General features: G+C 58.4%; 35 protein-coding genes and 2 riboswitches (2 of these 37 cut by a window edge). Of the genes, 25 read left to right on the top strand and 10 right to left on the bottom strand.

All coding sequences use genetic code 11. The annotated features are described in order from the left end of the window. The 7 genes from C1722_RS11135 to C1722_RS11105 all read left to right on the top strand — a co-directional run. Nucleotides 1–2,233: the 3' portion of a molybdopterin-dependent oxidoreductase gene (locus C1722_RS11135; RefSeq protein WP_102379299.1), read on the top strand. The gene continues 224 nt to the left of window position 1, outside the view; the window shows 2,233 of its 2,457 coding nt (coding positions 225–2,457); its start codon lies off the left edge, out of view; it ends in the stop codon at nucleotides 2,231–2,233. Between the two features lie 67 nt (nucleotides 2,234–2,300). Continuing rightward, the gene (locus tag C1722_RS11130) at nucleotides 2,301–2,648 is read left to right on the top strand and encodes a 4Fe-4S dicluster domain-containing protein (protein ID WP_102379298.1); all 348 of its coding nucleotides are present in this window, start codon (nucleotides 2,301–2,303) and stop codon (nucleotides 2,646–2,648) included. A 135-nt stretch (nucleotides 2,649–2,783) separates the two neighbouring features. Next, nucleotides 2,784–4,052: an MFS transporter gene (locus C1722_RS11125; RefSeq protein WP_102379297.1), complete on the top strand. Its 1,269-nt coding sequence runs from the start codon at nucleotides 2,784–2,786 to the stop codon at nucleotides 4,050–4,052. A gap of 158 nt (nucleotides 4,053–4,210) precedes the next feature. Then, complete coding sequence (locus tag C1722_RS11120) at nucleotides 4,211–5,608, top strand: SLC13 family permease (RefSeq protein ID WP_102379296.1); 1,398 nt, start codon at nucleotides 4,211–4,213, stop codon at nucleotides 5,606–5,608. Nucleotides 5,609–5,747: 139 nt separating this feature from the next. Further along, nucleotides 5,748–8,270 carry a molybdopterin-dependent oxidoreductase gene (locus C1722_RS11115; protein WP_102379295.1) on the top strand — a complete coding sequence of 841 codons (2,523 nt, stop codon included), beginning with the start codon at nucleotides 5,748–5,750 and terminating at the stop codon, nucleotides 8,268–8,270. A gap of 9 nt (nucleotides 8,271–8,279) precedes the next feature. Beyond that, nucleotides 8,280–8,630: a 4Fe-4S dicluster domain-containing protein gene (locus C1722_RS11110; RefSeq protein WP_102379294.1), complete on the top strand. Its 351-nt coding sequence runs from the start codon at nucleotides 8,280–8,282 to the stop codon at nucleotides 8,628–8,630. Between the two features lie 105 nt (nucleotides 8,631–8,735). Continuing rightward, on the top strand, nucleotides 8,736–9,371 hold the full coding sequence (locus C1722_RS11105; RefSeq protein WP_102379293.1) for a hypothetical protein: 636 nt from the start codon (nucleotides 8,736–8,738) through the stop codon (nucleotides 9,369–9,371). A 94-nt stretch (nucleotides 9,372–9,465) separates the two neighbouring features. Here C1722_RS11105 and C1722_RS11100 read toward each other — a convergent pair whose 3' ends face one another. Beyond that, nucleotides 9,466–10,923: a helix-turn-helix transcriptional regulator gene (locus C1722_RS11100; protein ID WP_102379292.1), complete on the bottom strand. Its 1,458-nt coding sequence runs from the start codon at nucleotides 10,921–10,923 to the stop codon at nucleotides 9,466–9,468. Between the two features lie 256 nt (nucleotides 10,924–11,179). Between C1722_RS11100 and C1722_RS11095 the strand changes: the two genes are divergently transcribed. The 7 genes from C1722_RS11095 to C1722_RS11065 all read left to right on the top strand — a co-directional run bounded on the left by C1722_RS11095 (nucleotide 11,180) and on the right by C1722_RS11065 (nucleotide 23,758). Then, on the top strand, nucleotides 11,180–12,733 hold the full coding sequence (locus C1722_RS11095; RefSeq protein ID WP_102379291.1) for an FAD-dependent oxidoreductase: 1,554 nt from the start codon (nucleotides 11,180–11,182) through the stop codon (nucleotides 12,731–12,733). A 226-nt stretch (nucleotides 12,734–12,959) separates the two neighbouring features. Then, on the top strand, nucleotides 12,960–14,561 hold the full coding sequence (locus tag C1722_RS11090) for a Fic family protein (protein WP_102379290.1): 1,602 nt from the start codon (nucleotides 12,960–12,962) through the stop codon (nucleotides 14,559–14,561). Nucleotides 14,562–14,695: 134 nt separating this feature from the next. Further along, nucleotides 14,696–16,354, top strand: coding sequence for a molybdopterin-dependent oxidoreductase (locus C1722_RS11085; RefSeq protein ID WP_102379289.1), 1,659 nt, complete (start codon nucleotides 14,696–14,698; stop codon nucleotides 16,352–16,354). Nucleotides 16,355–16,365: 11 nt separating this feature from the next. Continuing rightward, nucleotides 16,366–17,178 (top strand): molybdopterin-dependent oxidoreductase, encoded by an 813-nt coding sequence (locus C1722_RS11080; protein ID WP_102379288.1) that lies wholly within the window; start codon nucleotides 16,366–16,368, stop codon nucleotides 17,176–17,178. A gap of 9 nt (nucleotides 17,179–17,187) precedes the next feature. Further along, on the top strand, nucleotides 17,188–17,466 hold the full coding sequence (locus C1722_RS11075) for a molybdopterin-binding protein (RefSeq protein WP_102379287.1): 279 nt from the start codon (nucleotides 17,188–17,190) through the stop codon (nucleotides 17,464–17,466). 258 nt (nucleotides 17,467–17,724) lie between these two features. After that, nucleotides 17,725–19,377 (top strand): ABC1 kinase family protein, encoded by a 1,653-nt coding sequence (locus tag C1722_RS11070; protein WP_102379286.1) that lies wholly within the window; start codon nucleotides 17,725–17,727, stop codon nucleotides 19,375–19,377. 406 nt (nucleotides 19,378–19,783) lie between these two features. After that, a complete protein-coding gene (locus tag C1722_RS11065) occupies nucleotides 19,784–23,758 on the top strand; it encodes a cell wall-binding repeat-containing protein (RefSeq protein WP_180995163.1) in 3,975 nt (1,324 codons plus the stop codon). Between the two features lie 21 nt (nucleotides 23,759–23,779). On the opposite strand, the gene C1722_RS11060 is transcribed toward C1722_RS11065, so the two are convergent. Continuing rightward, a complete protein-coding gene (locus C1722_RS11060) occupies nucleotides 23,780–24,220 on the bottom strand; it encodes an RrF2 family transcriptional regulator (RefSeq protein ID WP_180995162.1) in 441 nt (146 codons plus the stop codon). A 513-nt stretch (nucleotides 24,221–24,733) separates the two neighbouring features. Continuing rightward, a riboswitch (cyclic di-GMP riboswitch) is annotated at nucleotides 24,734–24,817 on the top strand. A 121-nt stretch (nucleotides 24,818–24,938) separates the two neighbouring features. Between C1722_RS11060 and C1722_RS17445 the strand changes: the two genes are divergently transcribed. Then, nucleotides 24,939–30,731 (top strand): InlB B-repeat-containing protein, encoded by a 5,793-nt coding sequence (locus tag C1722_RS17445; protein ID WP_102379283.1) that lies wholly within the window; start codon nucleotides 24,939–24,941, stop codon nucleotides 30,729–30,731. 110 nt (nucleotides 30,732–30,841) lie between these two features. Here C1722_RS17445 and C1722_RS11050 read toward each other — a convergent pair whose 3' ends face one another. After that, a complete protein-coding gene (locus C1722_RS11050; RefSeq protein WP_102379282.1) occupies nucleotides 30,842–32,389 on the bottom strand; it encodes an FAD-dependent oxidoreductase in 1,548 nt (515 codons plus the stop codon). A gap of 234 nt (nucleotides 32,390–32,623) precedes the next feature. Between C1722_RS11050 and C1722_RS11045 the strand changes: the two genes are divergently transcribed. From C1722_RS11045 to C1722_RS11010, 7 genes are all read left to right on the top strand, one after another. Then, complete coding sequence (locus C1722_RS11045) at nucleotides 32,624–33,454, top strand: hypothetical protein (RefSeq protein ID WP_102379281.1); 831 nt, start codon at nucleotides 32,624–32,626, stop codon at nucleotides 33,452–33,454. A gap of 74 nt (nucleotides 33,455–33,528) precedes the next feature. Beyond that, a complete protein-coding gene (locus tag C1722_RS11040; RefSeq protein ID WP_102379280.1) occupies nucleotides 33,529–34,164 on the top strand; it encodes a helix-turn-helix transcriptional regulator in 636 nt (211 codons plus the stop codon). Nucleotides 34,165–34,329: 165 nt separating this feature from the next. After that, nucleotides 34,330–35,541 (top strand): acyl-CoA dehydratase activase-related protein, encoded by a 1,212-nt coding sequence (locus C1722_RS11035; RefSeq protein ID WP_244902533.1) that lies wholly within the window; start codon nucleotides 34,330–34,332, stop codon nucleotides 35,539–35,541. Then, complete coding sequence (locus C1722_RS11030; RefSeq protein ID WP_244902532.1) at nucleotides 35,534–36,994, top strand: 2-hydroxyacyl-CoA dehydratase; 1,461 nt, start codon at nucleotides 35,534–35,536, stop codon at nucleotides 36,992–36,994. The genes C1722_RS11035 and C1722_RS11030 overlap by 8 nt, the downstream gene beginning before the upstream one ends. Further along, nucleotides 36,991–37,956, top strand: coding sequence for an acyl-CoA dehydratase activase (locus C1722_RS11025; RefSeq protein WP_102379278.1), 966 nt, complete (start codon nucleotides 36,991–36,993; stop codon nucleotides 37,954–37,956). The genes C1722_RS11030 and C1722_RS11025 overlap by 4 nt, the downstream gene beginning before the upstream one ends. Before the next feature lie 489 nt (nucleotides 37,957–38,445). Beyond that, nucleotides 38,446–38,575: riboswitch (adenosylcobalamin-variant (AdoCbl-variant) riboswitch) on the top strand. A gap of 29 nt (nucleotides 38,576–38,604) precedes the next feature. After that, entirely contained in the window at nucleotides 38,605–44,088 is a 5,484-nt protein-coding gene (locus C1722_RS11015; RefSeq protein ID WP_102379276.1) for a DUF4430 domain-containing protein, read from the top strand. Between the two features lie 5 nt (nucleotides 44,089–44,093). Beyond that, nucleotides 44,094–44,972: a DUF4430 domain-containing protein gene (locus C1722_RS11010; protein ID WP_244902531.1), complete on the top strand. Its 879-nt coding sequence runs from the start codon at nucleotides 44,094–44,096 to the stop codon at nucleotides 44,970–44,972. 45 nt (nucleotides 44,973–45,017) lie between these two features. Here the strand turns inward: C1722_RS11010 and C1722_RS11005 are convergent, their stop codons facing one another. Then, nucleotides 45,018–46,508, bottom strand: a complete 1,491-nt coding sequence (locus C1722_RS11005) for a LuxR family transcriptional regulator (protein WP_102379275.1) — start codon at nucleotides 46,506–46,508, stop codon at nucleotides 45,018–45,020. A 262-nt stretch (nucleotides 46,509–46,770) separates the two neighbouring features. On the opposite strand from C1722_RS11005, the gene C1722_RS11000 reads away from it, so the two are divergent. From C1722_RS11000 to C1722_RS10990, 3 genes are all read left to right on the top strand, one after another. Next, entirely contained in the window at nucleotides 46,771–48,519 is a 1,749-nt protein-coding gene (locus tag C1722_RS11000) for an FAD-dependent oxidoreductase (RefSeq protein ID WP_102379274.1), read from the top strand. Nucleotides 48,520–48,921: 402 nt separating this feature from the next. Beyond that, nucleotides 48,922–49,554: a TetR/AcrR family transcriptional regulator gene (locus tag C1722_RS10995; protein WP_180995161.1), complete on the top strand. Its 633-nt coding sequence runs from the start codon at nucleotides 48,922–48,924 to the stop codon at nucleotides 49,552–49,554. 187 nt (nucleotides 49,555–49,741) lie between these two features. Further along, nucleotides 49,742–51,634 carry an FAD-binding protein gene (locus C1722_RS10990; RefSeq protein ID WP_102379272.1) on the top strand — a complete coding sequence of 631 codons (1,893 nt, stop codon included), beginning with the start codon at nucleotides 49,742–49,744 and terminating at the stop codon, nucleotides 51,632–51,634. Nucleotides 51,635–51,762: 128 nt separating this feature from the next. On the opposite strand, the gene C1722_RS17610 is transcribed toward C1722_RS10990, so the two are convergent. The 6 genes from C1722_RS17610 to C1722_RS10960 form a co-directional block, all read right to left on the bottom strand. After that, on the bottom strand, nucleotides 51,763–53,187 hold the full coding sequence (locus C1722_RS17610) for a helix-turn-helix transcriptional regulator (protein ID WP_280522945.1): 1,425 nt from the start codon (nucleotides 53,185–53,187) through the stop codon (nucleotides 51,763–51,765). Nucleotides 53,188–53,452: 265 nt separating this feature from the next. Next, entirely contained in the window at nucleotides 53,453–54,265 is an 813-nt protein-coding gene (locus C1722_RS10980; RefSeq protein ID WP_102379631.1) for a family 1 encapsulin nanocompartment shell protein, read from the bottom strand. Between the two features lie 21 nt (nucleotides 54,266–54,286). After that, a complete protein-coding gene (locus C1722_RS10975) occupies nucleotides 54,287–54,640 on the bottom strand; it encodes a demethoxyubiquinone hydroxylase family protein (RefSeq protein WP_102379270.1) in 354 nt (117 codons plus the stop codon). Nucleotides 54,641–54,844: 204 nt separating this feature from the next. Beyond that, a complete protein-coding gene (locus C1722_RS10970) occupies nucleotides 54,845–55,915 on the bottom strand; it encodes a YdcF family protein (protein ID WP_102379269.1) in 1,071 nt (356 codons plus the stop codon). Between the two features lie 24 nt (nucleotides 55,916–55,939). Next, nucleotides 55,940–56,416, bottom strand: a complete 477-nt coding sequence (locus C1722_RS10965) for a universal stress protein (protein WP_102379268.1) — start codon at nucleotides 56,414–56,416, stop codon at nucleotides 55,940–55,942. A gap of 243 nt (nucleotides 56,417–56,659) precedes the next feature. Continuing rightward, nucleotides 56,660–57,671, bottom strand: partial view of an FAD-dependent oxidoreductase gene (locus C1722_RS10960; RefSeq protein ID WP_219724297.1) — the 3' portion only. Its footprint extends 878 nt past the window's final position; only the last 1,012 of its 1,890 coding nucleotides appear in the window; the start codon falls outside the window, past its right edge; its stop codon occupies nucleotides 56,660–56,662.

Genomic DNA, 57,671 nt, shown 5'->3' with positions numbered 1-57,671 from the left:
CTGCCTCGACCTGCCTGAGATTGTGAACCACCCCGATCGCGTACTCTATCCCATGAAGCGCGCGGGCGAGCGCGGCGAGAACAAATGGGAGCGCATCACGTGGGACGAAGCCTACGATATGATCGAAACCAAGGTGAAAAGCATCCGCGAAGAGTACGGGTCGGAATCTATCGTTTGCGTGCACGGTACCGGCCGAAACGTGAACTGGCTGGTTCCTCTTTTCGGGCAGGCTGCTCTTCAGACGCCGAATATTTCTACGCTGTTCTTCACGGGCTTTGCCTGCTATATGCCACGCGTGTGCGGCGCGATGGCCCCGCTCGGGGACTTCCCGATCGCCGATGCCGCCGTGGGTCACGAAGACCGCTATGTCGATCCGTCGTTCAAGGCGCCCGAGGTCATCGTTGTTTGGGGAAATGAACCGCTTGCCTCCAACGCCGACGGCTACATCGGGCACTGGCTTGTGCAATGCGTCCAGATGGGGTCGCGCATCATCTCGATCGACCCGCGCCTTACCTGGTGGGGTGCCCGCGCAGCGTACCATTTGCAGCTCAGGCCTGGCACCGATGCGGCGCTCGCGTGCGCATGGCTCAACGTCATCATTTCCGAGGGCCTTTACGATCACGAGTTCGTCGATTGCTGGACGAGCGGACTCGACGAACTGTGGGAGGGCATCAAGGATATGACGCCCGAATGGGCAGCACCTATCACGGGGCTTTCCGCCGAGGACATCACGGCATCGGCGCGCCTGTACGCTTCGGGCAACAACTCCGCCATCCAGTGGGGGCTCGCATTCGATCAGCAGATGAGCGCCATGGCTTTAAATCTGGCGGTATGCGACCTCATGGCAATATGCGGCAACATCGATCGACCTGGAGGCAACATTCTCGTACGCAACTCCTTCGAGATCAACGCCGGCTATGCATCGGGTGAAGATTTCACGCCGCAATCTGCGAAGGACCGTAAGCTCACCATCGCCCGCGGCACGGGCATCACGGGCGGCGAATTCATTGCTCATGCTTGCACCGACGGTATTCTTCACTGCATCGAAGCTGGTGAATTGCCCGACGGCGAACCGTACCCCATCAAGATGATCTGGTTCCAGAGCTCGAACTCGCTTGCGTGTGCGGGCATGGATGCCCCCCGCGATTACGAAGCTCTGAAGACGGTCGACTTCATCGTGAACGCCGATCCCATCCTCACGCCGCTCTCGGTGGCGGTCGCCGACCTCCTGCTGCCCGTGGCGATGAGCTGCGAACGTAATTCCGCGCGCACATGGTGGACGCCGGTGCGCACCATATACCGCGCCGTCGAACCTGCAGGCGAGGCGAAAACCGACGAGCAGATCGTCGTCGATCTGATGCCGCGTTTGAACCCCGAAGCCGCCGAGGCGTTCGGATGGACGAAAGACACCGACATCGCGGATTGGTACTTAGCGGGCGGCGACGGCAAAAAACACGGAGCATCATCGAATGTGAAGGGCAATATTTCCGAGAAGGCTAAAGGCGGCGTTGGCATGTCGTTCCAAGAGCTTTCCGAAAAGGGAGGCTACGCTTACGACGATTGGAATCATACGTACGAGAAATACGCCAAGGGCATGCTTCGCGACGACGGTAACCCAGGTTTCTCCACTCCTTCGGGACGCATCGAGCTCGCCCCCTACACGTACCGCGTCTGGGGTCTTACGCCGACGCCGTTTCATACCGAGCCGCCCGAGGGCCCGGTTACGACTCCCGAGCTCATGGAGGAGTATCCGCTCATCCTTTCGTGCGGCGGCCGTTCGTTCGAGTTCTTCCATTCCGAGCATCGCCAGATGCCCACCATGCGCGAGTTCCACCCGTTGCCGCTTGTTATGGTGAATCCCGTCGACGCAGAAAAATACCGTGTCGAAGACGGGCAGTGGGCGTGGATCGAGAACGGCCATGGCCGCTTCAAACAGGTCGTCAAGGTGACTCCTCGCGTTGCGCCCGGGGTTATTCATGCTGAGCACGGCTGGTGGTTCCCCGAACAGGAGGCCGCAGAGCCGAGTCTGTTCGGAACGTTCGACTCCAATCCCAACAATTGCACGCGCGCCTTTGAGACTGGCGAGGGGGGCATCGGTACGAACATCAAGTCAATGATCTGCCGCATCTATCCCTACAGTGCGGGCGACGAGCTGCCGGGTGAAAAGGTTACGCGCAAAGGCGGTTGGGGCGATTACACCGTTGGTGCCATGTGCGGAAGCAAAGTCGATTAGCAACAACGTGCGGACGGGTGCACCGTTCGCTTGACGAGCCGTTTCAAACGGCTGACGAGGAGGATCAATGAACGGCATTCTGATCAACTACGAGTACTGCACGGGCTGCCACTCCTGCGAGGTCGCCTGCAAGAAGCGCCTGGGCCTTCCCGAGGGGGAGTTCGGCATCAGGCTCACCGAGACGGGTCCCTGGGAGTACGCGGGGAAGTCCGGCGAGGACAGGTGGGAGTGGTCGTGGGTCCCCGTGCTCACCAAGGCCTGCGACCTGTGCGCCGACCGCACGGATGCGGGCAAGATGCCCATGTGCGTGCAGCACTGCCAGGCGTGGTGCATGTACCACGGCGAGGTGGGCGAGCTCGCAAGGAAGATGGACGGCGAGACGCGTTGGGCGCTGCTCACGCCGCGGCTGGCCTAAGCAGCCACAGACGGGACTGCCGAAAAGGGGTATGTTCGGCAGTCCCGGTGGACATACCCGAGTATTTCGAGGCGTGCGGGGAAAGGGGGAAAGCGTACGCATGCACATTCGGATCACTGAGGTAAGGAGGTTGAAATGAAACAGAAGGTATATCCTTGGCTTATCGTTGTTGCGTGGGCGTTCATTTCGGCGGGGTCGATCGAGCTCATCCTCATCGGCGGGTCGAATTTCTTCAAGGCTGTCTCGGACGGCATCGGCTCACCCGTAAGCGCCATTGCGCTTATGATGACCGTGTGCACTATCACGCTGACGTTTGCCGCCCCGCTTGCAGGAAGGTTGTTTCCAAAAATCGATTCACGTATTTTGCTTACGGCGATGGCGGTTATCGTCATTGTGGGGTATGCGCAGTTGAGCTTTGGCCAAGCGTCGTGGCAATGGTGGCTTGCGGGATTTCTCTATGGTGTTGGCGGCAGCGGCATCTTCATCATTGGCGCACCGATCTTTATTTCTAACTGGTTCCAGAAGCGCACCGGTTTCGCAGTAGGCTTGTACGGCATGCTGCTCGCGATCCTGTCGGCCATTTTGAATCCAGTCATCGCCGCCGTCATCTCTGGAGTTGGTTGGCGGACGGCGTACTTGGTGCTTGCCGTGGTTGCTGCTGTCATGATCATCCCGTGGACGCTGTTCGTCGTGCGATTCAAACCCGAGCAGCTTGGCCTCAAGCCCTATGGGTACGTCGAAGGCGAATCCGTTGCCGCCGAGAATCAAGATGAGACGGGTCCTGGCGTTCCGTACAAGAAGGCCCTGATCTCCGTTGCGTTCGTTGCTGCCGTAATTGCTGCTGGCGCCATGTGCAATATGGGCGGTTTCAAGAGCAACTGGTCGAACATCGCGCAGTCGGAAGCATGGGGCTACGTTGCCCTTCACGGTGCCGACTGGGCTTTGATGTTCGGCGCTACCATGATTTCATTCACGACGGCGGCAAAGTTCTTTATGCCGGTCATCGGATGGGTCATCGACAAAATTGGAGCCATCAAGACGAACATTTTGACGTTGGCGTTGATTTTCGTTGGCTTTATGGGACTGCTGTTCTTCCATGACGTCGAGGCTATCGTGTTGGCGTCGTGCTTCCTGATCGGCTTTGAAAGCGCGAATATGAAGATGGTTATTCCTTTGGTAATACGTGAGCTCTTCGGCGCAAAAGACCATTCGAAGATATACTCGACGGCTTACGGCATCGCGAACTTCCTCGGCGCGTTCGCTACGTCGTTGATCGCCTTCGTCGGCGAGACAACCGGTTCGTTCGACTCCATTATGGTACTTGGTGCCGGTTTGGCTGCCGTGTCCATTCTGGCGATCGTTGTTGCGAAGGCGACGGCCAAGAAACTCGTATGGGAAGACTAGACCAACTCTCGGCGGCATTCTGGTACCGAGGCTTGCTCGGGCAGTAGAGGGTCCCGGGAAGAACAGCTTGCATTAGGCGGGTACGGACAGGCATCGTGCCCGCCAAACCGAAATCTCGATTGGACGGATGAGAAACGCCTAGGAGGAAGGGCGAGTTCATGATCGTGCTATCAAATGTGCTTACCAAGCAAAACATCGGGATTGCCGCTGCGGCGCTTTTCCTGACAACATCGCTTTTCGTGCCTGGTTCCGAAGCTCTTCCCCGCGAAGGTGTCCTTATGCTGGGCGTGTTCGGGATGGCGGCGATATTGTGGATATGCGAGTCGCTGCCCGTCGGGATAACCGGTCTGCTTGCTTTGACTTTGGCTACGATGCTCGGCATCGCACCGCTCAGTGAAGCGTTTTCAGGGTTTGCCACGCCAACGATGTTCTATCTGCTTGCGGCGTTTTCTTTGTCGGCCGTTTTAGGCAAAACGAGCTACGGAATGCGGCTCGTCGTATTTTTGATGAAGAAGACGAAAGGTGATTCAAAGCTGATTGTTCTGGCATTCATGTCAGCTGCTGCGTTGCTGTCGAGCGTTATGTCCGACACGGCGGCGGTTCTCATGTTCATCGGCTTCGCTAAAGGCGTGCTCGACGCGCTCGGTTGCAAGCCGAAGGAGAGCAACTTCGGACGATGCCTCTTCATCGGGCTGCTCTATGGGTCGATCGTGGGTGGTTTTGCGACGCTTGCCGGTGGGCCGAACAACATGGCGGTTCTCCAGATATCGGGAATAAGCGTGACGTTCTTCGACTGGATGAAGGTCGGCGTTCCCGTTACGCTTGCTATGCTGCCCGTGTGCTGGTTTTTCCTTGTGAAAGCGTTTCCGCCTGAGCATTTCGAGAGAGAGCAGATCGCGGTTATCATTGGGAAAACCGAGGGTGCCGGAAAGACCACTGCCCACGAGAAGAAAGCGTTGGCATTTGTCGTCATGATGCCGGTGCTGTGGATTGCGGGAAACTGGATTGCCGTTCTCAACGTGACCGTTGTCGCTTTGCTCGGTCTGGTTGCGACGTTTCTTCCTGGCATTAAGCTGCTTACTTGGAAGGAATATCAGGAGTCGGTGCCATGGGTTGTTCTCGTCATGGTGGGATCCATCTTCTCCATGAGCGGTCTTATGGTCAGCACGGGCGTTATCGATTTTATCGGATCGGTCGTTTCGGCTACGGGAATGTTCGCCTTGGCGTTTCCGCTTGCCTTGCTCGTGTACCTGCTGTTTGCGTACGGAGTTTTTACCCTGTGTCCTGTTGGGGGAGTTTGGGAAGCCTTGTTCGTTCCTGTACTGGTCGGGTTTTGCGCCCAATCGGGCATGTCTCCTACGATAGCGCCCTTCGCTATCCTGTTCGCATTCGGGGGCAATTTTCTGCTGCCTATCAATCCGCTTAACATGTATGCATTTGCTTACGGGTATTTCAAATTCGGCGACTTGTTTAAGGCGGGTATTGTTCCCGCGCTGTTCCTTATTGTGCTCGACGCGTTCTGGACGCCGTTCATCGTGGGCGTTCTAGGCATATAGCCGGCGCCGATACTGCGCCGAGCGAGGCACATGACCAAGGGGGTTCTTCCGTGTTGAAAACGCATAAGGGCGGCAGCAAGGATCCGTGACCGTGCGCGGTTCGAACGGGAATTCAACAAGACGAAAGGAAGTGGAGCGAATGGCCGATTACCAGGAGTTCTTGGATACCATTGATCGTGCGGCTTACCACGAGGGCGAGTGGCAGTGGGAAGAAGACGGATATACCGTGACGCGCACGTATAACTACTCTGCCCCGGGATGCCATGATTCGTGCGGCATCCTCGCCTACACCAAAGACAATAAACTTGTGAAAGTGGAGGGCGATCCGCTCGACCCCTGCACAAATGGGAAGCTGTGCATGCGATGCCTCAATTTGCCGGAGGCAACCAACTATCCCGATCGTTTGAAGTACCCGATGAAGCGCAAGAGGGAAGACCGCGGCAACGTGGACGCCTTTGAGCGCATTTCGTGGGACGAAGCGCTCGATATCATCGAGGACTGGATCAAGACCAATATCGACGAGGCTGGTCTTGGCAGGGAGTCCATTATGGTGAACCATGGGACAGGACGTAACATCAACTATCAGGTTCCGTTTTTGGGCGGTGCATGTCTGCGCACGTCCAATGTGGGCGCGATCGGGTTTTCCGGCTATTCGTGCTATCTGCCCCGAGTGTGCGGTACTGCGGCTCCTATGGGCGATTTCCCTATTGTCGATGCATCGATGGGCCATCCCGATCGGTACAATAATCCCGAATGGGTGCATCCCGATGTTCTGGTGGTATGGGGGTGCGAACCTCTGCGTTCCAACGCAGACGGCTATATCGGCCACTGGCTTGTGCAGTGCGTGCAGATGGGTACCAAGATAATCTCGATCGACCCGATTCTCACCTGGTGGGGGGCACGCGCTACCCATTGGCTCGACCTTCGTCCTGGCACCGATCTGTGCATAGCGTTGGCCTGGCTGTACGTCATTACCCAAGAGGATCTCATCGACCACGAGTTCGTCGATTGCTGGTGCGCATACTATGACGAACTGAAAACCTATCTTGCCACTCCGAGCGAGAATAACGATGGTTTGGGGTATACGCCCGAGTGGGCATCGAGGGTAACCGGTGTAGACGAAGAAACCATCGTCGCTTCTGCCCGCATGTACGCCAACGCTCCGCGTGGCGCCATCCAATGGGGCTTGCCGTTCGATACCCAGGTCGACTCCATGCATGCATGTTTGGCCGTCTCCGATTTGATGGCCGTATGCGGCAACATCGACCGCCCCGGCACCAATCTGCTGGTGCGCAACGCCTTTGAAATCAATCCTGGTTACGCAACTGCAAGCATGTACGCCGATCCCGAGGCTGCCGCCAAAAAATGCACGTACAAAACGCTACAGCAGCTGCAAGGCAAAGAACCCAAGGCCGAGCCGTTCATCGGCATGGCCGACTGCGACGCCATGTGCTACGCGATGGAAACGCAGCAGCCTTATCCGATGAAGATGCTCTGGGTGCAAGGGTCGAATACGTACACGTGCAATGGGTTGGACACTGCCCGCATATACCGCAACATCATGAATTTCGAGTTCATTGTGGTAGCTGATCCGTACATGACTCCCACTGCGGCGGCGTTCGCCGATATCCTGCTGCCTTTGAAGATGAGCATCGAACGCGATTCGATGCGCGTATGGTGGCAGCCTCTGCGAGCCATGAAGGCGGTCACGACGTTTGGCGAGTGCAAGTCGGATGAAGAGATCATCGTTTGGCTTGGCAACCGTCTGAATCCCGAGCTGTTCAGCAAGCGTTGGCCCGACATCGATCACTTCATTCAGGACTACCTGGACACCGGCTTCAACCTTATCAACGAAGACGGGTCGGGCCTGAAGACTGCGGGGCGGAACAAGGCCGGCGCCGATGTGGTGGCCGATGCCCATACCGAGTTTTACCGCAAGCACGGTGGCACAGGTACGTTTATGGATCTGGTTCAGCAAGGCGGCTATGAGTACGACGAGTTCAACGATGAGTACGAAAAGTATGCAAAAGGCATGCTGCGTTCAGATGGAACGCCTGGTTTTGCCACTCCCTCCGGTCGTATCGAACTCATCTCACCCACCTTCCAGGCGTGGGGCATCGATCCGTGGCCGAAGCACTACGAGAGTGTGGCTCAATCCATGTGGACGACCGACGAAGAGTACCGCAAGGAGTATCCGTTCACCATCATCAACGGCAATCGCTCCTACGAGTTCTTCCACTCTGAGAACCGTCAGCAGAAAACCATGAGGGAATTCCATCCGGTTCCGTACGTACAGGTTTCAAAGCAGACTGCCGAAGAGTACGGCTTGGCTGAGGGCGAATGGATATGGATCGAGAACCATGTTGGTCGCTGCAAGCAGTGCGTGAAGATCAACCCAGCGCTCCAGCCTCACTACATCGTGGCCGAACACGGTTGGTGGTTCCCTGAGGGGGATGGCAACGCCCCCAGCTTGTTCGGGTCGTTTGACTGCAACATCAACAACCTCACCTATTCCTTTGAAACCGGTGAAGGCGGGATTGGAGCGCCGTACAAGAGCATCGTCGGCCGCATCTACAAGGTTAAGGATGGCGACACGCTCCCAAGCGTTCAGATTCTGGAGAAAGGCGGTTTCCGCGAGATTCCGCCGTGCGGCGTAAGCTAAGGAGGATCAATGAACGGCATTCTGATCAACTACGAGTACTGCACGGGCTGCCACTCCTGCGAGGTCGCCTGCAAGAAGCGCCTGGGCCTTCCCGAGGGGGAGTTCGGCATCAGGCTCACCGAGACGGGTCCCTGGGAGTACGCGGGGAAGTCCGGCGAGGACAGGTGGGAGTGGTCGTGGGTCCCCGTGCTCACCAAGGCCTGCGACCTGTGCGCCGACCGCACGGATGCGGGCAAGATGCCCATGTGCGTGCAGCACTGCCAGGCGTGGTGCATGTACCACGGCGAGGTGGGCGAGCTCGCAAGGAAGATGGACGGCGAGACGCGTTGGGCGCTGCTCACGCCGCGGCTGGCCCGATAAGTGTTCTGCGATAATGATATGACGAGCGGAATCGCTCGGTAATGGGTGCGAACGGGGGCTGCGCTTCGTCGAAGCGCAGCCCATCCCGACCGCTAAGGAGCTCATATGACCGAAACCAAAAAAGCCTCGATTCTGCTTGCGCTGGCGTATGGAGCGAGCGATGCGGTTAACCGCGATGTCGATGCGTTCGAGGTATTTTATGCGAAGAACTTCAAAGACGAAGCGCTCGCTAAGCTGGAAACCAGGGAGCGTTCGCGTTATCGGATTTTCGTCATCGCCTTCATCGTAGGCGCACTGCTTCTTACTCTACCAATGTTCGTCAACCCCTCGTCGATTTTTGCAGTCATTCTTCTGAGCATGGGGTGCCTTCTTTTGGCGGCAGGTCTGTTTTCGATATACCGGATGGCTACGGTGCGACAGCGCTGCATTCGAAATTTCGATAAGCTTATGGGAGATGAGTTTGCGGCGACTCGTTCGGTGACCAAGCGCGTGTTCGAAGTTCGGTTTACCGATTCCGATGTTACGGTGAACTTCGGTGCGCAAACAGCTATAAAACAAACGAGAACCAAGCGCTATGAAGAGATAGCAGGCGTTTACGCGACCGACGAGCTTGTGTTCGTCAAGGGGCTGACGTGGATGGCTCGTTTCCAGATGGAAGATGAAGGCTTCCGGCGGGTATGCGCTCTTCTTGAGGACAAATGCCTGGATCGATACCACGATTGGACGGGTCGGGCGATATAAGCGTGTCGTGCCTCGAGTTTTGGATCCTTGTCGGACGTGATCGGGTTGTTGTCAACGTTCGTCTTCGTTTTCGCGGGATCTTGTCTGCGGGCGGTTACCCTTCGAACAGCTCGCACACGTCTTCCTTGGAGTGCACGCCGAGCTTGGCGTACAGATGCCGTGCGTGGGTCTTCACGGTATTCTGCGACAGGAATAGCTCCTGCTCGATCTCCATACGGCTTTTTCCCTGCGCGATGAGGCCGAGGATTTCCGCCTCCCGTGCGGTGAGCCCGTACTCCCGAGCAAGCTGCTCGCAGCGCGTGATGAGCTGCTCGCGCGGACCGGGAACGTGAACGCTGTCCTCGAGGCTGATGCCCGAGGCTCCCCAGTCGGCGTTAACCGAACGTTCGCTCATCCATATGAGCGTGCAGATGAGCAGCAAAACGATTCCCCCGATGGCGATCGCATAGAGGAACAGGTCGCTGGAAGCCAATTCGGTCCGTTGAATCTCTCGGCGAAGCGATACGCCGATGAACATCGCCGCCTCGCTCGTGGCGCGGGCGATGGCGAACAGGCGCAGACTCGGCACTTCGAAGCGGTAGGCGATGTGGGCGAGCATGAGCAGCACGAAGAAGGTGAACCATACGTAGGCGAGCTTGATCAGAAACGAAACGGCATAGGCCCACACCGGTCCCGCAAAGGGGATGAACGCAAGGGCGACGATGCCGACGGGCAAGCCTATTTTCGCCAGGAAGCGCACGTCGCACCGCTCGCGGCGAACGAACACCATGGCGAGGATCACGATGCCTGCGAGCCCCGTCGCCATGACGCGGTGGATCGCTCCGGTGCCTTCGGCGCTCGGCAACAGAGAGCCTGCAAGACCCGACATGAATCCAGCGAGAGCCATGAGCAAAAGGAGCTTCCACGGCAAAGGAAAGCGAATTCCGGTCGGCCGGGATTTTTCACGGGGAACGCTTTTGAGGCTCAGGACAACGCAGCCGAACGACACGGCGGGAAGCAGCGATGTTGCGATGATGGCGTAGGGTTCCTCCATGGTGCCGATGACGAACGAGACGACGGCCGCAGTGATGCAGGACAGCGCGCCGTAGACGATGGTTTGCATACCGCTCATCTGGCAGTAGGTTTCGGCCCAGAGGCAGAACAGTACGGCGCCGCCAATAGCGGTCGCGAACGATATGGCGGAGACGATCGTCTCGGACGCTTGTCCGGGTATGAGCCAGAGCCCGATTGCCGCCGTTCCGATGGTGGTGAGCGCTACGGCGAGCGTGCAGAGAGCAAGCCGTTTGCCGAGCGGCCCGATCCTCGAAGCGATGAGCGCAAGGACGAGAAACGTTGCGATATCGCCGAATCGCATCCCCGTGTCGAAGGTATTGCGGAGTACGGGCTCGTCAACGCTTCCGGGAAAGATGCTGACAACGTGGGTGCAGCACAGCCATGCGATGAGAACGCCCATGCCGAGATAGCGGGCGGGTAGGGGTCGAGCGCCGATGGCTTCGTCTTCGGTGGATTGATCTTCGGGCGCAAGCGCTCGCGCCACATCGCTTGGTTTCACGCGCGCCTCCTTCCGACGGGTGCAATCGGTTTATTGTACCCCACTGTGTGGCATCGCATCGGTACAAGGCTTTTGAACTGGAAGAATGCGGGGTGATCCAAGGGGTGAACCGCAATTCACCCCGAGCGCGCCACGTTCACCCGCGACAAGCCCGTGCGCCTGCGACATGATGGCAACGCACCGAAGGAAGGTGCACGCCGCACGGTTCAAAAGCGATGCGGTTTGATTCAATGGGAATCTTTTCGGAGGGATCGACATGACGAAAGAAAANTCCCCCTGTTTTTCCTATAACACTATGGAGATGGTAAAAAGAGAGGGCCGGCCAACCGCCGATGAGACGAAGGAATGCGATATCGCGATTGTAGGCGCCGGTGGCGCAGGCATGTGGGCGGCCGTGGAGGCGGTCCGTGCGGGCAAGAGCGTCATCGTGGTCGAGAAGGGCGGCAACGTAGGCGTTGCGAACGGCTCGCTTGCCGGCGGCCCGTTCATGGTCGGTTCGAAACTGCAGCAGGAAGCGGGCATCGAATTCACGGTCGAAGAGGCTTTCAACCATATTATGGAATACGGCCACTGGTCAACGAACGCCGCGGCCATCAAGCGCGCTGTCGAGCTGTCGGGCGAGACGGTCGATCAGTTTACCGATGATTTCGGTGTGCCGACGGGTCTTCGCCCCGACAACTACGGCGCCGGTCACGCATCGGTGCGCGCTAACTTCCAGGGCGATACCGAAAAGCAGGTGCGCGGCGAGGATCGCATGAAGCCGTTGCAGGAGTTCATCGAGGGCAACGGTGGCGAGTTCATCTTCAACACGGCGGGCAAGCACCTTATCGTGGAGAACGGTATCTGCACCGGCGTGCAGTGCGAGGGCGATTCGGTCATCGATGTGAAGGCCAAGGCCGTCATCGTCGCGACGGGCGGCTTCCTCGGCAGCACCGAGAAGATGCTCGAGCACTTCGGTACGTTCGTGAACCCGCTCGGCAACGTGCTTTCCGTAGGAGAGGGCATCGACATGGTGCAGGCGGCCGGCGGCCAGCTTTCCACCCAGTGGGGCATTGCCGGCAACGAGTTCACCGGTTCCAACCAGAAGGCCAACGGCCTCTACGAGCGCAACAACGCGGCGTTCACGATCGGCATCTACGGAACGATGCTGGTGAACAACCAGGGTCGCCGTTTCTCGAACGAGGGCAAATTCGCGAATCTGCCGTTGGCGCTCGGTGGGGCGATCTCGCTTGTGGGCGGTAAATACTACGCCGTGGTCGACCAAGCCTACATCGACGGGCTTGCCTCCGGCACCGATGCATGGACGTTGTGCGGTTCCGACGAGATCAATTGGCGCACGGGTATGATGACGCTCAAGGACAAGCCGCTCGAGAAGGTCGAAGAGGGCATCGAAGCGGGAATGGGCGAAGGCTGGGTGTTCAAGGCCGACACGATCGAGGCGTTGGCAGAGGCTATCGGCGCGCCCGATCTGGCGCAGACTGTCGAGACTTACAACGGCTACTGCGAAAACGGCGTTGACGAGCAGTTCTACAAGCCCGCTTGCTTCTTGCAGCCGATTGCGACCGGTCCCTTCTACGCGATGCAGTATGAGCCGAGCGCATGGGTGACCATCGGCGGCATCCGCACCAACGACCGTCTCCAGGCAATCGATTCCGAAGGCCTGCCGATCGCGGGCCTGTACGTGGCCGGCGCCGATAACGGCACGCTCATGAGTGCTCCGTACTGCGATTACGAAGGCTACTCCCTCATGTGCGCCTATTGCGGCGGTCGCATGGCCGGCATGTACGCGGTCGAAGAGATCGAGGCGTAAACGCACATCCGATTATCCCGATGAAGCGCGCGCATCTCCTCCCTCCTTCCCTCATGCGCGGCGCTTCCTGTAAAACGATCGCCCGGCGGCTTGTGCTGCCGGGCGATTTTGCGTGCCGAACTCGCATGGTGCGGGTAGTAAATACTTTCTAGTCATTCTCCAAACCCTTGAAGGAAGTTAACCGCATCTGCGAACATTTCAGGGGTATGCAAGGGAAGAGGGATTCATGGAAAGCAAGGCCATGCCAGGTGACTATTCGCTGTTGGAGCGTGCTCTATCGTTGTCTTCCGAGCAGGCGCAAACGCTCGAATCCCTGTCTTGCGCTTTAGGGGAGACGGTCGAAGACGCTTCCATTTACTGGTTCGTAGCTAACAAGCTGCGCAGATCCCAGGGCCATTATCTGCCGGTTCCGTTCGATGCGGTTATTGGCGAGGGCGGCAGCGGAGCCCCGTGCTCTTCGGACAACTGGTATTCCCTGACGTGGAGGCTTGGTAAGCTTCTGGAGAAATTTCAGGTGAACGAAGGCCTTGCGGTTCATTACACGAGCATCCTCACCGACCCCGAGGGCGGGCACTACGAGCTTAACCTCGCTGCAAGCGAAGTCGTTTCAGCGGTTTGCCTGGAAAACGTTTCGCACGATGTGGAGCAAATGAAGCGGGTCTGCGTTCACGCGTGCGAGCCTGCCAACGGCATCGAGCTCCTCGTTTCGAATGCAGGGAAAGTCCTTTTGAGCGTCGAGGAATATCGTGAAAAGCGGATAACCGCTTCGTTTATCGAATCGCTGTATGCGAAGCTCGTCGAAGGCATCTCCATCAAGGAGGTGCGCGAAGCGGAGGGCCACGAAGCCAACACCGTTGAGGAGCTGCGCAAAAGAGCGCTCAAGGCGTTCTGTGCGCACCTTTGGCCGAGTGAGAACGAACGAGCTATGGTTGAAAACGGATCGTACGACAACGCCGAGTACAAGACCCAGGGCCATGTTGCGGGCGAATTTTGCGGCAACGTCGATTGCGGCAACCATGCTCTGATCAATGCGCTCATCGCGTTGCATTATTTCAAGACCTTCCGTCTGTTTCCCGCAGGCAATAATGTGCTCGCTTACTTGATGTACTTTCTCATCCTGCACCGTGCGGGTTACCACTTTTCCGCCCACGTTCCCGTTATCAAACTGCTGTACGCACGCGACGAGCATTCTGCGGGAGTGCGAGGGCTTTCCCGCGAACCGGAAGAGCTTTCCGTCGAGTGCGACGGGTGCAGCGACTGGACGCGGTTCTTCGAGCGTGCGGTGGAGGCGATCGTCGATGAGCAAGGTTGGACCATCACCAAGCTCGATGGCATGGGGCGTCGGCGCGAGCGGTTTCGCATTATCATCGATTCCGATGAGACCATGAACTTCAGGCAAAAGGAGGTGCTGCTCGAGGCCTCGCTGCACAGCAACGCCGAGTTCACGTACGCGATTCACGAGCAGCGCTACGACGTCTCTTACCCCTGTGCCCGCAGCGATTTCGCACGCCTTCTCGATATGGGCTTTCTCAGGCAACACGACGACGGAATCCGACATTTCTTCGTTGCATCCGATAGCTTCGGCCAGACGTTTCTCGCGTATCTGAAGCAGCATTGCTCGCAGGCGTTCCATCGGTACTACGACGAAGACGGGCGCTTGCGCGACGAGTTCAAGAGTGCCGATGCGGCTGCTTGCGAATACAACAAAGACATAGGTTTTTACGAGAAGTCGCTGTTGGATAAAACCTACATCGAGCACTACGACTTTCGCCGTGCTCCCATTGCCGACTGCGATGGACCGCGAAGGCGCAGCAGCTTGAACGGCTAGCGGCGGTTTCGCCGCGGCGTACGACGGTTGGGGTAGCGTCGGGCGCCGCGAGAGAACATCGAGGCGATAGAGGAAGGAACAACGAAAGAGAAAGGAGGATCGGGGGTTTCGCTTTTCACACAAAAGGAGGATCAATGAAAGACAACGAACAAGAGCGGCCGGACGTGCGCTCGCGTAGCAAAGCGAAAGCAATTATCGTTCTGCTGTCGGTTGCGTTGGTCGCCGCGGCTGCAGTTTGGGGATGCAGTCCCCAGGCGTCGACCGACGAGCCGAAGTCTACCGACACCAAAGCAGAGAGCGCCTCAGGCGCCAAAGCCGACGATTCCGCCGTGGACGAGCTTGCCGCGTACAGCGGTTTTCCCACGGAAGGCCGCTTCGTAGACGGAGTGGCTTCGCTTCCCGATTTCTACAAGAATGCCGAGAAGAACGAGGCGAACGCAAAGGCCGAAGCACCGCGTCGCTACACCGATCGCAACGGGTTTACGGTGCAGCCGGTTCCTTCGGATCCTGTGAGCTGGAACAACACGTACTTGAACGCGGACGCCCGCGGATGCACGTCGTGCCATACGCTGGAGAACGCTCTCATGAGCCTGCCGACGTACCATCGCCTGATCTTCTTCGGCTATCCGACGGAGCAGAGCTATCAGAACTGCATCGCGTGCCACTCCGATTCCTATTCGGGCATCAAGCTGGCCGACATCATCCACACGACCCACTTCGGCAGCCAGATGTTCGCCGACGACAACGGCGATTGCCAGTCGTGCCACTACATCAACCCCGATACCGGCAACTTCGACCGGTGGGACGAAGTGAAGTACAACCTGTACAAGGGCATCACCGATGTGACCGCCGATGATCTCGAGGCCGACATCACCTACGACCAGACCACCATCACCCCGGCCGAGAACCGCATCTTCAAGACGGTCAAGGACGAGCCGAGCGAGTGGCTTACCGACGATTCGAAGGTCGACCAGTCGATCTTCGACAACTGGGTCATCTCCATCGACGGCGATTGCGAGAACCCTGCCGAGATGACGCTTCCCGAAATGGTCGAGCAGTTCGGTACCGTGAAGCAGGTCATGAAGATGGATTGCACCATCAACGGCGTCGGTCAGGCAACCATCATGCAGAGCGAAGTGGAGGGCATTCCGCTGTCGGCCATCATCGACTACGCGAAGCCGAAGGCCGGAGCCAACACGGTGAGCCCCATCGGATCGGACGGCTACGACTACGCCCAGATGAGTATCGACTGGCTGCTCGAAAACGACGCGATTATCGTGACCAAGATGGACGGCGAGATGCTGCCCAACACGCAGGGCTATCCATGCATGATCTGGGTGAACAAGACTTCGGGCGGCAATTTCACGAAGCGCATTTCCAACTTGACCTTCATGACGAAGGCCGAGGAAGATCTCGACAACCAGCTCTACATCGGCCAGTTCACCGACGATAAGACCGGCGAGATCTACTCCAAGCCCAACTCCGGCATCCTGAACTATCCCACCGGCGTCGTGCTTTCAGGCGATGAGGCCAAGACCGTGCATCTCGAAGGATTCGCCGACGCATGGGACGAGCCGATCAAGAAGATCGAGTACTCCTTCGATCACGGTGCCACGTGGACCGTGCTCGACACGCCCGACAACAACGCCGACAATTGGACGTATTGGCGCATGGACTTCACGCCGCCTGCGGCTGGCGCTTACCTGCTCGACATCCGCACCACCTCCATCACGCCCGAAGGCGCGGATCGGGTCTGCCAGTACAACACCCAGTTCATGTTTACGGTAGAGTAGGGGGAACCACTATGAAGAAAACGACGCAATACGGTCGTACCACTCTCTCTGCCGTCGCGGGAATCACCATGGTCGTATCCATGGTCGCCACCCCGGCCGTTGCTATGGCCGACGATGCGGCGCAGGGCGCGGCGGAGCCGCTGGGCGGTACCGAGGTTCAGGCGAACAGCGCAACGGTCGGGAGCGCGCAGGTTACCGAGGCCGAGGTTGCGGGCGAATTCGCCTTCGACCAGACCACCATCACTCCCAACGCGGTGATCAAGGCCTTCTTCCAGAAGGCGACGCAGGCGATATGCGGCGCTTCGACGAGCATCGCGGCCGACAATCCGCTCGGCTGGCAGCTGTCGGTTTCCGGCGACGTGCAAAACGCGTTCACGGCTACCGTGGGCGATCTCGCCAACGAGGAATCGGTCAACAAGGTGATGACGTGCACGTGCGGAGGCAACCCCGCAGGCGGCCGCGCCATCATCACGGCCGACGTGAAGGGCATCCCGATCGACGCCCTGCTTTCGCGCGCAGGCGCCGAGCCGGGTGCCAACGCGCTGACGTTCGTCTCCGCCGACGGCACCGAGATGACGCTGCCGCTCGCCTACGTGATCGGGCGGCATGCGGTGCTCAGCTACGAGATCAACGACGAGGACCTTTCCGCTTCGGTTGGCGGTAACAACCAGCTCTGGATGATGAAAACGCCCGCGAACTATTTCGTGCGTGACGTCGTCGAGGTGGTGGTGTCGACCGAGGAGGTCGCACCTGAGGCTCCCGGAGTCAACGACGAGCACCCCAACAGTCCCAACGCGGGCGTGCTTGCGGGAATCCAGGAATAAGGAGCCGATATGATCGCCCCCATGCAGGTCGAAGTAGGGAAGCCGGTGACGTTTTCCGGATACGCCGAGGATTACGGCAAACAGATCGTGGCGGTGCAGTTTTCGCTCGACAACGGCGAGCACTGGACTTCCTATGATGTTTCCGAGTCTGCTTCGGAGCTATGGGTTCATTGGACGTTTGCGTATACGCCCGAAAAGCCCGGGTTCTATCGCTTGCTTGTTCGCTCGGTGAACAGCGATGGGGATGAGAGCCCCCTTGCGGATGTGGCGGAATTCACCGCTGCGTAGGACGGGCGGCAATGCAGGCTCCGGTGCCTTCGTTGCCGCTGTTCGGTTTCGCTGCGGTTTGCGAGGACCCCTTCTATGGAAGGGGTCCTCCTTGCGCGAAGCGCCTGCCCAGCCGATCACTCGTTCTGAGCGAGCCGGTCGGTGCGGTGCATCGCAGGCGAGCGTGTCGTTCCGGTCCCAAATCAAACTGTCGGAAACGAATCTCATGGGCGGGTTTGGCACATGCTACCATTTCGAGAAACGAGCGAAAGGTGCGTCATGGCCACATTCAAGGAGTTCCTACGCGTTGCCGAGATAACGGTAAAGGACAAAACGTCGGGCAAACGCATGAAGGAGATTCGGCAGATTCTGCTGAAGCATCACGCCATGTCGGGGTTGACTCCCGAAAAAGCCGTGGCCATTCTTGAGGATCTCGGGCCGACGTACGTGAAGATCGGCCAGATCGCCTCGAATCGCAGCGACCTGCTTCCGAAGGGGTACTGCGACGCCTTCGAAAAGCTGCGTGCCGATGTGCCCCCGATGCCGTTCGACACCGTGATCGAGCGCATCGAGGCCTCTCTCGATGCGCCCTGGCAGGCGGCGTTCTCGTCGATTGCGAAAGAGCCGCTCGGATCGGCATCGATCGCGCAGGTTCACAAGGCGACCACCCACGACGGCACGGTCGTCGCCGTCAAGGTGCGCAGGCCGGGCATCGCACAGCAGATGGCCGAGGATATTACGCTCATGAAGCACCTGCTCGCCTTGGCGGAATTCTCGAATATCGCTCCGGACGGGCTCGTGCTCACGGCTGACGATCTGGTTTCCGAGCTGGAACGGACGACCGCCGAGGAGGTCGACTTCTCCATCGAGCTGGAGAACCTGAAGCGGTTCCATGAGGAAATCGAAGACCAGCGAGGGGTGACGAGCCCACTTCCTTTTCCCGAATACAGCTCCGATTCCATGCTCGTGATGGAGTTCGTTTCGGGAACGCTTCTCGATGACAAGAGCGCCCTCGAAGCTCAGGGGAAAGACCTGGCGGCGATCGGCGAGCGCCTGGCTCAAAGCTACGTGACGCAAGTGGTCGACGACGGGTTTTTCCATGCCGACCCCCATCCGGGCAACATCGTCATCAACGACGGCGGGATCGTATGGATCGACCTCGGCATGACCGGTTCGCTTACGGCGAACGAGCGCGCCATCGTCAGCAAGGTCTTTCGCGGGGTGGCAACAGGCGATCCGTACGCGCTCAAGGATGCGCTTCTGAGCTTGGCGAAAGCCGACGGGCCTGTCGATCACAGCATGTTGCTCGAGCAGATGAGCACCATGCTTGCCTCGTATGCGTCGACCGATCTGTCCGATATCAACATCGGTACGGCGTTCGTCGACGTGATCGAGATCCTGAGGACGCAGAACCTGACGCTTCCGCCTTCGTTTACGATGCTCGCGCGCGGGTTCTTGACGCTTGAGGGCGTGCTTACCGAAATAGCACCGTCGATCAACATCGTCGACATCGTATCGGTTCACGTGAAAAAGCAGATGAAGACGCTGTCCTACATTGAGGGGAAAGCCCAGGATCTGCTTTTGAACACGGCGGAGTCGGCTGAGGCTATGACCACGCTGCCGACACAGCTATCGCATACGCTCGATATGCTCGATCGCGGTCAGCTGAAGGTTTCTATGGACATGGATCTGCCGCGGGATATCAAAGGTGCAATCTACCAGGTGGCAAGCCTTCTTGCCCTCTCGCTGATATCGGCTGGCCTGTTCGTGGGTTCGAGCATCGTGTGCACGACGCCCATGCAGCCCCAGATCTTCGGTGTGCCGCTGCTCGGAGCCCTCGGCTACCTGGGCGCGTTCGTGCTCGGCGTGTACGTGATCGTGCGTGCCGTTTCGATCCGTCATCGACAGGTGAACGACGAGAAGATCAGGTAGGAGATAGCTAAGGCAATGCCGGGCGGAGCCTCGTGCGCCGCCGTCTTCCGTACTGCTTCCCAGAGGCTTTCCCGACGCTTCGCTTGCGGTCGACAGGGCCGCGCTGTTTATACCCTGACGTATGCGATTCTATTTTAGGAATGTATTCCCTATCAGGTAAAACGAGCTCAATTCACCGAGAAAACCTTGACATCTTTCGGGGGGGGGTATCATTGCAGACATAACCGATCGGGTTATATAGAAGACAAAAAGCACGAAACTGCTCCGCGGGTGGTTTCAGATATTGCGGGGAGCCATGCGCATGTGTGGTCATCCCGTTGTGGCGCAAAGCGGCCGGAATATTCTTCCGGCCGCTTGCCATATACGGGTGGTGGCTGCGGGCTATGAATCCCGGAAAGGAGCAAAGATGGATACTGTATCCAAGCAAGCCTCGAACGTTGCAAAGGAGGCGAGATCGAGAAAACTGCTTTCTGTCATCTTGACGTTCGTTTTGGCGACTACGTTGATGATCCCTCAGGTTGCATGGGCTGAGGAAGAGGGGGACGGTGGCCCGGGGGCGGCAACGAACGTCGCAAAGATCGGCGACAAGGAGTACGCTACGCTGCAGGCCGCAATCGACGATGCGGCATCGGGCGCAGAAATTGTTCTTATGGCTGATGCGACCGAAAGTGTGACGATTGCTGTCAACAAGGATGTGACGATCGATCTTGGTGCCCACAAGTTGACAAATGTTGACGGCAAGCACACCATCACCAATAGCGGTAAGCTGACTGTTAAGGGGTCAGGTACCGTCGACAATGTGTCTCACGCGAAGGCTGCTCTCGAAAACGTCGAAGGAGCTACCGCGGTTCTTAACGGCGGCATCTATACGCGAAGCATGGAGAACGGGCAGAGCTCAACTGACGCGGGTGGAAACTCGTTTTACGTTGTCCGCAACCATGGTGCGCTGACTATTAACGATGGCGTCGAGATTTCCCAAAACGGACATTATTCCAGCATGGTTGAAAACGGCTACCAGAACGCTTCGACTGAGAAGAAGGATTCCGAGAGCATACCTTCCTTGACCATTACTGGCGGTACGTTTGCTGGTGGGCTTAATACCATCAAGAACGACGATTGCGGTGTTCTTGAGATCACGGGTGGTACGTTCGAGAATGTGAGCCAGGCGGTGCTTCTCAACTGGAACGTCGCAAAAGTCTCGGGAGGCTCGTTCGCGGCTACCGAAAGCAGCCATGGCGTCATTCTCAACGGCATGAACCCGGGCGAAATCAATAAAGGCCAGTTGACTATCTCCGGGGGCATCTTCACGGCTGCGTCTGGCAAGGCTGTAATCTCCCAGATGGGCGGTAGCTCGGCCATTGGGGCGATCGCAATCACCGGGGGGTCTTTTTCGGCTAACGTGGATGACTTCTGCGAAGAGGGCTTCTCCTGTACGCTCGTTGACGGCGCGTACGTTGTGGGCGAGACTCCCGCACCCGTTGTTGCCAAGATTGGCGATGTCGAGTATGCGAGCCTGAAGGAGGCTGCCGAGCATGCGGTTGCCGGCGACGTCATCGAGCTTTTGGCCGATACCGAAAGCGAACCGGTCTCTTTCGCGGACAATGTGACGGTTGACCTTGGGGCGAAAACGCTTACGCTCGTTGGCGATGATGCCAAAACGGTCGATGGCTTGCTGTTTGCGGGCTCTGGCGATAACGTGCTCAAAAACGGTACCGTTCTCGATGCTCGCAGCAACGGGAACCAAACTGCTGGCTGGAAGACGGTTCACGTCTCCGGGTCGGCCAACCTTGCGACGGAAGACGTTGCCATTCAGGCGTACAACCCCGACACCGATGCAAACTATAACTACATCGTTTACGTCGGCGGCAAAGACGATAGTGCGGCGAAGGCGATTTCTCTCGGCGCGGGTACGAAGATTGAGAATCTTGAAAATTCGTCGAGCGAGAATACGACGTACGGAGCGGTTGGCGTTTCCCTCATCGGAACGACAGCGAACGCTTCTGCCGTTGCCAACAGGGTTTCGCTGACGGTTGCCGAAGGCGTTTCCATCGACACCATGGGTTACGCCATCGCCGGTAACGGAACGTATCATGGAACCGATATCGTAATCAACGGCGGTGATCTTACGAGCACCGCTTCGGCGGCGGTCTATCATCCGCAAGCAGGAACTCTGGTTCTGAACGGCGGTACGCTCGAGGGCACGACGGGCATCCAATTCTGCTCTGGCGAGGGCACCGTTAACACGAGCTTCGATTTCAACGGCGGCGTAGTCAAAGGCGTCGGCGAGGATGAGCGCCCCGGCAAAACGGGTGACGGCCTTGTCAGCGACGGTGCGGCTATTTCCCTTGTCAACCGCAGCTACCCTGGTGGAGCACCCTCTATCACGATAAGCGGTGGAGAATTCTCCTCGACCCACAACGATGCCGTTCTTGCCTACACGTGGTCTAAGGGGCAATCATCGGATTGGGCTGAAGCAGCCGAGAACATCTCGATTGCGGGCGGCACCTACTCGAGCGACGTATCCGCTTACGTTGCCGAAGGCCTCGCATGCTCGAAGATCGCCGATGGCGTGTACCAGGTCCAGAAGAAAATCGTGGACGAGGGAGGCAACGTCGAGGTTCAGGCCCCGATCGTTTCCGAAGACAACATTCCCGCCGATAAGCCCGGCGTGTCCGACGAGGAATCCCTCGGAACGATTGCGGGATCTCTCGGAGATGCCCTGAGTGGCGATGACGACCCAGCGCAAGAAGGCGTCATCGGCGGCAACAAGGTCGGTACCGATAAGGGTACTGCCATCAACGAGCTCGTCGCTCAGGCGAAGCAAGACGGAAGCGCCGTATCTGCGACCATGGTCGTCTCGTCGATGCCCGTCGACGAGACGTCGGCCGCCGGCGCAGATGAGATCAAGGCGGTTGTCGGCGACAATAGCGCCGTCTCCTTCTTCGACCTCGGCGTAAAGGTTGTCGTCGAGAAGAAGAGCGCAGATGGTTCCGGCAATGATTCGGTCGAAGCTGCGGTTGCCGAGACCGCTGCGCCGATTCCGTTCAAGATCAAGTTCGACGAGCTGGTCGGTAAAGACGTCAAGGTCGCCCGCTACCATGACGGCAAGGCGGAGCTTCTTGCCGAAGAGGATGTCTCCGTTGATTATGCTACGGGCGTTGTGACGTTCCACGGCGATAAGTTCTCCACCTATGCGGTCGCACTTGCCGATTCGCAGGTTACGGTGACCTTCGATTCCAAGGGCGGATCTGCTGTCGAAAAAGCCGAAATCGCCAAGGGCGATCTTGTTATTGAACCCGAAGCTCCCACGCGCGATGGTTATGATTTCGGTGGTTGGTATACCGATGAGACTTTCGCAACCGCATGGAGTTTTGCCTCCGATCGCGTTACGGGCGATATGACCCTCTACGCGAAATGGACTCAAAAGGCCACGCCCGACGTGCCTGCGGTTGCAACCCGTCTCGGTGGCGATGACCGATACAAGACCATGGCGCTTGTGTCGAAGGAGGCGTTCCCCGAGGACGGTTCCTGCGAGACCGTTATCATTGCGCGTGGGGACGATTTCCCCGATGCGCTTGCGGCAGCCGGTCTTGCGGGTCTGAAGGATGCTCAGGTGCTTCTTACCAACAGCGCTTACCTCACTGATGTCACGAAGGCCGAGATCGAGCGCCTCGGTGCCAAGAGCGCCATCGTGCTCGGCGACGAGAACGCCGTATCGAAAAAAGCTTTCGATGAGGTAAGCGGACTTGTGGCGAACGGTGCAACTCGCATTGGCGGTACTGACCGGTTTGACACGGCTCTTAAGATCTACAAGGCCGGGGGCGACGCATGGGGCGATGTGGCCATCGTGGCTCTTGGCACCAAGCCATCCGACGCGCTTTCGGCGTCGCCTATCGCCTATGCGAAGGGTGCGCCCATCTTCCTTGCAACCGCCGATGGCGGCCTTACGTCCGAGACGCTTGAGGCCATAAAAGCCGGAGGATTCGAAACCGTGCTCGTCATGGGTTCGGAAAACTCCGTCTCCGCTGCAGCCGAGAAAGCGCTTGAGGGAGTAGCGAAAACCGTTCGCTTCGACGGTGCCGATCGCTACGAAACATCGCAGCTCACGGCGGAATGGGCTCTCGAAAACGGTCTCGTGTGCAAGAACCCTGTTCTCACCATTGGATGGGACGATAAGTTCACCGATGCACTCGTGGCTTCGTCGCTCGGCGGCAAAAACGCCTCCCCGCTCTTGCTCATCAACGAGGGTGAAGCGATGAATTTGCAGATCGAAAAAGTGCTTGAGCCGAATAAGGCTGATATCGAGAAAGCCTACGTCATTGGCGACGAGAAGAGCGTGTCGGAGCAGCTCTTCGATGCCATCAAAAAGGCGCTCGCCTAAAAGCGAAGCGCCTTCGGAGGCTTAGTTGTTTCGGGACCCCTGCTCAGGTGGGGGTCCCGGTGTTTGCGGGGCCGTCGCCGCGAGCGCAACCTGCTCGATCGTAACGCTCGAAAGCAGCGATACGACCTGCTCCATGGTTGTTTGATAGAGGTCCAGCATCGATTGGGCTATCCGCTCTTCGGCGATCCCCGATACGTCGGGGGGCTGGGGCCTCTTTTCGATCGCGCAGACGATATCGTACACGGTCAGTTCGGAGGCGTCCTTTGCGAGCATGTAGCCACCGTGCTTTCCGAGCTTCGCCTTGAGGATCGACGCTTCCCGGAGCTGCGTTCCCAACTGGACGAGGAGGTTCTGCGGTATGCCCATCTCCTTTGATACCTCTCTCGAGGGGCGCAGCCCCCCTTTGGTGGCTATGTAGAGCACCATTCTCATGGCGTAATCAGTTGTGGCGTTGTTTTTCATCCGCTCCTCCTGCCTGTGCGCTGCCGTACTGCGCATTCGGTCGTACGCATTGCGGTTCAAGGTCGCCTTTGCATTGCGTGAATACTGCCATTACAACACGAAAGGAGCCGAAAAGCGCCAATTGTTACGAGGTGCAAATAAAACTTCCAAGCATATATATAAATTACTTGATGAGAAAACCGATTTGCCGCTCGGGTTTACCGCTGGAACTTTCTATGGTGGGCGATGGTGCATATTCTGCTGTGCTTGCCGACATCGACGATCACGCAGTTGGGATGAGCGGCGTCAGATGCCGGGCGCTCCAGGCGGTGCCAATGCGACGGGCGGCGGCAAGACGACCAAGTTCCTAGGATTGCGAACGGCGTAATGGCCGGCGCACCGTGCCTTCCGAGATGTTTTACGCCACAGAGCTTTAGATGCTGTCGGTTAGCGGTCTGATTTCCGAAAACCCTTGACATTTACTGGGGGGGGGTATCCTTGCAAGCATTAACTATGATCTAAATAGTTAGATAAGCGTTACACCAGCAAAACCGTCGAAAAGGCGGTGACGCAAAGCTATAGGGGCCCACCCGCGAAGGCGGCCAGCCAGTTGCAGGTCGATGGAAAGCGCATAGTGCTTCTCTTCCTATATCGAACTGAAGCGTTTGACGGCTGAATCCGCGGGATCGGCCGTTTTTGCGTTTTGGGATACGGGTGGATGGTCTGAAAGGAGTCGGGTATGGCGAAGACACAGCAAGTCTCTCCTGCGGCGAAGGAGGCGAAACCGAACCAGCTGCTGTCGCTTATCTTGGCTATTGTCTTGGCCGTAGGCTTGATGCCCGCGATGCCTTCGATCGCCTTTGGCGCCGAGGATTCCGTTCCTGTTGGGAATTTGACCTTGACGGGCGACGGCCTTGTTGCGGGCACCGATTACTCCTACGCCGATGGTGCTCTCACGATCCTGTCGAGCAAGGCGATGACGATTTCGGGGACGTCTTCGAATGATCGGATCGTAGTCGGCGACGCCGATGCGAACCTGACGCTCGAGGATCTGACGATAAACGCCTCGGAGTCTTCCGAAGCGGCGTTAACGTTGACCGCTGCAACGACGACGACGCTAACCCTGACGGGCGCAAGCAGCCTGAGCGCTGGCAATGGTGGTATTTCGGCTGCTGACGAGATTGCCGCTACGCTCGTCGTGACCGGGAACGGCTCGCTTGGCGCGGATGAGGAAGGCGATATTTCGTTGCCGGCAGGTACGCTTATCGTGCAGGGCGGACAGCTTTATTCAACGGGTATGAGCGCCCTATCTTGCGGCTCGCTTGACGTGCGAGGTGGATCGCTTACGGCGAGCGGTTGGTTCGCTACGGCTGGCACCGTTAGCGTAACGGGCGGTATTTTGACGTGCGACGTTCCGATCAACACGAATAGCGGTCTGGCTACGGTTGGCGGCCAAGGAACGTTCAATGGATTGACTTCGACTGAGGAGTTCGGGGGCGGTACGCTCACCGCATACGGGTCCCCCGACCTCAGCTCGTTGGCTGCAGGCACATCGACGCATGAGGACGGCAATACCTACCTTGATGTGAACATCCTCGGTCCTTTGGTTGTTCCGATGGGCAACAACGTCAAGATATCTTCGCCTGTTCAATATGAAGGCGACGATGGAAACGTTGGGACGTATCCCGTTTACGTGACGGTTATGGCACCGGTGACGGTGGAGGCCGGCACCACGCTTACGAACCAGGGGATGTTCTCCTTGGCTCCTGTTGCGCAAAATTCTCCGACACAGGGTGTGCTTTCTATTGCGGCTGGCGGCGAATTCATCAACGATACCGCAGGCTCGCTCCTTCTGCCAGCCAGCTCTGCCACCGTAGAGACGGTTGTCAACGGGGCTATCGACAATAGCGGCACGCTTACCAACAACGGCACGTTTGTCAATATGGTGGGCACGGTTGCCAACAAAGGCGCCATTGTCAACAACGCTTCAATGACCAACGAGGCCAGCGGTACTATCACGGCCGAAACCGATGCGACGTTCACGAACGCCTATGACGGGCAGCTCGTCAACAAGGGGACGATTGCCGGTACGATCGCCAATGAAGGCCTCATCAACAATACAGGTTCTATTTCAGGCGGCATTACCGGGAGCGGCACCGTTTCCGGTCTTGCGCTTACCGATGCGGATGGCGGCAATGTGGGCGGTACGACTATCGCCATGCTTGCGCCAATCGACGGTGTGAACGATACGCTGCAGCTCAAGGCTGAAGCGGTCGGTCTTGAGAACGCGGGGACCGTATCGTGGAAAATCGAAAGCGCCAGCCAGAGCCCCATGGCGTCCATCAGCGAAACTGGACTTGTAACTGCGCTGGGCCAGTACACGGGCCCGACGGGCGGTTCGAACAAAACGACCGCAACCGTTACGGCTTCGGTCGAAGCCGGGGGAGCGACCTACACCGCTTCGTGCGAGATCGACGTGACGCCGGTCACCACGGTTACCCTCAAGACTCCCGATGGAACCGTTATCGATACGCTGCAGGGTTCTCGGGGCTATGCGCTCGACGAGCCTGACAAGGCTGCAATCGAAGCCAAGACGGGTCTGAAGTTCGATGCCGACCAGTCGACGTCCGATTGGTATCGCAACGATCAAACAACTGACGGCAAAGATGTTGCATGGGATTTTGCCGAGCCTCTGACGGGCAATAGCTGGACTGTATACGCGAGGCTGTTCGCCGCCGTGTCATTCGACACCCAGGGCGGTTCACCCCATCCGGTCGATCAATCGATCCTGCAGGGCAAGGCGGCTTCTACGCCCGAGCAGCCCACTCGTGCTGGATTCCGGTTCGACGGTTGGTTTACCGAAGCTTCAGGCGGATCGACGTGGGATTTCTCGAATGCCATCAGTGCGAACCGCATGCTGTTCGCCCACTGGACGCAGCTGAGTGGCAAGACTATTACCTTTGACACCCAGGGCGGCTCGACTGTCTATGCGGGTGCAACCGATGACAGCGGGAAGGTATCGGCTCCCGCCGATCCTACGAAGACCGGCGGCTGGTCGTTTGCCGGATGGTACACCGCCGCTACCGATGGCGAGAAAGTCGATCTCTCCGTTAAGGTGTTCGACGGCAATACGACGCTGTATGCCCATTGGGATCCAGCGGTCGAGTTCGTTGCCAACAACGGCACCGATAATACGACCGTCGCCCGCGCCGCCGAGAACAGAGTGACAGCCCCTGCCGATCCGACTAAGGAAAACCTCACATTCGCCGGATGGTTCACCGACGACGGCGCGTTCGCCAACCCGTGGACTTCGGGCAGCGTGGTGGACGCCAACACGGTCGTCTATGCGAAGTGGACCGCTGCGGTCGTCTTCGACGTGCAGGGCGGCTCTGCCGTAACCGCACAGACCGTGCAGGAGGGCAAAGGCATCGGCGCCTATATGGCTCCGACCAAGGAAAACCTCGCATTCGCCGGTTGGTACAAGGATGTCGGGCGCACCGAGCTCTACCTTGCGGCCGACGTCGATGTGAGTGCGGCTCCGGCCATCGTCGAAAACACGACGCTGTATGCCAAGTGGATGGCAACGGTCACCTACAGTAAGAACTGCGACGATTCCGTCGATGGACTGCCCGACGCGGCAACTGTTGGCGAAGGCGCAACCGTCGCCGAGGCACCTGCTGCCCCTACGCGAGCGGGCTATGTGTTCGACGGCTGGTTCACCGATACTGCTTGCACGACTCCTTTCGTGTTCGCAGAGGATGACACCGCGACGATTGTTAGCGCGGATACCGCGCTCTACGCCAAGTGGACGCAGGCGTTCAGCGTGACGTTCGATTCCGTCGGCGGCACGGCCGCTTCTGGCTCTTCTCTTGCCACCCAGGTGGTGCGCACGGGTGAGCAGGCCACTGCTCCGGTTGTCGAGAAGGCCGGTTACGAGCTCCTCGGCTGGTTCGCTGGCGATTCCGAGACGGCGTTCGATTTCAGTATGCCGATCACTGCGAACACGGCTCTGAAGGCTCATTGGAAAGACCTCAGCATCTGGACCGTCGCGTTCGACGCTGTTGGCGGCAGCCTTCCTGATTCGCTCAAAACGCCGCTGACGGTGACGAAGGGCGATAAGATGACCGCTCCGGCCGATGCGCCGACGCGCGGCACCGGCTACACGTTCAAGGGCTGGTACACCGCCAAGACAGACGGCGAGAAGTGGGATTTCGCGAAAACCGCAGTAGTCGGCGACATGACGCTGTACGCCCGCTGGGGTGTTGAAGTAAAATTCATCGACAGCAAGGATATCGGCGGTATGCCGCTTCAGACCGAGCAGGTCGACTACAGTACGGCAGTAACCGCTCCTTCGGATCAAACGAAGACAGGCTACTCCTTTACTGGCTGGTATTCCGATTCCTCCTGCGCGACCCCTTACGTATTCACGACTCCGGTTACCCGTCCGATTTCGATCTACGCGGGTTGGACGGAGAACCGTCCTACCTCCGTCGAGATCGACGGCTCGAATAGCGTCGATGCAGGCGAGACAACGGCGCTTACTGCAACGGTCAAGGCGAGTGGCAGCCAAACGCTGCTCGACAAGTACAACGCCGTCACGTGGACGAGCTCCGATGATGCCGTTGCGACGGTTTCGGACGAGGGTGTCGTGACCGGCGTCAAGGCGGGTACGGCAACGATCACCGCTACGGTAGCGGAGCGGAGTTCTGTTTCCAGCACGTTCGAAATGACCGTGACGGTTCCCGTGCCGCAGTCGATCGCCGTTACGCCGAACGCCAAATCGCTGAAGGTTGGCGAAGAGGTTGCGCTCAGCGCGGCGGTTTCGCCGAGCCAGGCATCTCAGGGCGTCACGTGGTCTTCGAGCGCTACGGATGTCGCTACCGTCGACGCTTCAACCGGCGTGGTTAAGGCCATCAAAGCCGGAAAGGCTACCATCACCGCGACCTCGACCGAAAACGGCGGCATTACGGGAACCAGCACCGTTTCGGTAGTTGAAGAGCCCGTTACCGGCATAACGCTCGACAAGGCCGACCACACGTTCGTTCTCGACGGCTCCGACGGCGAAGCAGACCTTGCGCTCGCTGCGACCGTTGCTCCGGCAAATGCGACCAATAAGAACGTGACTTGGAAATCCTCCGACGAAAAGGTTGCCACGGTTGCTGACGGTGTTGTCACATGCGTCGGCGTCGGCACCGCTACCATAACCGCTGCGTCGGCAGCCGATTCCACCATCACAGTCGTCTGCGAGATCACGGTGAAGAAGCCCGACGCCACCGGTGTCACGGTTACTCCTAAAACACAGGAAATCGTCCTCGGCACAACGGCTCAGCCCGTCAGGCTTGCGGCAACCGTCGCTCCCGAAAAAGCCGATCAGGCGGTAACGTGGGAATCGACTGAACCGCTTATCGCTTCGGTCGATAGCGAGGGCAACGTGACGGGCCACAAAGCAGGTGTGGCTATCATCACCGCGAAAACGGTGATCGGCAACGTAGCCGGTGGCTGTACGGTAACCGTCAAGCGCCCCGTTCCGGCCGGCCTTGCTCTCTCGGAAACAAGCAAGACGGTCAAGATCGGCGCTAACGTTACGCTCAGTGCGACGGTTTTGCCCGCGGAAGCCAACCAGGCGGTAACGTGGAAGAGTTCCGACGAGAGCGTGGCTACGGTAAGCGCCGGCACGGTAACCGCGCTCGCCCCTGGCGAAGCGACCATCACTGCGACATCGGTTGCAGATTCGACCAAGAGCGCAACCTGCACTATTACGGTCTCGCATCCCGATCCCTTGGCGATTCAGGGATTGCCGGCAACGCTTTCCCTGGAGACGGGCGATAGCCAGATCATGCTTGCAACGATCGCCCCTGCGGGCGCGCTCCAGAGCATCGATTGGGAAACGTCCGACGAGACGGTAGCCACAGTGGCTGGCGGCAGGATCTCGGGCATTTCCGAAGGTACTGCAACGATAACCGCCAAGGCTTCCGCTTTGCCGAGCGTCCAGGCAACCATATTCGTCACCGTGACCAAGGCGACTCCCGATGTTGTCCCTGTCGAGTCCGTCACCCTCGATCAGGCGAAGCTCACGCTGGGTATCGGGNGCCTCTCGGCCGACGCGCTGGCCGCCATCGAGGCGGGCGGCTTCGAGACCGTGCTCGTCATGGGTTCGGAGAACTCCGTCTCCAAGGCCACGGAGAAGGCGCTCTCGGGCGTGGCGAAGACTGTGCGCTTCTCGGGCTCCGACCGCTACGAGACCTCGCGCCTCGTCGCGGCGTGGGCGCTGAAAAACGGTATGACCTGCAAGAACGTTTCGATAGCCGCCGGCTACGGCGACAAGTACACCGACGCGCTCGTGGCGTCGTCGCTCGGCGGCAGGAACGCCTCGCCGCTGCTGCTCTGCCCCGAGGCCGGCGAGGGCGTCGACCTCATCGCGAGCGAGGTGCTCGCCCCGAACAAGGGCGACGTCGAGAGGGCCTACGTACTCGGCGACGAGAAGAGTCTCTCCGGCTCGGTGCTCTCGGTGTTGGAGACGGCCATCAAGTAAGAACGGGTCGCTTCTGCAGGACTCGACGGCAATGGGCCCCCGCTTCGACGGGGGCCCAGCCGTTCATTAAGTTCGAGTGATTCCTATGAGGCTTTTCAGTACGTTGCCTGCTACAGAGTTTTGCAGTAAGTAAGCGCTTCTTGGGCGGCTGTTCTTCCCGAGTTGACGTTGTTTGCGTTTGCTGATGCAGGAACCATGACCGTATAGGTTTCTTTATATAATTCGCATCCATCGGCACCCACGGCCCAGAGACCGGAGATTGGCTTGTAGTCTTTGTCGACAACCTCGAAACGTCTATTAGTTCGTATGCCGCCCATTGTCGTGAAATAGAAAAGCCCTTGCTTGAATGCCCAGTATGGTCCTTCATCCATCGTTTGCATCATTGATTGATCCTTGGCGAAATCGTCATCGTTTCCCTTCTCGCAGAGATCGTTGTATCTTTCGAGTTCGCTGGATAGTATTTCTGGGTCGACTTCAATGGCGTCAGCAAGTTCTTCGATCGTATTTGTTTTGTAGGCTTTCGCTCCGATGGATAATGCATCTTCGGCTGCATCAACTATTCCTGGGGAGCTGTTTTCGTCGAGCCAAGCAAGGCATTTTTCATTGATGATTGCATAGGATTTCTGTTGGGAAAGAACGCAGTTTGCGGCATAAGCAAAGTTTTTCGCTGCGCAGTTCTCGTCGGTATACCGCTTTCCGTTTTCATTTACAAACATGAACGGCCCGCCGCTGTGAACCCCCATGGCTCCGAGCGCTGTTTCGAAGCCGTAGCCTTCGCAGCCCGGCTCTCTCATGATGCAGTGCGACATTCGAGTGTCGACTCCTCCGACTGAAACCGCCATGTCGAGCCCGTCTCCGTTATGGTTAGGGAATCCCTTTCGTGCGATGCTCTTTACGTCGACGCCTAGTTCGGCGAGCAGCTCATCGTTGTCTGCGTATCCTCCAGAAGCAAGAATTACCGCTTTGCAATTGATCTGGATGTATGATCCATCAGCTGTTTCGGCATATATGCCTGCAACCGAACCATCCTCCATGATCAGTTTTCGACCCCTTGTTTCGAGAAGTATTTCAACACCTTGCTTTTCGGCAGATTCCAGCATGGGAGTGATGAAGTTATACGGATCTTCATCGGCATACCAATGAAATCCATCAAGGTGCCCTTGGCCTCGATAGTTATCGACCGCTCCGAATTTTACCCCCTGCTTCATAAGCCAATCGATGTTGTCGGCAGATGCGGAAACCATGTCTTTCCAGAAGAGGGCATTCGTTCTGTGGTTGAAGAACTCGAGTTCCTTTGTGATGACGTCTTCGAAAGAGAAGTCTATTCCCAATTCCTTTTGTAGGGACGATCCGCAAGCAAAAATACCTTCAGTCCCTTGCCCGTTTCCTCCAACAACAGAATTGGCTTCCAAAAGAATAACGGTACTGTTTCCTTCTGATGCTGATACTGCTGCCGTAAGTCCAGACATACCCGCACCGACGATGACTATGTCGGCCTCCTTCGTGGCTGTGGCGGCAATTTCGTCTGATGTTTCTTCCGTGATCGAACCGTCTGCCTGTGCGCCATTACCGCTTGAGCAGCCTGTTATCCCCGTCAGCGTGATTGCCGCACCTGCCGTAGCTGCTCCAGCGATGAACTTTCTCCGTGTGATATTCATGAATCCTCCGATTCCCTCGGTTGGCTGCTAATGTCGATAGATGATGGGGGCGAGGGGGATGTGCGCATCGATGGAATTGATCGGATTGGGAAAACGGCTATCAGGTAAAATCATTGATTTTAGGTTTAGGCTGATTAGAGCGGCGGCTGTTAGTGATGTGCTGGTTTTCGGGCGTGTACAATATCGAGTACAACTTTGTTTTCCGAAGGCCGCGAGGGAGGCGTCCACGAAATAATGCTGCTGATCCATGCAAAAAAACTGAGTTTTAGCTTCTATGGTTACGGATTTCTGTGGACTTGCGGCTTCCTATTCTTTTTTCTGAGCCAGTCGGATTCATCGGCAGAGTTCGTTGCTGTGAAGGATTTCCTCTATCTGGGCTCAATTCTCTGTACGTCGTTGGTGGTCATTGCGTGGTATGGAAAACCAGCCAAAGGCTTTCCTCGAATTAAGGCTGCGAAGATCGGTAGCGTCCTTCTTTGCATGGGTGCGCTGCTTGCGAGCGCAGCAAATCTTTTAGGCGATGAAGCGACGGTCGTAGAGGCGGCAAGCAGAGTGTTGGCGGGCGCCGGACAGAGCCTTTCGTGGGTCGCTTGGGCGGAGGTGCTATCGCGACGAGAAGTCGAAGAGGTCGAGTATGCGTTTCTCAGTTGGCTGCCCATGTTAATCGTTACGTTTCTTGCAGTTGTGGTATTGAAGCTGGTTTTCGTGGTTTCTCCAGCATTGCTGTATTGCCTGATTGCGTTGCTGCCCGTGGGGTCGTTTCTTTGTTTTCGAGCATTGGCTTCTGAGGTTTCTGACTCTGCGGCGTTGGCTGACCGTAGCGAAAGCAAGGGGGAGAGAATCGGTAAGCTGGGAAGCAGGGGCAGCGGCTTCGGGGCATCTGGGAGTGCGGGCTTCGATGAGGGGTGGACGAAAAGGCAATGTAGCCAGGTAATGAGGATGTTCATCAGTCTCGGATGCATTTTCGTAATCATCTCTTTTGTGTGGAACGCGTTTCTCTCCCAGGGCTTTCAGGAATTTGAACTGCTCATAGTAGCCTTTTTAGGAGCCGCTTTTCGGCTTTAGCGATTACGTGGTATTCGCTGAGGACTACGAGTCGGTTTGGACTTCCGACCCTATATCGATGGGCTCTTCCGGTTATGGTTCTCGGGATAGCGCTGAGTATTTTTCCGGGGACATATTCGATGTTTTCAGCATATCTATGTTTGGCGGCGACGAACATCGCATTCGATTTGATGGCTAAACTGTTCTTCGTCCATACCGCGCAGCGTTTGCCCCATTGGTCGCTGGTCATTGCGAGCATCGGATTCGCTATCGAAGCTGTTGGGGGAATGGCGGGTCCTTTTCTGTGGCAGATAACGCAATACTATTTTGGCCAGCTTGAATACACTGCGATAATGATTACTGCGCTCGTGGTATTCGTGTTCATCGTCTCTGCATCTTTGGATGGGAGATTCATGGTGGAGGCTCCGCTATCCACCGAGTTCGATGACAGAATGGCCGGTAATAAATCTGAGAGAGTTGATGATTCTGCCGCTTTGGCAGACAAGTGCAAACTCGCGTGCGAACGATACGGGCTTTCAGCGAGAGAGCAGGACGTGTTGTTGCTATTGATCCAAGGGAGAAGCAGGACATACATCAGAGAAGAGCTCTACATCTCCAAAGGAACCGTCGATACGCACATTCATCACATCTATACCAAGGTAGGCGTTCGATCAAAGGATGAGCTTATGAAATTGGTGCTCGATGATACGATGGACGATGGCTATCAATAGCGGACGTTTGCTTGCCTTTCGGTGCAACCCATGCTAGCGACCAATCATTTGCAATGGCTGGTTTTCCTATGGGAAGTTCAGAAGAAGTGTCCGATTTGCGTATACTGTCTATTCTGATCTGAATTTAAAACAGTGAAACGATGATCGAAAAACGTTGAGGAAAACATGACTCAGACAGACTCCTCGGCGGATAGCCAAATGCTGCTTGCCGTCCCGACGAAGGCAGCCCGTAAGGCTGCCGCTTCTACGGTTGCGGCTCTGCTGTCGCGAACCGATTGCGCCGATATCGTGCGCGTCGGCATTCCCCGCGCTCTGCTGTACTATCGGTACGGCGTTTTGTGGACGACGTTCTTCGAGCAGCTCGGCCGCGAGGTGGTGGTGAGCGACATCTCCGATAAGGATACGTTCGATGCAGGGGAGCGCATTTCGGTCGACGAGTGCTGCCTGGCCTCGAAGCTCTATCTCGGGCACGTGCAAAGCCTCATCGGTGCGTGCGATGCGGTGTTCGTTCCCAGTTTGGCGAACAAGGGGCACCGCAAGGGCTTCTGCACGAAGTACCAGTCGCTTCCCGATCTGGTGGCGAACACGTTTTACGATAGGGAGCTGCGCATCGTGTCCCTTCTGGTCAACGAAACCGAAGAGAAAATCGATGAGAAGAGCGCGTTTATCGCCCTTGGGCAGCGGTTCGGGGTGAGTGCCGCCGATGCGAAACGGGCCTATCGGGCTGCCTTTTCCGCTCAGCAGCGCGCCGATCGCGTTGCCGCCCGCGCCCAGGAGCGCCTGATGGCGAGGTTGGATCAAGAGCGCAAGCATGCGCAAGACCAAAAACCCGATCGGGATCGAACGGTTGAGCAAGCGCCCGCTTCGGCTCCGCGGTCGGGCGCGCCGTCGATGGAGCCGCCGATTGACGGGCAGCTGGTTGCCGCCCGACCGTCGCAGGTGCGGCACGAGGCGCCGCTTGCGATTCTGCTCGTCGCCCATCCATACGTTGCCCATGACCCGTTTGTGAACGGCGGCGTTGTCGATGTGCTCGAAAGCATGGGCGCGAGCGTTCTGTATGCCGATCAAACCGATCACGGGAAGGCGCTGCACGAAAGCTTCGAATTCTCCGAAACGCTTCCGTGGATCGTCAACCGCGAGCTGGTGGGATCGGTCACGCTTTTGCATGCCCATGTGGACGGGATCGTCCTTGTGAGCGCGTTTCCCTGCGGACCCGACTCCATGACCAACGATGCCGTAGCCCGTTGCATTCAGGGAAAGCCGATCCTTTCGCTTATCGTCGATGCGCAAAGCGGTACCGCCGGACTCGAAACGCGCATCGAGAGCTTCATCGATATTTTGCGCTATCAGCAGAGGGGAGGGTATCTCCATGGCTGACGACGAGCAAAGCGGCGCTTCCTCAGACCTTGCGGCCAGCATAGCCGATACGGAAGGCGGGACGGGGTGCGGCACGAAAGGCGATGCGAGAGGCGATGTCCTTATGGCCGACGCGGAAGGCGACCTGGGAGGCACCCCTATAGCCGACACGGAAGGCGACTCCTCGGCGGCCGATGGCGAAAAGGGCGGCATCGGCCTGGACGATGGCCGACAAGGAGGCGCTTCGTTTGCATCTGGCGGTCGCCGCGAATCGCGCGAGGATGCCGTCGGATCGGTGCGCGACGGCGACGCCGACGTCCGCAATGCGCGCATCTGGCTGCAGCTCGATAAGCTGCGCCCACCAAAGCTCGTCGAGCCGCGCAAGCGCAAGAAGAAGGATCGCCATGCGCGCACGCGCGTCGCGTTCTTCCGCTACAGTTACTACGATATCGCGTTCAAGTACTTCGTCGAACAGGTGCTCGATGCCGATTTCGTCTCACTGCCCGAGCCGACCAAGCGCACCCTCGAACGGGGTACGCTCAACAGCAACGATTTCGTCTGCGCACCCTTCAAGCACATCCTCGGCGATTTCATCGATGCGCTTGAATCGGGCGCCGATGTGATCGTGCAGTTCGCAGGGCCTTGCAGGCTCGGATACTACGGCGAGTTGCAAGAATCGATCCTGCGCGATATGGGCTACGAGTTCGAGATGCTCAACTTCGCCACGTTGACGGGCAAGCCTTTGGCCGACTACATCGGCGTGTGCAAGAAGAAGGTCAACCCCGACCTGTCGGTTCCGCACGGTGTGCGCGGCATGCTTGCGGTATTCAAGATGATCGAATGCCTTGACGAAGCGAACGACTACTACCTGGCCAATGCGGGATTCGAGGTCGAGGCGGGGTCGTTCGATCGGGCTCTTTCAGCCTATCATGGCGCAATGCGAGCCGCGGTAACCGAGCGCGATATCGCCGATGCGCAGCGAAACGGCCTCGAGGCTATGAAGGCGCTGCCGACCGCGAAACCCGTCGATCCTGTGCGGGTGGGCATCGTCGGAGAGTATTTTACGGCAGCCGATGCGACGAGCAACCTCGGTGTAGAGCGCAAGCTTCTGACCATGGGGGTCGAGTTGCACCGCATGCTCAACATGACCAACCGCAATCTCCGCTACAACGAGAAGAACCTGCGCGCCGGCATTTCCGACTATGTGAAGTTCGACATGGGGCCGACGTCCAGCATGACCATCGCTGCGGCGAAGCGCTACGTTGACGAGGGGTTCGACGGCGTCGTTCACCTGAAATCGTCGGGGTGCACGCCCGAGATCGACTGCGTTCCCGTATTGCAGCGCATCAGCCGCGAAGCTTCGGTTCCGATGCTGTTTTTGAGCTACGACTCTCAAACGAGCGATACGGGGCTCGATACGCGTCTCGAGGCGTTTTACGACATGATTGCACGAAGGAAGAAGGTTCTCCTGTGACCGAAGCGTATCTCGGTATCGATACCGGCTCGATTTCTACGAAAGGCGTCGTCATCGATGAAGATCGAACGATCGTCGCCCGATCGTACCTGTGGACCGAAGGCAATCCCATGCAGGCCGCGCGCCGCGTGATCGAGGATCTGGGAAGCCAAATCGACCATGGGGCGGTGCAGGTTCAGGCGGTGGGGACCACGGGCAGCGCCCGGCGGCTCGTCGGTGCCATGACCGATGCCGCCGTGGTGAAAAACGAGATCACCACGCATGCGGTGGGCACGACCTACCTCCATCCCGACGTGCGCACCATCTTCGAGATCGGCGGGCAGGATTCCAAGATCATCTGCGTCGAGGGCGGCATCGCGGTGGACTACGCGATGAACACGCTGTGCGCTGCGGGAACGGGTGCCTTCCTTTCAAGCCAAGCCCACCGCCTCGGCCTCGAGGTCGAACAGTTCGGTGACATCGCGCTCGCATCGAAGCGCCCGGCCAACATCGCTGCGCGCTGTACGGTGTTCGCGGAATCGGACTTGGTGCACAAGATCCAGATGGGGTACTCGCGCGAGGATATCGTTGCGGGGCTGTGCAAAGCGGTCGCATCGAACTACCTCAACAACGTCGGCAAGGGGAAGAAGGTTGCAGCGCCCGTGGTGTTCCAGGGCGGTGTGAGTAAAAACGCCGGCGTGGTGCGGGCGTTCGAGGACGCGCTCGGCATGGAGGTGCTCGTGGATGCGGACGGCCACCTCATGGGCGCGTTCGGAGCCGCACTGCTCGCCGCCGACGCTGCTCCGACGGCAGCGACGAAACCGTTCGATTTCGATGTGGCCGAATTCGAGTTCAAGACGCGCGAGATCGAGTGCGGCAAATGCACGAACCACTGCGAGATCATCTGCGTGTACCGCGATGGCGAGATCATCGATGCTTGGGGCAACCGCTGCGAGAAGGGCGCGGTTAAGACAGCACGGTAAGCCGGTGTTCGCTCTCGCTGGTCGCGCCTCGCTTTGCTTGCCAACCGTGAGCCGCCAACCGCGAGCCGCCAACCGCGAGCCGCCAACCGTTGACTGCTGACTGCCGGCCGCCAATCGCGAACCGCCAATCGCCAGCTGCTAAGGTTGCCGCGCTTGTCGGGCGAGCCTTCGGGCGGATGCGATGTCCGCCAACCGCCTTCGTGCGACAAAAAACAACGTGTCTGCATCGTTTCTGCCTGCAAAACTGCAGGTCGCAATCAAGAACGATAACGAATGCGATAAAAAAACGTCGCACGGAGGGCCTTCGCGGACATCGGATTGCTTCCAGCTTCGGTCTTCGCCGGTCCGACGGCGTTCCGATCGGGACTTAGGCTGCGGAAGCGGTCTTTGAGGGTATGCGGAGCCGTCCCTCGTGCAAAACGTGGTACCATGCGCCTAACAATTATATTGGCATTGATGGTTGCGCCGGGCGCGGCGCGGGTGCCCTCGAGAGGGATGCACTTGGGGAAATGCGGGTGAGAATCCTGCGCTATACCAGTAACCGTAAACGCTGATGAGCGGATGAACTGCAGGCGTGCGGTCCGCTCAGATGAGGCGAAGTCGGAATACCCATCCATCGCATTGAGCCCTGGAAGAGAGGTACCGACTATGATCGGCCCCATTTCTGCGTGCTTCCGCGCGCATGCTGACAGCTTGCAGAGCGTCAGCGGATCGCCTGACGGCGCTTTGGCGCTGCAGCGAGAAAAAACCCTGTTCAAAAAGATGTTCAACCTGTTTTTAACCTGCGTTTTAACGCTGTCGCTCGTGCCGAGTGCGGCGTGGGCCGAAGATGGCGAGAGGGCGTCGGCGGATGGTGCGCTTTCGGGATTTGCGGCTGCTGACCCAGCGGCTGCTTCAAACTATGGCGGCGAGGGCGCAAGCGGAAACGAAGATGGAGCTTCATCGGGGGGTCCTTCGACCTCGGAAAGCGGTTCGGGGGGCGACGTCTCTGGCGATGCGAGCGGACAAGGCTCCTCCGCCGATTTAGGGGCGGGCGCGAGCCAGGCGGGTGCCAGCCAATCGGATGCCAGCCAAGCGGGTGCCAGCCGGGCGGATGCCGAGGAAAACGCAGGCTTTGCGCCCGATTCCGATAATCGGGCGGGTCTCGACAGCGAAGAGGGGTTGGCAGGCGGAAGATCCGACGATAGCGTGGCACCTTCAGCACCTTTAGCGCCTTCGGCGACTCCTGACGTTGAAGCAAGCGCGTCGGATGCGAATGCTATGCATGTGCGGGCGGCGTCTGCGCTGGATTCCGATGGGTGCATCTGGATCGAAAAAAGCAAGGGCAGCGGATGGGGCTATGAGTCGGATCAGGCGAAAGGCGATGTGCAGGCGGGAACCACTCTCTGGGCGAATCACTACGACTACGATGAGTACTGCGTGGACGCTGCGTTTACCTATCAGTGGTATTCGGGTGCGACGAAAAGCGTCAAGCTTGCCGACTACGCACCCATCGACGGGGCGACGTCCCAGAGCCTCACCATCGATTCGGATTTTGCAAAAGCGCATGATGGAGAGTACTTGCTCGTCCAAGTGAGCGACGACAAGACGACGCTCACCGGTCCAACAAGCGCCTATTACCTGGCGCAGGTTGCAGGTACGGTGAAGGTCGCTTCGGTAGATTTTACGAACGGCGGCGTCCAATACCTTATGGGAGGCTCGACTCTTGAAGCGCGCGTCTATCCGAGTACGGCAGAACCGATCTATACTTGGGAAAAATCAACCTCGAAAACAGGCCCGTTCGAAGTTATCGACGGGGCGACGGATGCGACGCTCGAACTCACTGAAGACCTGGTGGGATACTTTCTTCGTGTAACGGCGGCAACCGGCTCGACTTCGAAGCAGAAAACAACTGGCTATGCCGTCGCTCCTCGGGGTTCATGGCTTATCGACGAGGTAAGGCTCACCGATACGATCGGTGCATATGCTGGCACGACGTTGACGGCCCAAGCTTACGGGCGCAATGCCGAAAACGTTTCGAAAATCGCCATCGGCAAAGATGATGCAGTATTCACGTGGCAGTATGCCGATTCGGATGGATACGGAGCGACGTGGTCAGACATTCCCGGGGCGTCGGGTCGCGGGTTGGATTCGTATACGGTCGATGAAGCCTATGCCGGCAAGTACATTCGCGTGCGAGCTGACGCCAATATCGAAAGTTGGGTCAAAGCGTCAAGCGCGTTCGGCCCCATCAAGGCGATTCCGCAGCTTGCATCGATCGATCTTGCGGCTAACGGCAAGGCGATCGATTACGTTGTTGCAGGCGATGCGGTTGCGGCAACGGTGCTCGACGAGGATGGCCGCGCCGTCGCCGATAATCTCACCTATACGTGGGAGAGCTCCTCATCCGAGGACGGCCCCTTCGCGCCTATCGCTGGTGCAGCCGGTGCGAGCTACGCGGTTCCCGAAGATGCGGCGGACAGCTACGTTCGCCTGACGGCGGCGGGGATAGGCGAGGGCAACGCCGTTGAGCGGACGTTTGCGATCCATGCGCCCGATTCGCTCGAAGCTGTGGCGAACGCACTCATCGGATACGTTCCCGTGCCTAACTCCGATGAGGATACCAGCCTTGCGGTTATGATCGAGAAGAAGATCGCCGATCTGGGCTTCGAGGGCGTATCCGTTTCGCTTGCCTCGACTAGCGACGAGAATATCGTTGCAGCCGATGGCGTCATAACCGGGTGGTACTATGCCGACCCGTCTTCGGTAGGGAAAGGCGATCAGCGCTACGGCAGCGCGGTCGTGTCGTTCTCTCTGTCGAAAAACGGTGACTCGATCGCGTTTGTCCCCGGAGGCAATGGCGTGGTGAAGATCGGCTGGGATCGTGCGCGTGTGCGCGATGCCATCGCGCACGATATCCAGCCTCAAGTTGAGCTGGCGGATTACCTGAACAAGGTCGATACGGGACTCGATGAGGTGACGAAGTTCACGCAGGATCTGCCGACATCGGCGGGTTGGGCAAACGTTGCCTGGGAATCATCGAAGGAATCGCTCGTTGAGATCACCGACGATCCCTATGCGTTGGTGAATCAGCTGGAGCGCAAAAAGCTCGCCGAGGATGCTCCTGTAACCATCACGGCGGTTTTTGCGCCTGCGTTCGCCGATGCCGACGGCTCGCTCATTACGTCCGAGAAATCGTTTGATTGCATCGTCAAAAAGTTCATCGATGTCAGCAGCCTTACCTCGAACGACCTCAAGATGTTGCTCGAGAAGAGCTACACCATCGGCAAGCTCACCGATTTCGCCACCGGCGAACCGATCGACCCTGCGGCGGTGGACGGTGATGTCCAGCTGCCGATTCCACGCGATCTGTTTGTCGAGGCGCATGAGCTGTCGGTATCGGTGGCGAGCTCGGATGAGAACGTTGTCAAGGTAAACGGCTACCGGGCATACATTTACCGCCCGATTGACGGGCAAGATCGCGACGTAACGCTTACGGTTACGCTTGCCCGCAAAGATAAAACTACCGTTAAGGCGTCTATCGCGATCGATTTGACGGTAAGGGCGCTCGACCTTGCCGATGTCGACGCCGAGATCGTGCTTATGGAAGACGTGAAAGCATCGTATGCGGATGGGATCAAAGGCGAGAACACGAGCATCGGCTCCATAGCGAAGAACATGGAATCGTTCCTAGAGGTTTACCGCGACGAAGCGACGGGCGATCTGGTTTGGGTACGCGATCGTGCCGATACCGCCGATCACGGCATCGTACCCGACGAGCTTGACGGCTGGTACGACTCGCAGATGTGGCGATGCTTCCGCTCGTCGGACGCATCGACCGTTTCCCATGAGAACCTGCTTGTTTCGCAGCCTGCGTACAATACCGAAGTTACCGTCACGAGTGTGCTGACGAGCGAGGAATACGGTAAATACTACGAACTCTACAAGGACGATCCCTCTGTTTCCGATGAACTCAAGGCGAAGCTCGCGAGTTTGTATCGGCAGCCGGTATCGCATACGTTCACCGTTCTTGGTGCGAGCGGGCAGGATGATCCTGCGGGCGACAAGGATACGCTGAACGTTTCCGCTTCCATAACCGGGGCGACAGGGCACGATGCCGACGGATCGTACCTGTCGGAAACGTGGGTACCTCGCAGCAGGGTTACCGTCGAAAAGGGCCAGAACATAACTGCTTGGGATTGCTTTGCCCGGCTGCTCGACGAAAACGGTTTCGACTATACGACGGGAAGCGGGCTCAACCCGTATAGCATTACCACGCCCGAAGGCCGGACGCTCACGACGGTGCGCCAAGGAAGCGTGAAGAACAGCTATTGGGCGTTCTTCATCAACGGCGTGTATGCGGATGTCGGCACGCGGGCCTACGAGGTGCGCGACGGCGACCTCGTCGAGCTTCGCTATCTCGACAGTACCGGTTCGTACGAAGCCGATCCCGATGCCGTCGATGCAGATCCGAATGCAGCGCATCCCGATCTCGAATCGGCGTGGTCGGGACACGCCAACGGTGGTTCGGGCGCGCTTGTCGAAAACGTCGAGACGCCGGTTGGGGTCGTGGAATCAAAATCGCATTCGCTCTTGACCGAAGCGGAGCGCAGGGCGGGTGCCGAGGCGTTCGCCTCCGATCCTCTCATCATCGGCGGTATGCTCTACATCGTATCGGGGTCGAAGACCATCGATCCGAACACGGGAAAGGCCCGCTGGAGCAAGGCGCGCTTATCGGTTATCGACCCCGCAACGAACAATGCGGTCGATACCGTCGAGCTTGCAACCACCATGGATGCGACCTGTCGCCCTGCCTATGCCGACGGCATCATCGTGATACCGCTTTCCGGCGGGTACCTGCAAGCGCTTTCTGCCGCTACGCGCAACACGATGTGGGCGACGGTTCCCACGCAGGGTTCCCAGTCGGTATCTACGCTGACGATAGCCGACGGGTGCGTGTACGCATCAACGGTCGACGAGCTTTCCTCGGGGGATGATCGAGCGACCAAAGGCACGCTGTACTGCTACGATCTGTATACGGGCGACCGAATCGGCAAAGCGGTGAACGAGTCGGCGGGATATTACTGGACGGGCGGCGTCAAGGTGGGCGATTACTTTATCGTGCCCGACGATGCCGGCAACGTGACGGCTTACACGGCGGATCTGAAACAGCGGGTGTCCTCGGTTCACGTCGATGCGGCCGGCATCCGATCTTCGCTGATCGTCGACGGGGATACGATATACGCCGTGTCGAAGGGCGGCGTTCTCTACCGCCTTGCCCTCAGAGACGCGGGCGCTTCCGCACGTTCTGTCGGCGAGGATTTTGCGGTGCAGTTGGTTCAAACGGGCGAGGGCCTGCGGTTTGCGCAGAGCAGCACATCGACGCCGACGATCGGCAACGGCATGCTGTTTGTCGGCGGGCTGGCCGATGATGGAACCGGTTCGCTTTCGGTTATCGGCTTGGATGAATGGTCGGTTCTCTCGACCGTATCGGGATTGACGGCAACCTCGGGTTCAACGGATCCGTCGGTGCAGTGCGCACCGCTCGTCTCGGTGCGCGATGGCGGCACGTACGTGTACTTCACGAGTAATCGCAAGCCCGGCGGCGTGTATCTGTACAAGGTCGGCGATGAAACGTGCCGCGAATTCTTCGTTCCCGATGAGGGCAGCCAGGATTACTGCATTTCTTCGATCGTATGCGGTCCCGACGGAACGCTGTACTACACGAACGATTCGGGGACGCTTTTCGCGTTGAGGTCGACTTCGGGCGATCCGGGCGATCCGAAGCCGACCGACCCCGCAGAGCCGACCTCTCCAAACGGCTCCGGCGATAACCAGGGCGGTTCGGGCAACGAAAGCGGTGCGATCGGTTTCAACGCCTTGCTCGAGGCTGGGGCGGCGCTACCGTTCGGATCGTCTTTTTCTGGGGAACCTGCGGACAAGGAGAAGCCTGTCGGGTCCGCTTCGGAGAGGAACCCGACGGACGGTACGACGACGGTAGAAGGCGGGACGGATGGGCGGGCCGATGAGGCGACCTTCCCCGACAGCGGACTGAACTGGTTGGCTGTCGTAGGCGTTGCCGTGGGGCTTGCGGCTCTCGGCGGCGTCCTCGTCTACTCGCTATGGCCCCGCCGCAGGCAGATGCTGCGGTAGTCATCATGGCTGTTGACAACACGCGAGTCGAGGAGCGCCGTGCGGTAACGGTTGCTCCTCATCCCGCACCTGAAGAACCTCAAGCGGATCTGCCCGAACGAGCGGACGCCGAGCCCGAAGGGAGCAGCAACGCTCACGGGGGGTCGGTCGATGCAGAGCGGGCGGACGCTCGACCGCTTGCTGCACGTACGCGGCGGCAGAAAACGGCGGCCGCCGCCGTTGCGATTATGGCGGTGTGCCTCACCGGGTTTTCTGCGCTGCATCTCAGTGGCGGCATCGATACCGGCGGTTTTTTACAGACGACGGCAGGCTCGTCGCAGTCGGGTTCGCTGTCATCCAGGGGAGATAATGGGCCGGATCGGGGCGAGGGCGGTGCGGCTTTCGACGGTGCCGACGAAACCGAAGCGGAGCCAAGCGATTCCGCTTCGGTTCCGGACGGGCTCGGCGGCGAGGCGGGGTATGGTTCGCCGCCCGCGGCGGGCTCCGTCGGCTCGGCGGACGGCTTGGGGGAATCGTCCGCCGAGTCCGCGAGCGACGGCCCGGGTGGCGGTTCCGGGCAGAGCGCAGCGCAAAACCAAGCACCTGCAACCGTAACGGTTTCGGTATCGGTATCGAGCGAAAATGCCGACGGATCTGTTTTTGGCGGCGCGAACCCCACGTTTCCGCAGGGGGCGACCGCCTACGATGCGCTTTGCGCAACGGGGCTTCCGGTCGCCGCTTCGGGCGGTTACGTTTCGTCCATAGGCGGACTGTCGGAGCGCGATTCCCGCTACGGCCCATCAAGCGGATGGACGTACTCGGTCAACGGGTCGTTTCCGAGCGTTGCCTGCACCGAATACGTCCTCGATGACAGCGATGCGGTGCGATGGATCTACGTGGTGTAAATGCGCTTCGGGCAATGATGCTCTTTGCCGGACGCGTCTCGCGCTTTAAGGCTTCGGATCTTCGTTGATGATATCGATGACGTCTTGCTTCGAGTGGACACCGAGCTTCTGGTAGACGTTCCTCACGTGCGATTTCACGGTATTTTCCGAAAGGGTGAACTTCTCGGCCATGTACTGAGTCGAGCGCCCTTGCGCCAGACATGCGAGGATATCGCTTTCCCGGGGCGTGAGCTGCGCTTGCTCCGCGAGGTTTCTGCATCGCCACTCGAATCGATCGTCGCCGTTGGGCATCGTCAGCTCCAAGGCCTTTCCGGTTTTCGCGTCGTCCCCGGCGGTGCCCGCCGAATAATCGGCGATGCTTCGATCTTTGAGTACGAACAGCACGACGGTGGAAAGCAGGTACACGGCTACGAGGGCAAGCGCCATGATGGCAACGCCGCCCGTTTCGATGAATCCCGAAAACGTATAGCCGATCGCCACACCGAGAAGCGAGGCGAGCGCTATCGCCGCTTCGCTCGCGCCGTAAAGGACGAATGCCGGAAGCTTCGTCTGGTGCACGACGTTTGCGATGATGCACCATGAAATGACGTCCGAGATGAGCCATCCCATCGCAACCATGGAGTTGGCAACGCCACCGCCGCTGTTCCAGAAGAACGCGAGTAGGAGAAACCCGCCTGCGGCAATGGGTAGGGCGATGCGGTAGGCGATGGCGATGTTCACGCGTCGGGGAAACAGGATTGCCGGCAGGATCATGGCGATCACGACGAGCAGCGTAACGATGGTCGAGGTCAGTCGCGCTTCGTCGACGTTGACCGATTGCTGTCCCGAAACGAACAGCGTGAGATTGCTCATGAACGCGAAGGTGGCCGTGATGAACACCGGGCGCCAGAGGGATCCCAGCGCCTTGCGAAGAGAGGGCCGGTCCGCATCGGCGGTTTCGACGGTGCGGGCATCCATGCTCTTTTTGAGCATGATCGGCACGACGGCTATTCCGACGATGGCGATGACGAGTATCGCAAGCGGGGGAAGCTCGACGAAGAGCGCGTAAAACAAAAGCGATACGATGTAGGAGGAAAGCACGAACAGGTATGCGGCGCGCAGCGAAAGCGTTCCGCAGAATCGACCCCACAGCAAGAGCATGAGCGCATCGCCGACGCCGAGCAGACAGGCGGCGATGGCGAGCAAAAGCGTGCTTTCCGATGGTCCGAAGCTGAATCCGCTCATCCTGAGGATGATGGTCGAGAGGGCGATTCCGATCACGAGGAGCAGTGCTGCGCATATCGAAAGCGTGCTGGTTGCCGTAAAGCGCGGGTTTCTGTAGACGAGGACGGCGCATCCGGCAAAGACGAGAACCTTCACGGCGAAGAACACCCCGAGATAGCTTGCGGGGGCAAAGCCGGACAGATGAGCTTCGCCCATGAGCGGCATGACGTCATGCAGATAGGAGAAGCTGAACGCCAGGTACAGCGCAAAGCCGATATGGAATGGCTTCGTGCCCTTGATAGAATCGCGTATATGACTGGCTATCGAACCCATCGTGTTATGCGGCAGCCCCCAAACCGTACGGCAAAGATCCCGTTGAAATCCATGGTGGGCTCATCCCACCCGTCACGGGTGAGAATGATGATAGCTTACTTTCCCCTCGATTTCATCATTCGCGGGTGTGGCGTCGGTATTTCTCTGCCCATAGGATTGCTTGAGCATTGGAGTTTGCCGAGTGCGCTGTCGATCGGGAGGATCGGATCGGCGCAGATCAAGATCAAGGGAAAAGCTCGGCATTGAAGGAGAGAGGAATGCAATGAACGAAATCAAGCAGGGTTTGAGCCGTCGTGCGTTTTTGGGCTTGGGAGCGACCGCTGCGGTAGCGGCGGGGGCTGCGGGCCTCGTCGGCTGCGCGCCGGGCTCGGGTGCCGAAACGAAGGAGCCTTCCGGTCAGTCGGCTGGCCAGGCGACTTCGTCGCCGTCGGGCGAGCCGGCGTTTATGGCCAAGCCCGAGGTTCCCTCCGATGTCTTGGAAACCAAGAGCTGCGATGTGCTCGTGATCGGCTTGGGCATCTCGGGAATCGTCGCTGCGCGCGCGGCTTCCGAGGCCGGTGCCAAAGTGATCGGTATCGAGAAGCAGGCGCAGATCGGAACCATCGGGCTTTCGGGCGATTTCGGCATCTACGGCTCGAAGATACAGCAGGATCTCGGCATGGAGCTTGCGAGCAAAGAAGAAGTCGTCAACCAGCTTATGAAGGATATGACGTTCCGTCCGCATGCATCGCTTCTGTCGTATTGGTACGATCATTCGGGCGAGGATTTCGACTGGCTTATCTCTGAATCCGACTACGAAGTCGTACCTACGTCGGCAACGCCCGCAAGCGGCGAAAAGGAGAACGTCATCCGGCCGAAGTGCTATCCGGTTCTCGAAGGCTACGACCGCTCCAAAGAGCTGTTCCCGTTCTTCAACGGTTCGGTGACCACCGAGCCGAGCGTGGGCTGGTGCCTCGAGTCGTGCCAGCAGATCGCCGAGGCTAACGGTGCCGAGCTTCTGTTCGGCATGTTCGCCGAGCAGCTCATCACCGACGATTCCGGTCGCGTGACGGGCGCCTACGTACACGACAAGGGCGGCGACTATACGCAGATCGATGCCTCCAAGGGCGTAATCCTGTGCTGCGGCGACATTTCCGGCAACCCCGAAATGCTCGACTACTACGTGCCGTGGGTCGAGGGCATCGCGCCGTTCTATCCCAACCTCGACGTAAAGGGCGATGTTGCCAACACCGGCGACGGCCATCGCATGGGCATGTGGGCCGGCGGGCATATGGAGAAGGGCCCGCTCGCTCCGATGACCCATCATATGGGCGCGGCGCTCGGCGTTGATGCGTTTTTGCAGCTCAACGTGCGCGGCGAGCGCTTCATGAACGAGGATATCCCCGGACAGAACATCATGGACCAGTTGAGCACCCAGCCCGAAATGCGCGCATGGCAGATCATCGACTCGAAGTGGCCCGAGCAGCTTTCGGTGCAGGGAACCGGTCACGGCTATGTGAACTACTACATTCCCGAAAACGAAGCCGATCAGTGGCCGGCGGTTGTGGGCGAGGAGATGAGCGCGAGCTTCTCAGGCTATACGACCGACAGCATGTTCGAAGCGGCCATCACGCATAAAGCCGATACGATCGAGGAACTCGTCGAGATGATGGGCCTGCCGAAGGAAACCGCTCTCGCGTCGATCAATCGCTACAACGAGCTGTGTGCGAAGGGCGTCGATGAGGATTTCGGAAAAGATCCGCGTCGTCTGTTCCCCGTCGAGACCGGTCCGTTCTATGCGTGCGAGTTCGGCGATGCCGGCATGCTCGTGTGCATGGGCGGCCTCGATACCGATGCCGAGTGCCATGCGCTTGACGACAACATGGAGCCGATCCCCGGCCTCTACGTTGCCGGCAACACGATGGGCAACCGCTACAAGGTCGAGTACCCCGTAACCGAGGCGGGCATCAGCTTGGCGACGGCGCTCGTGTTCGGTCGCCTCGCCGGTACGAAAGCCGCGGCGGGGGAGTAGCCCGGCTTGTTGCCGTGCGCGTGCCCGATTATTCGGCTCATCCGCGTATCGAGCGGGTTCGACAGCCCTTTTCCCTCCCTCGTCGGATCGCTCGCGTATAGAGGCGGCTCTCATGAGACCACATGCAGCAACCCCCGCGCAAAGCGGGGGTTGCTGCGTCTCGCCCCGCTCTGCCGTCGGTATCCTGCAGGGCGCGAGCTTTTGCCGGCTGCGGGTTTTCGGCAGAAACCTGGAGCGGTACAGGTTTGCCTCGAAGGCCTGTAACCGTTAGTGAAATAGTCATAAAAGGCCTCTGTTCTGCGTTTATTGTGGTATGGGGATTGGTACAATGCGAACGGGATCGGTTATCCGCATCGCATGCTTGAGCTTACGCGATGCGCGTGTGCGCAAGGAAGGGACACGATGGGCGAGTACAAATGCAGCGCGAAAACGAGGAGAAAGATCTACGATATCGCGCAGGAGCTGTTTGCCGAAAAGGGGTACGGTGAAACATCGTTGATCGATATCGCGAAAAGAGCCCACGTATCGACAGGCACCCTCTATCGACATTACCCATCGAAGAGCTCCCTGCTCCTCTGCTCGGCAGACGAGAGCGTGTTCGGGTTCGAGGAGGCGGCAAGCGAGCTGCCTGCCAACATGGGCTGTCGGGACAGGATCGTAACCCTCTTCGCGAGAGGCATGGAAAACGGCATGAAGCTTTTCGCGGCGATCGACGGCGGGGGCCCTGCGAATCGTTCCGCCGAGCTGTATCTTGCCTATCGGTCGGCCGTATACGCTTCTCCGGAGTCGTTTGCCCGCGTATCGAAGAATCGCGCTGCGATAAGAAGCGCGTTCGAGCGGGTGCTCAAAGGGGGCGTCGAAAGCGGGGACGTGGTTTCGGGCGCCGATACGTTCGCCGTCGCCGATGTTCTCGTCTCGGTGTTTTTCCAGCATTACGATTCTGCTCTGCTCGGATACGACGAGGAAGGCGATGCTTTGTCGCTTGAGCGAAAAGCCATGGCGGTGCTCGATCCCGTGCTAGTTTGTGCGCAGTAGGCGCAAAGCAGGCGGTAAAAAACGCTGCATGTTTTCGTGTAATCATAGCAAAGCTTTTTTCTGATCAGGAAAAACAAAGAGCGTTTATGCGGTAACGCCAAAAACAAACGTTGCGTTTATGGCTCAACGCGCATCCCATGGGGATACTCCGTCATTGCGAGGGAATCGCTAGAGACAAGGAGTGAACATGGGTATCGAAGAGAAGACAACGATCAATCGCCGTGCGTTTCTGACTGGTGCAGCGGCAACGGGTGCGCTTGCCGCTGCAAGCGCGATGTTCGGGTGCGCCCCTGCTGCGCAGCCATCGGAGGCGGACGCTGCGGGAACCGGTGCGGCACCGTCGATAGGGACGGTCGATGGCTACTCGAGTGTGATCGACTGGCTCGGCAGCAAACCCGAGATATCGGATGATGAAATCGTCGAAACCGTTGATACGGAGGTGTTGGTGCTCGGCGGCGGCAACGCGGGCATTCAATGCGCGCTCGCCGCGGCGGAAGGTGGCGCAAAGGTCGATGTGGTTGAGAAGACGAGCGAGGAAAACCGCAAGGTAAAGGGTGAGGACATCGGGCACTGCAATTCGAAGTTCCTTATCGACCAAGGGTACGGCCCTTTTGATGTCGGTGAGATTGTCGAGGAGTTTTGTATCCGCTGCGGAGGCCGCGTGCGTCCCGAAATCGTGCGCAAGTACGTTGCCAATTCAGGTGAGGCAGTCGACCATATGATGGATCTTGTCCAATGGCCTGACGATCGCATCAAACTGGCGGTTACGACCATCGATCCCGATATAAGCCCCTGCGACCCGAGCCAAGTAATCTGTCAAGTACCCGGCATCGCGCTCGAAGGGTTTACCGATTGGCCTATGAAGCGCGGAGGCTATCGCAGTTGGCCAGGTACTGCCATGTTTATGGGGACCATACGTCATGATGTGGATAAGGAGAACGGCAACGGCGTCGGAGCGTTTTCCCGCCTTGACGAGGTTCAGCAGTTTTCGATTCTCAGAGGCCAAGAGCTTGGCGCAACGTGGCATTTCGAGGAAAGCGCAACCGTACTTGTGCAGGATGAGAACGGCAAGGTAACCGGAGCCATTACAAAAGGTCCTGATGGCTACGTTAAATACAACGCATCGAAAGCTGTGGTGCTTGCGACGGGCGACTACTGCCAGAATGCCGATATGCTCTGGGGTCTGCAAGATGAGCTCGTCGAATGGGCGATGCGCGCCGGTAAAACGAAGGAAGATCTCGTCGGCATGTCTCCTAACATGGGCGAGGGTATCAAGATGGCCTGTTGGGCGGGCGGATACATGGAGGCGTCACCCCGTGCAACCAACCAAAACGGCAGTGGGGCGAACGGTCCGTGGGGTGTCTGCCCCATGCTGTGGATCAATTCCAAAGGCGATCGTTTCATGAATGAAGCATCCGTTCAGCAGAATTTCCCTGAAATCCTTCGGCAGCCCAAGGGTTTGATCGCAGCCATAACGGATTCGAACTGGGCGGAAAGCGTGAAGAACGGCGCACCCGATCACGGTTCGCCGAACTTCGGGCGTCCGGAGTACTTTACCGAGCTGCAGGAAGATATGGCGAAAGTCGAGCTTGAAAACCCCGAGGGAACCGAATGCCGTACGATGTGCATTGCCGAGCGTACGCATAAAATCGTGTACGGTTCGAAAACGCTCGAGGGCTTGCTCGGTATTCTAGGGTATGAAGGCGAGGCACTTAAGAACGCGCTCGCCACGATCGATCATTACAACGAGCTTTGCCACGCGGGTGTCGATTCCGATTTCGGTAAAGACTCCGAATGCATGATCCCGATCAAGAACGGCCCCTTCTATGCTTCGACTGCAGAAAACCAGCGTTGGCTCGGTGTCGGGCTGGGCACTATGGGCGGCCTGGAAACCGACGACGCCATGAACGTTGTCGATAGGGACGGCAATCCTATCGAGGGTCTCTATGCAATAGGGCGTTGTCTGGGTGGGACGTTCGGTTTCTCGAATCCGAATCCTTGGGCCGGCAAGAACATTGGATCTGCGGTAACGCTCGGTCGCGTATGCGGCAAGCTGCTAACGGGTCAAGAAATCTCATAAGAGCGGCGTGCTGAGCGGTGTGCTTGGACGGCATCGATTCCATTCGAAGATCCATGAGGGTCGCGCGATTTCGATTTCGCATGGACGTGCATCTGCTCTGGCGGGATGTCGGTTATCGGCATCCCGCCTTAACGTATTGCGGCACTTTGCTTGAAGAGCGCGATCATCTCTTCTCGGGAGGATATGCCGAGCTTCTGATAGATGTGGTGAATGTGACCGCGTACGGTGCTTTCGGATATGAAGAGCGTCCGCGCGATGTAGGACGACGTGTGATCGGCCACCACATAGCCGAGAATCTCCGTTTCTCGATCGGTGAGCCCGTATGTTTCGGCTAAGGCGAAACATGTCGCCTCTCGGTCTCCTGCATCGTCATGCGGGGGAGCGCCAAAAGGGCTCGCTTCCTTTCCCATCCACGCCAATACGCTGGGTCGTATGGCGAGAAAGATAACGTATATGCAGGTAAGTGCTAAAAAGACACCAGTTACGTAATCGTTGCGTCCGACGATTGCAACAAGGGCTGTGCCGAGAAAGCCTCCGATGGCGAATGTGGCAACGGCGCTTCCGAGGATGAGTTCGGGCTCGAATTCATCCGCTGTCGTGAAGCCGATAATCGACGCGATAAAGAGCATGGAGGCGAACGCGTAGAACAGCATTGATCCATTGCGGGCGACGATGCCCTGCGGACTGTCGGGGGCGATCATGGTGACAACGATCAAGACGAGTCCTAGCACGGGGAGGATTACCTGGTAGATGAGCGAAAGGATGGGTCGTGTACTGTTGATGTACAGAAGGGGGATGATGCAAAGCCCCGAGAGCAGCGTTCCCATAAGGAAGCTCAGGTAGAACAAATACACGCGGTGATCACCTAAGGTGGCGAAAACGAGCGAGAACAAGAATATGCCGATGAGCGGTTCGGCGAGGTTTCCCAGCATGCGCCGGACGGGGCGGAGAGAGGCTTTGACGCTCGGTTCCGTTTCTCTCGATGGCCGATCTGTGACGTGACGCTCGTTCCAGAACGTGGGCTGAATAGCACTGGCTGCCGTAAGGAGGCAGAAAAGCACTGCGGTGATGGGAAAAGGAAGCGTGCCCATCGTGTTCATCAAAAGCACGGCGATGACGCATGAAAGGGCGATGTGGAGCAGGGATTTCTGCATAGAACATCCAGCGTAGGTTTCCCCCCAGGCGAGAAGAACCGAGGCTGCCGATATCCCCGCAAAAAAGCCGGAGGCAATCTGAAGGGGTAACGTTCCCTCGAATGCGACAAGCAGCAAGAAGCCTCCCGCCCCAAGGGCCGTGGAGCCGAATCGCAGCACCTTCTCGATCGCTTGTTTTCCAGTGACGTTTCGGGGGGCTTTTTGGGCAAGCGTAATGCAGACGATGGCATAAATGGCGCACGAAGCGAACGCCGTCAGGGAGAACGGCATGATAAACGTTTCGAAGTATCCGAAATTCACAAAGGAATGCAAGGCGGGCTCGTAGATGAGCAGGGTGGCTATAACGGTAGAAAACCCCAGGTATATCGGCTCGACGACGAGCTTCCGATTCTTTTCCATCGTTCCTCCAGATGACAAGGTAAATTCGTTCGAGCGGCTTCGCGCGATGTGCTTATTATACGGGCAATGCTCCATTCCGCAGCATGGGCGACACCTTGTTGATTGGCTGTGCTTGTTGTTTGCGATGATCGCATCCGCACAGCACCTGGAAATAAAAAACGAAACGGCCGTGCACTCGATAGGTACATGACCGTTTCGTTTTTCATTTCCAGATCGCCTTATTCGAGCGCTTTCGACGTTTCTGTACCGAAAGCGCTCCGTGCACCTACGAGAACACGACGATGGCGCCGGGGTCCTTGATGCGCAGCGCTGCGGTCTCCATGATGCGGAAGTGGTGGTTGAAGTCCACGAGCTCGGCATAGCCCACCGAGAAGTCGAGTCCTACCGCGAGGTCGAGGTACTCGGGCTCAGCGCACACGAGTACGGCTTTGCCTGCACCGAAGCTGCCGTACATGTACACGTTGTCGCCGATGAGCTTCTTCACGCGGTCGATCTCGAGCATGCCGAGGGAGGGTTGCAGGCGCTGGAGGTCGAGGTAGACATCGGGGCTCACCACGAGTGCGTAGCGCCCGAGATAGCCGTTCTTTGCCAGCTCGGCCACTGCTTTTGCCACGTCGGAGTAACCGTTCTCATCCTTCTTCCAGTCGGTCTTCTTTATCTTTGCCGCGTCCTTGGCGTTGGCCAGGCCCTGCGTGCCGAGCGTTGCGTTGCCGAGCAGGATGAGCTCGTCCTCGCGACGTGCTGCCTGCTTGGCTGCGCGTGCGGCGTTGGCGAGGTCGAGCGGGTAGCCGGTCTGCTTGGCGTATTCGAGATCGCGGCCGAGGATGGTGAAATCCTCGAACAGCATGGGCAGTTCGAGCTGCGTGCGTCCGGCTATGCGGCCGATGCCGTCCTCGAGAATCTCCTCTTTGCCCACGCCGTCAACCGCGACCGAGGTGGAGCCGGGACCGATGGGGCCGAATAGCTTCAAGAAGCGGCGGCAGACGATCTGCTCTTTGATGGCGCCGATGACGGTGCCGTCGATCTGCTGCCACAGTTCGTCGGATAGATCGGCGCTTTCGCGTGCCAGGTAATCCATGATGATCACTTCCTGTTCGGGTTATTCGGATAGATCGCCGACGGTCGGGCCCGAAGCGGGCTTCGGAGTTGCGTCGATGCGCAGGTCTTCAAGCATCTCGTTCACTTCGCCTTCGCCGTCCAAGAACAGCTCGGTCTCCTTCGGATCCAGATAGCGCATGAGGGTGATAAGCTCTCCCATGTGGGCCTTCTCTTCATCGCGGATGTCGGCGAGGACCTTCTTGGCTGCGGGATCATCGGTTGCGAGGTAGTGCGATTCGTACAAATAGATTGCTTCGAGTTCTCCTGCGATATCGAGGCGAAGCGCCTGCATAAGCTCGGCGTTCGACATCTTGCGATCGACATTGCCTGCAAAGGGGTTTGCGAATGACGGCATGGTGATCTCCTTCTTTCCCGCTTCGGGCGTACGGCTTCGAAGCTCCGGGTTCTGTTGTCGTTTCGCAATCATACGCCCGTGAAGACGGGTGTGCGAAGACCGTTGTCAAACGGTGCGCACATCGATACCGTTTTGTGATCTGATGTGCATATGCGTGTGCTATGGGCGGCGAAAGCGCCAGGGGCGCTGGACGGCAGATTTTTCCTACAGGGTGGAAGAGATCATTTGAGCGAGGTAATAGGGAAGGCCGTAGGAGGTTGCGGTCAGCAGAAACACGATTACGACAACGACGATGAATCGTTTCTTGCGCATCACGACGAGCGCGATGAACTCGCGAAGAAGCGCGTTTGGAAGGTAGTACAGTGCGGTGGGCGCACCGATGCCGTCGATCTTCAGCCCCGCTTTGCGCGCGTAGATGCCCGCTCTCATCACATGGTAGCTGCTTGTGGAGAAAATCGCTTTGTATCCCCCGGGCGAGCGAGCGTCCATCAGGGATTTTGAAAAAGCCATGTTCTCGGCGGTGTTGGTCGATTTGTCTTCGACGAGCACGTGGGCGGGATCGTATCCTGCGTCGATCGCGAACTGCGCCATGGCCCGAGCCTCTGCCAGAGGCTCGTCGGGGCCTTGCCCCCCTGACATAACGAGTACGGGAAGCTTCTCGGTTTTGTCGCACTGCTTGCGGGCGAACTGGATGGCGCGGCGTATCCTGCCGGCCAACAGCGGTGTCACGCGACCCTCGATGAGCCCGCTTCCCAGCACTACGATGTAGTCTTTATCTCTCTTCGGGCGGGCGATCGAGCACAGAGCCGTTGTAACGAGGAACACGAAGACGACGAAGGTGTAGATCGCCACGATGGACGTGATGCCAGCCCAGATGGCTTGAAGCCAGATGGGGATGGATTCCGACGCGACGAACCATGACACGATGACGAGTGCGATGATGCCGATGGCTGCGATAAGCGTAAGCGAGTTAGACAGAGACCTGCCTTCTTTGCGGAACACGACGCGTGCGTTGTGGAGAAGATAGCCGACGAGGATATATATTCCGAACAGGGGAACGATGAGCGCAATGCCTGCTAGCGCGATAAGCGGATACAGCAAAAACGGGTTTGCGGGATGCTGGCCGACGGCAATCGTATACGTTGCTACGAGTGCAAACAAGAACATGCCGAAGGTGAATCCCGACATAAGGCTGGTCTTATTCGTGCGGTATATGAGAAAGAAGACGCCGAATAGCACGGCTGTGACTATGCAGGATGCGGCGATTACTTCCATGGCGGCGAGTCGGCGGCTGCGGTCTTATTGCTTGACGATCATAACCGGCATGGGGGCCGTGCGGAGCACATGGCTGCTTACGCTGCCGAGAATGCCGCGCAGTGCACCGAGGCCGCGCGATCCCATGACGATGAGCTCCGCTTCATGCTCTTTGGCGTAGGCGACGATCTGGTCGCCGGGAAGCGTTTCCTCCACGATATCGATACCCACACGGCTGCCGCCGACGGCGATCACCGGATCGATATGCTCATGGAGTTCGGTATCGGCTTCGTGGATCACTTCGTCGAAGAGGGCCCGCAGGGCAACGGATGAGGGTTTCGGAGCATCGGGCGTTCCGCTTTTCGCTTCGAGTTTGTCGATCACCCGCTGCTCGGTGTCGACGATGTGCAGGATGCGAACGGTCGAGTCGGAATCGAGCGTTGCGATCTTCATGGCTTCGATCAGGGCCGCGTGGGCCGATTCCGAGTTGTCGTAGGGGACGACGATGGTCTTGTACAGCATGCGATTTCCTCTTCCCGCGTAGGCCGATGGGTTCATTATAGCGAACGGAATGCCATCGGAGTTCGCGGTAGTGCTCGGTTACCGACTCGAAACGAGGACCGAGGTGCGCTGGAAGGCCAAGGTGCGCAGGAAGGCCGAGGTGCGCGGAAGGCCGATCACCTCGGCGGACGATACGCAAAGAAGGCCGATGACGTGCTCGGCCTTCTTTGCGTTGTGCGCTCGTGCGAAGCGTCGGCGATGGCTCTATTCGCCGAACATGTCCTTGGCAAGGGCGAGGCCCTGTGACATGACGGCCACGCCGGCCATCCCGCATGCGCATTCGCCGAGTGCGCGCAGTCCCTCGATTACCGTGCCGTCTTCACGCAGCGCACGGTAACCGCCTACGACGTCGGTGGTGATGCCGCCTGTGGTGATGTGCATGGCCCAGGTGCGCGGCGAAGCGTAGAAAGGAGCATTCTCGATCGGGCTCAGGTTCGAGAAGACCGTTCTTCCGAAATCGGGATCCTCCTTTGCGCGCGCGATCTCGTTGTAGCGGTCGATCGTCGCCTTAAGCGTTTGCGGGTCGCAGCCGATCTGTTCGGCGAGTTCCTCGATGGTGTCAGCCACGTAGAGCTGCTTCTGATCGATAAGATTCTGCATGTCGCGGCCGTAGCGGTTCTTGTCGCCCTCGACGCGGCTCGTGTCGGCGTCCGATATCATGAACATCATCTGGTCGGGTTGGGCCATGATGTTCTCGGTCATGGTGTAGCGGTCGAGCACTTCGTCCATGAAGCGCTTACCTTCTTTGTTGACGATCACGCAATCGATGTCATCGCCGACCGTGGTCTCATCGGTGGCGTTCTGGCAGTCGGCGAACGGGAAGGGCATCTGCAGGTGCATGAGCGCAAGTCCGCATCCAACCGAAAGGCCCATGGTGATGCCGTCGCCGTCGTGGCCGTAGCAGTTGGTCGTGGGGATGGCTTGGGTGTCCGACCAGTTCCAGATCTGGTTGTACTCGCGCAGCATATCGGGGTTGCCCGAGAATCCGCCGGTTGCCAGGACGACTCCCTGCGAGGTGCGGATGTTGTAGGTGGTTCCGTCTTCGCCGACGGCTACCAAACCGACGACCGCATCGCCTTCGGTGATGAGCTCGGTGGCGGGCGTGGTCAGCATGACTTGCACGTCGCAGCCGTTTTGGATGGCCTTATCGTAGAACTGGAAGTAGCTCTGTCCGCAGCGACCTTCGGCGGGAACCGCCCAGCGAGGCCACGGGTAC

The organism is Raoultibacter timonensis (assembly GCF_900240215.1).
Classification (GTDB): Bacteria; Actinomycetota; Coriobacteriia; order Coriobacteriales; family Eggerthellaceae; genus Raoultibacter; species Raoultibacter timonensis.
Note: the sequence above shows the minus strand (reverse complement) of the source record. Positions and strands in the feature narration are given on the sequence as shown.

Excerpts from the sequence above, each read along its gene's own strand:
- C1722_RS11000 (WP_102379274.1), top strand. The coding sequence starts at position 46,771 with ATGAACGAAATCAAGCAGGGTTTGAGCCGTCGTGCGTTTTTGGGCTTG.
- C1722_RS11115 (WP_102379295.1), top strand. The coding sequence starts at position 5,748 with ATGGCCGATTACCAGGAGTTCTTGGATACCATTGATCGTGCGGCTTAC.
- C1722_RS10990 (WP_102379272.1), top strand. The coding sequence starts at position 49,742 with ATGGGTATCGAAGAGAAGACAACGATCAATCGCCGTGCGTTTCTGACT.
- C1722_RS11130 (WP_102379298.1), top strand. The coding sequence starts at position 2,301 with ATGAACGGCATTCTGATCAACTACGAGTACTGCACGGGCTGCCACTCC.
- C1722_RS11105 (WP_102379293.1), top strand. The coding sequence starts at position 8,736 with ATGACCGAAACCAAAAAAGCCTCGATTCTGCTTGCGCTGGCGTATGGA.
- C1722_RS11120 (WP_102379296.1), top strand. The coding sequence starts at position 4,211 with ATGATCGTGCTATCAAATGTGCTTACCAAGCAAAACATCGGGATTGCC.
- C1722_RS11065 (WP_180995163.1), top strand. The coding sequence starts at position 19,784 with ATGGATACTGTATCCAAGCAAGCCTCGAACGTTGCAAAGGAGGCGAGA.
- C1722_RS10965 (WP_102379268.1), bottom strand. The coding sequence starts at position 56,416 with ATGCTGTACAAGACCATCGTCGTCCCCTACGACAACTCGGAATCGGCC.
- C1722_RS11050 (WP_102379282.1), bottom strand. The coding sequence starts at position 32,389 with ATGAATATCACACGGAGAAAGTTCATCGCTGGAGCAGCTACGGCAGGT.
- C1722_RS11125 (WP_102379297.1), top strand. The coding sequence starts at position 2,784 with ATGAAACAGAAGGTATATCCTTGGCTTATCGTTGTTGCGTGGGCGTTC.
- C1722_RS11085 (WP_102379289.1), top strand. The coding sequence starts at position 14,696 with ATGAAAGACAACGAACAAGAGCGGCCGGACGTGCGCTCGCGTAGCAAA.
- C1722_RS11010 (WP_244902531.1), top strand. The coding sequence starts at position 44,094 with ATGGCTGTTGACAACACGCGAGTCGAGGAGCGCCGTGCGGTAACGGTT.
- C1722_RS10975 (WP_102379270.1), bottom strand. The coding sequence starts at position 54,640 with ATGCCGTCATTCGCAAACCCCTTTGCAGGCAATGTCGATCGCAAGATG.
- C1722_RS11035 (WP_244902533.1), top strand. The coding sequence starts at position 34,330 with ATGACTCAGACAGACTCCTCGGCGGATAGCCAAATGCTGCTTGCCGTC.
- C1722_RS11030 (WP_244902532.1), top strand. The coding sequence starts at position 35,534 with ATGGCTGACGACGAGCAAAGCGGCGCTTCCTCAGACCTTGCGGCCAGC.
- C1722_RS11070 (WP_102379286.1), top strand. The coding sequence starts at position 17,725 with ATGGCCACATTCAAGGAGTTCCTACGCGTTGCCGAGATAACGGTAAAG.
- C1722_RS11080 (WP_102379288.1), top strand. The coding sequence starts at position 16,366 with ATGAAGAAAACGACGCAATACGGTCGTACCACTCTCTCTGCCGTCGCG.
- C1722_RS11090 (WP_102379290.1), top strand. The coding sequence starts at position 12,960 with ATGGAAAGCAAGGCCATGCCAGGTGACTATTCGCTGTTGGAGCGTGCT.
- C1722_RS17610 (WP_280522945.1), bottom strand. The coding sequence starts at position 53,187 with ATGGAAAAGAATCGGAAGCTCGTCGTCGAGCCGATATACCTGGGGTTT.
- C1722_RS11005 (WP_102379275.1), bottom strand. The coding sequence starts at position 46,508 with ATGGGTTCGATAGCCAGTCATATACGCGATTCTATCAAGGGCACGAAG.
- C1722_RS11110 (WP_102379294.1), top strand. The coding sequence starts at position 8,280 with ATGAACGGCATTCTGATCAACTACGAGTACTGCACGGGCTGCCACTCC.
- C1722_RS10995 (WP_180995161.1), top strand. The coding sequence starts at position 48,922 with ATGGGCGAGTACAAATGCAGCGCGAAAACGAGGAGAAAGATCTACGAT.
- C1722_RS10970 (WP_102379269.1), bottom strand. The coding sequence starts at position 55,915 with ATGGAAGTAATCGCCGCATCCTGCATAGTCACAGCCGTGCTATTCGGC.
- C1722_RS11015 (WP_102379276.1), top strand. The coding sequence starts at position 38,605 with ATGATCGGCCCCATTTCTGCGTGCTTCCGCGCGCATGCTGACAGCTTG.
- C1722_RS11075 (WP_102379287.1), top strand. The coding sequence starts at position 17,188 with ATGATCGCCCCCATGCAGGTCGAAGTAGGGAAGCCGGTGACGTTTTCC.
- C1722_RS10980 (WP_102379631.1), bottom strand. The coding sequence starts at position 54,265 with ATGGATTACCTGGCACGCGAAAGCGCCGATCTATCCGACGAACTGTGG.
- C1722_RS11040 (WP_102379280.1), top strand. The coding sequence starts at position 33,529 with ATGGTTCTCGGGATAGCGCTGAGTATTTTTCCGGGGACATATTCGATG.
- C1722_RS11045 (WP_102379281.1), top strand. The coding sequence starts at position 32,624 with ATGCTGCTGATCCATGCAAAAAAACTGAGTTTTAGCTTCTATGGTTAC.
- C1722_RS11060 (WP_180995162.1), bottom strand. The coding sequence starts at position 24,220 with ATGAAAAACAACGCCACAACTGATTACGCCATGAGAATGGTGCTCTAC.